The organism is Nostoc commune NIES-4072 (assembly GCF_003113895.1).
GTDB classification, from domain to species: domain Bacteria; phylum Cyanobacteriota; class Cyanobacteriia; order Cyanobacteriales; family Nostocaceae; genus Nostoc; species Nostoc commune.
Genome location: NZ_BDUD01000001.1, coordinates 3014756 through 3072426, shown reverse-complemented (window position 1 = coordinate 3072426; position 57671 = coordinate 3014756). Strand labels below are relative to the sequence as shown.

General features: G+C 41.5%; 49 protein-coding genes, 1 tRNA gene and 2 pseudogenes (1 of these 52 cut by a window edge). 28 read left to right on the top strand and 24 right to left on the bottom strand.

The window, feature by feature from the left end:
• On the top strand, positions 1 to 369 hold the 3' portion of the coding sequence (locus CDC33_RS13630) for an acyl-CoA thioesterase (RefSeq protein ID WP_109008912.1). 132 nt of this gene lie to the left of the window's left edge; the window shows 369 of its 501 coding nt (coding positions 133-501); the start codon falls outside the window, past its left edge; the stop codon is at positions 367 to 369.
• 276 nt (positions 370 to 645) lie between these two features.
• Here the strand turns inward: CDC33_RS13630 and CDC33_RS13625 are convergent, their stop codons facing one another.
• Together CDC33_RS13625 and dxr are read right to left on the bottom strand one after the other, a co-directional pair.
• Positions 646 to 843: a hypothetical protein gene (locus CDC33_RS13625; protein ID WP_109008911.1), complete on the bottom strand. Its 198-nt coding sequence runs from the start codon at positions 841 to 843 to the stop codon at positions 646 to 648.
• A 405-nt stretch (positions 844 to 1248) separates the two neighbouring features.
• The gene (gene dxr, locus CDC33_RS13620) at positions 1249 to 2445 is read right to left on the bottom strand and encodes a 1-deoxy-D-xylulose-5-phosphate reductoisomerase (RefSeq protein WP_109008910.1); all 1197 of its coding nucleotides are present in this window, start codon (positions 2443 to 2445) and stop codon (positions 1249 to 1251) included.
• A 223-nt stretch (positions 2446 to 2668) separates the two neighbouring features.
• On the opposite strand from dxr, the gene CDC33_RS13615 reads away from it, so the two are divergent.
• The 4 genes from CDC33_RS13615 to CDC33_RS13595 all read left to right on the top strand — a co-directional run bounded on the left by CDC33_RS13615 (position 2669) and on the right by CDC33_RS13595 (position 8516).
• Positions 2669 to 2923 carry a hypothetical protein gene (locus CDC33_RS13615; protein ID WP_109008909.1) on the top strand — a complete coding sequence of 85 codons (255 nt, stop codon included), beginning with the start codon at positions 2669 to 2671 and terminating at the stop codon, positions 2921 to 2923.
• A 270-nt stretch (positions 2924 to 3193) separates the two neighbouring features.
• Complete coding sequence (gene leuC, locus CDC33_RS13610; RefSeq protein ID WP_109008908.1) at positions 3194 to 4597, top strand: 3-isopropylmalate dehydratase large subunit; 1404 nt, start codon at positions 3194 to 3196, stop codon at positions 4595 to 4597.
• 80 nt (positions 4598 to 4677) lie between these two features.
• Entirely contained in the window at positions 4678 to 5286 is a 609-nt protein-coding gene (gene leuD / locus CDC33_RS13605; protein WP_109008907.1) for a 3-isopropylmalate dehydratase small subunit, read from the top strand.
• A 1139-nt stretch (positions 5287 to 6425) separates the two neighbouring features.
• Positions 6426 to 8516, top strand: a complete 2091-nt coding sequence (locus CDC33_RS13595) for a beta strand repeat-containing protein (protein ID WP_109008905.1) — start codon at positions 6426 to 6428, stop codon at positions 8514 to 8516.
• 364 nt (positions 8517 to 8880) lie between these two features.
• On the opposite strand, the gene CDC33_RS13590 is transcribed toward CDC33_RS13595, so the two are convergent.
• The 5 genes from CDC33_RS13590 to CDC33_RS13565 form a co-directional block, all read right to left on the bottom strand.
• Positions 8881 to 11850 carry a CHAT domain-containing protein gene (locus tag CDC33_RS13590; protein ID WP_109008904.1) on the bottom strand — a complete coding sequence of 990 codons (2970 nt, stop codon included), beginning with the start codon at positions 11848 to 11850 and terminating at the stop codon, positions 8881 to 8883.
• A gap of 352 nt (positions 11851 to 12202) precedes the next feature.
• Positions 12203 to 12475, bottom strand: coding sequence for a hypothetical protein (locus CDC33_RS13580; protein WP_181373999.1), 273 nt, complete (start codon positions 12473 to 12475; stop codon positions 12203 to 12205).
• Positions 12476 to 12593: 118 nt separating this feature from the next.
• A complete protein-coding gene (locus CDC33_RS13575) occupies positions 12594 to 13772 on the bottom strand; it encodes an RNA-guided endonuclease InsQ/TnpB family protein (protein WP_181373844.1) in 1179 nt (392 codons plus the stop codon).
• Positions 13773 to 13813: 41 nt separating this feature from the next.
• Complete coding sequence (locus CDC33_RS13570; protein ID WP_109007710.1) at positions 13814 to 14425, bottom strand: IS607 family transposase; 612 nt, start codon at positions 14423 to 14425, stop codon at positions 13814 to 13816.
• Positions 14426 to 14478: 53 nt separating this feature from the next.
• Positions 14479 to 14778, bottom strand: a complete 300-nt coding sequence (locus CDC33_RS13565; RefSeq protein WP_219930030.1) for a hypothetical protein — start codon at positions 14776 to 14778, stop codon at positions 14479 to 14481.
• A 286-nt stretch (positions 14779 to 15064) separates the two neighbouring features.
• On the opposite strand from CDC33_RS13565, the gene CDC33_RS13560 reads away from it, so the two are divergent.
• Positions 15065 to 15928: a hypothetical protein gene (locus CDC33_RS13560; protein WP_109008903.1), complete on the top strand. Its 864-nt coding sequence runs from the start codon at positions 15065 to 15067 to the stop codon at positions 15926 to 15928.
• Between the two features lie 3 nt (positions 15929 to 15931).
• Here the strand turns inward: CDC33_RS13560 and CDC33_RS13555 are convergent, their stop codons facing one another.
• From CDC33_RS13555 to CDC33_RS13540, 3 genes and pseudogenes are all read right to left on the bottom strand, one after another.
• Positions 15932 to 17341, bottom strand: a complete 1410-nt coding sequence (locus tag CDC33_RS13555) for a lysophospholipid acyltransferase family protein (RefSeq protein ID WP_109008902.1) — start codon at positions 17339 to 17341, stop codon at positions 15932 to 15934.
• 105 nt (positions 17342 to 17446) lie between these two features.
• A complete protein-coding gene (locus tag CDC33_RS13550; RefSeq protein ID WP_109012566.1) occupies positions 17447 to 17893 on the bottom strand; it encodes a DUF2127 domain-containing protein in 447 nt (148 codons plus the stop codon).
• 599 nt (positions 17894 to 18492) lie between these two features.
• A pseudogene (locus CDC33_RS13540) lies at positions 18493 to 18919 on the bottom strand (ISAs1 family transposase); the annotation flags it as partial.
• Between the two features lie 553 nt (positions 18920 to 19472).
• Here CDC33_RS13540 and CDC33_RS13535 point away from each other — a divergent pair.
• Positions 19473 to 21746 (top strand): pyridoxal phosphate-dependent decarboxylase family protein, encoded by a 2274-nt coding sequence (locus CDC33_RS13535; protein WP_109008900.1) that lies wholly within the window; start codon positions 19473 to 19475, stop codon positions 21744 to 21746.
• Between the two features lie 158 nt (positions 21747 to 21904).
• Here CDC33_RS13535 and CDC33_RS13530 read toward each other — a convergent pair.
• Positions 21905 to 22429 (bottom strand): annotated as a pseudogene (locus CDC33_RS13530) (ISAs1 family transposase); the annotation flags it as partial.
• 31 nt (positions 22430 to 22460) lie between these two features.
• Between CDC33_RS13530 and CDC33_RS13525 the strand changes: the two are divergent.
• Complete coding sequence (locus CDC33_RS13525) at positions 22461 to 23015, top strand: carbohydrate binding domain-containing protein (protein WP_109008899.1); 555 nt, start codon at positions 22461 to 22463, stop codon at positions 23013 to 23015.
• Between the two features lie 240 nt (positions 23016 to 23255).
• On the opposite strand, the gene CDC33_RS13520 is transcribed toward CDC33_RS13525, so the two are convergent.
• Positions 23256 to 23328, bottom strand: a tRNA-Ala gene (locus tag CDC33_RS13520).
• A 71-nt stretch (positions 23329 to 23399) separates the two neighbouring features.
• Between CDC33_RS13520 and trhO the strand changes: the two genes are divergently transcribed.
• Positions 23400 to 24317, top strand: coding sequence for an oxygen-dependent tRNA uridine(34) hydroxylase TrhO (gene trhO / locus CDC33_RS13515; RefSeq protein WP_109008898.1), 918 nt, complete (start codon positions 23400 to 23402; stop codon positions 24315 to 24317).
• 572 nt (positions 24318 to 24889) lie between these two features.
• Here the strand turns inward: trhO and CDC33_RS13510 are convergent.
• Positions 24890 to 26422 (bottom strand): SagB/ThcOx family dehydrogenase, encoded by a 1533-nt coding sequence (locus tag CDC33_RS13510; RefSeq protein WP_109008897.1) that lies wholly within the window; start codon positions 26420 to 26422, stop codon positions 24890 to 24892.
• Between the two features lie 309 nt (positions 26423 to 26731).
• On the opposite strand from CDC33_RS13510, the gene CDC33_RS13505 reads away from it, so the two are divergent.
• Positions 26732 to 26962: an addiction module protein gene (locus CDC33_RS13505; protein WP_109008896.1), complete on the top strand. Its 231-nt coding sequence runs from the start codon at positions 26732 to 26734 to the stop codon at positions 26960 to 26962.
• Positions 26963 to 27306: 344 nt separating this feature from the next.
• Here CDC33_RS13505 and CDC33_RS13495 read toward each other — a convergent pair whose 3' ends face one another.
• Entirely contained in the window at positions 27307 to 28155 is an 849-nt protein-coding gene (locus CDC33_RS13495) for a M28 family peptidase (protein WP_109008895.1), read from the bottom strand.
• 698 nt (positions 28156 to 28853) lie between these two features.
• Between CDC33_RS13495 and dnaK the strand changes: the two genes are divergently transcribed.
• Together dnaK and CDC33_RS13485 are read left to right on the top strand one after the other, a co-directional pair.
• Positions 28854 to 30935 (top strand): molecular chaperone DnaK, encoded by a 2082-nt coding sequence (gene dnaK, locus CDC33_RS13490; protein WP_109008894.1) that lies wholly within the window; start codon positions 28854 to 28856, stop codon positions 30933 to 30935.
• A 295-nt stretch (positions 30936 to 31230) separates the two neighbouring features.
• A complete protein-coding gene (locus CDC33_RS13485; RefSeq protein WP_109008893.1) occupies positions 31231 to 32226 on the top strand; it encodes a DnaJ C-terminal domain-containing protein in 996 nt (331 codons plus the stop codon).
• Between the two features lie 135 nt (positions 32227 to 32361).
• On the opposite strand, the gene CDC33_RS13480 is transcribed toward CDC33_RS13485, so the two are convergent.
• Together CDC33_RS13480 and CDC33_RS13475 are read right to left on the bottom strand one after the other, a co-directional pair.
• Positions 32362 to 32661, bottom strand: a complete 300-nt coding sequence (locus CDC33_RS13480) for a type II toxin-antitoxin system RelE/ParE family toxin (RefSeq protein WP_109008892.1) — start codon at positions 32659 to 32661, stop codon at positions 32362 to 32364.
• Positions 32658 to 33017 (bottom strand): type II toxin-antitoxin system prevent-host-death family antitoxin, encoded by a 360-nt coding sequence (locus CDC33_RS13475; protein ID WP_109008891.1) that lies wholly within the window; start codon positions 33015 to 33017, stop codon positions 32658 to 32660. Before CDC33_RS13475 ends, CDC33_RS13480 begins: the two co-directional genes overlap by 4 nt.
• Positions 33018 to 33164: 147 nt before the next feature.
• Between CDC33_RS13475 and CDC33_RS13470 the strand changes: the two genes are divergently transcribed.
• From CDC33_RS13470 to CDC33_RS13455, 4 genes are read left to right on the top strand one after another with little or no spacing between them, the layout of a single operon-like run.
• Complete coding sequence (locus CDC33_RS13470) at positions 33165 to 33686, top strand: J domain-containing protein (RefSeq protein ID WP_109012565.1); 522 nt, start codon at positions 33165 to 33167, stop codon at positions 33684 to 33686.
• Positions 33687 to 33717: 31 nt separating this feature from the next.
• Positions 33718 to 33990: a DUF3143 domain-containing protein gene (locus CDC33_RS13465; protein ID WP_069071493.1), complete on the top strand. Its 273-nt coding sequence runs from the start codon at positions 33718 to 33720 to the stop codon at positions 33988 to 33990.
• 48 nt (positions 33991 to 34038) lie between these two features.
• A complete protein-coding gene (locus CDC33_RS13460; protein ID WP_244919230.1) occupies positions 34039 to 34341 on the top strand; it encodes a hypothetical protein in 303 nt (100 codons plus the stop codon).
• Positions 34334 to 34579, top strand: coding sequence for a DUF2283 domain-containing protein (locus CDC33_RS13455; RefSeq protein WP_109008889.1), 246 nt, complete (start codon positions 34334 to 34336; stop codon positions 34577 to 34579). Before CDC33_RS13460 ends, CDC33_RS13455 begins: the two co-directional genes overlap by 8 nt.
• A gap of 82 nt (positions 34580 to 34661) precedes the next feature.
• On the opposite strand, the gene uppS is transcribed toward CDC33_RS13455, so the two are convergent.
• From uppS to lysA, 3 genes are all read right to left on the bottom strand, one after another.
• On the bottom strand, positions 34662 to 35411 hold the full coding sequence (gene uppS / locus CDC33_RS13450) for an undecaprenyl pyrophosphate synthase (RefSeq protein ID WP_109008888.1): 750 nt from the start codon (positions 35409 to 35411) through the stop codon (positions 34662 to 34664).
• On the bottom strand, positions 35408 to 36331 hold the full coding sequence (gene cdaA, locus CDC33_RS13445; RefSeq protein WP_109008887.1) for a diadenylate cyclase CdaA: 924 nt from the start codon (positions 36329 to 36331) through the stop codon (positions 35408 to 35410). The genes uppS and cdaA overlap by 4 nt, the downstream gene beginning before the upstream one ends.
• Before the next feature lie 132 nt (positions 36332 to 36463).
• Positions 36464 to 37894 carry a diaminopimelate decarboxylase gene (gene lysA / locus CDC33_RS13440; RefSeq protein ID WP_109008886.1) on the bottom strand — a complete coding sequence of 477 codons (1431 nt, stop codon included), beginning with the start codon at positions 37892 to 37894 and terminating at the stop codon, positions 36464 to 36466.
• Between the two features lie 92 nt (positions 37895 to 37986).
• On the opposite strand from lysA, the gene rimI reads away from it, so the two are divergent.
• The 9 genes from rimI (at position 37987) to CDC33_RS13395 (ending at position 44500) form a co-directional block, all read left to right on the top strand.
• Positions 37987 to 38538, top strand: a complete 552-nt coding sequence (gene rimI, locus CDC33_RS13435; RefSeq protein WP_109008885.1) for a ribosomal protein S18-alanine N-acetyltransferase — start codon at positions 37987 to 37989, stop codon at positions 38536 to 38538.
• A gap of 711 nt (positions 38539 to 39249) precedes the next feature.
• Positions 39250 to 41718 carry an ATP-dependent Clp protease ATP-binding subunit gene (locus CDC33_RS13430; protein ID WP_109008884.1) on the top strand — a complete coding sequence of 823 codons (2469 nt, stop codon included), beginning with the start codon at positions 39250 to 39252 and terminating at the stop codon, positions 41716 to 41718.
• A gap of 156 nt (positions 41719 to 41874) precedes the next feature.
• Positions 41875 to 42531, top strand: coding sequence for a DUF4230 domain-containing protein (locus CDC33_RS13425; protein WP_109008883.1), 657 nt, complete (start codon positions 41875 to 41877; stop codon positions 42529 to 42531).
• Positions 42532 to 42689: 158 nt separating this feature from the next.
• Positions 42690 to 43067: a type II toxin-antitoxin system ParD family antitoxin gene (locus tag CDC33_RS40410; protein WP_244919229.1), complete on the top strand. Its 378-nt coding sequence runs from the start codon at positions 42690 to 42692 to the stop codon at positions 43065 to 43067.
• A 3-nt stretch (positions 43068 to 43070) separates the two neighbouring features.
• Positions 43071 to 43241: a type II toxin-antitoxin system RelE/ParE family toxin gene (locus CDC33_RS13415; RefSeq protein ID WP_109008881.1), complete on the top strand. Its 171-nt coding sequence runs from the start codon at positions 43071 to 43073 to the stop codon at positions 43239 to 43241.
• A gap of 50 nt (positions 43242 to 43291) precedes the next feature.
• Positions 43292 to 43498: a hypothetical protein gene (locus CDC33_RS13410; RefSeq protein ID WP_109008880.1), complete on the top strand. Its 207-nt coding sequence runs from the start codon at positions 43292 to 43294 to the stop codon at positions 43496 to 43498.
• Entirely contained in the window at positions 43498 to 43767 is a 270-nt protein-coding gene (locus CDC33_RS13405; protein ID WP_109008879.1) for a type II toxin-antitoxin system RelE/ParE family toxin, read from the top strand. The genes CDC33_RS13410 and CDC33_RS13405 overlap by 1 nt, the downstream gene beginning before the upstream one ends.
• A gap of 223 nt (positions 43768 to 43990) precedes the next feature.
• Positions 43991 to 44083, top strand: coding sequence for a type II toxin-antitoxin system HicA family toxin (locus tag CDC33_RS40405; protein WP_244919408.1), 93 nt, complete (start codon positions 43991 to 43993; stop codon positions 44081 to 44083).
• 159 nt (positions 44084 to 44242) lie between these two features.
• Positions 44243 to 44500: a hypothetical protein gene (locus CDC33_RS13395; protein ID WP_109008878.1), complete on the top strand. Its 258-nt coding sequence runs from the start codon at positions 44243 to 44245 to the stop codon at positions 44498 to 44500.
• A 108-nt stretch (positions 44501 to 44608) separates the two neighbouring features.
• Here CDC33_RS13395 and CDC33_RS13390 read toward each other — a convergent pair whose 3' ends face one another.
• The 3 genes from CDC33_RS13390 to CDC33_RS13380 form a co-directional block, all read right to left on the bottom strand.
• Entirely contained in the window at positions 44609 to 44977 is a 369-nt protein-coding gene (locus CDC33_RS13390) for a Bpu10I family restriction endonuclease (RefSeq protein WP_439956638.1), read from the bottom strand.
• Between the two features lie 326 nt (positions 44978 to 45303).
• Positions 45304 to 45864, bottom strand: coding sequence for a Bpu10I family restriction endonuclease (locus CDC33_RS13385; RefSeq protein ID WP_244919228.1), 561 nt, complete (start codon positions 45862 to 45864; stop codon positions 45304 to 45306).
• Complete coding sequence (locus CDC33_RS13380) at positions 45837 to 47078, bottom strand: DNA cytosine methyltransferase (RefSeq protein ID WP_109008877.1); 1242 nt, start codon at positions 47076 to 47078, stop codon at positions 45837 to 45839. The genes CDC33_RS13385 and CDC33_RS13380 overlap by 28 nt, the downstream gene beginning before the upstream one ends.
• A gap of 253 nt (positions 47079 to 47331) precedes the next feature.
• Here CDC33_RS13380 and CDC33_RS13375 point away from each other — a divergent pair, with 253 nt between their 5' ends.
• The gene (locus CDC33_RS13375; protein ID WP_109008876.1) at positions 47332 to 48867 is read left to right on the top strand and encodes an ArnT family glycosyltransferase; all 1536 of its coding nucleotides are present in this window, start codon (positions 47332 to 47334) and stop codon (positions 48865 to 48867) included.
• Positions 48868 to 48923: 56 nt separating this feature from the next.
• Here CDC33_RS13375 and CDC33_RS13370 read toward each other — a convergent pair whose 3' ends face one another.
• Positions 48924 to 50378 carry a DMT family transporter gene (locus CDC33_RS13370; RefSeq protein WP_219930028.1) on the bottom strand — a complete coding sequence of 485 codons (1455 nt, stop codon included), beginning with the start codon at positions 50376 to 50378 and terminating at the stop codon, positions 48924 to 48926.
• Between the two features lie 30 nt (positions 50379 to 50408).
• Complete coding sequence (locus tag CDC33_RS13360) at positions 50409 to 51713, bottom strand: mannosyltransferase family protein (RefSeq protein ID WP_109008875.1); 1305 nt, start codon at positions 51711 to 51713, stop codon at positions 50409 to 50411.
• Between the two features lie 934 nt (positions 51714 to 52647).
• On the opposite strand from CDC33_RS13360, the gene CDC33_RS13355 reads away from it, so the two are divergent.
• Both CDC33_RS13355 and CDC33_RS13345 read left to right on the top strand, forming a co-directional pair.
• Entirely contained in the window at positions 52648 to 53997 is a 1350-nt protein-coding gene (locus CDC33_RS13355; RefSeq protein WP_109008874.1) for a P-loop NTPase fold protein, read from the top strand.
• 143 nt (positions 53998 to 54140) lie between these two features.
• On the top strand, positions 54141 to 57671 hold a 3531-nt coding region (locus CDC33_RS13345), incomplete at its 3' end, for an nSTAND1 domain-containing NTPase (RefSeq protein ID WP_439956601.1).

Here is a 57671-nt window from a genome sequence, read left to right as displayed (position 1 = left end):
CTTGTCTGGCACGGTTCCTATATAGCTTGGATGGAAGAAGCACGGATTGAATGCTTGCGATCTATAGGGATTGAATTTGCTGATTTAGTCGCTATAGGTTGCGATTTACCAGTAGTAGAACTGTCGGTGCGCTATCACCGTTCAATTAAATTGGGTATGGCAGTGTTGGTAAAAACGCGCATGGCTGAGGTGACTGGTGTACGAATCAATTGGGATTATGCCATTGTCTCAACTGATGGGCAACAATTGTACGCCACTGCCAAGGTAACTTTAGTAGCTTTAGATAGCGAAAGAGGTAAAATTATGCGTCAGTTGCCGGCGAGTGTTAAGGATGCACTGGCTAAAATTTCAGCATTAAATAAAAATTGACCAATAAAAGTTGCAGACACCATTTGCTTCAATGTTGAAAATTTTATCCAGGCTATTTCGTTCTAGACATAAACCGCCCGGAACTTTAGTTCTGGGCTAATAGCCCAAGTCCTCTAAAGACGACTAAAAGCCTTTATTAGTCGTCGTTAGACGACTTTGACTATTAGCCTCAGAATAAATTCTGAGGCGGGCTACGATGAGAATGAAATAGCCCTAAATTTTATCTATTCCTTTTTTGTAATTCACCTTTGTTAACAAAGGTGAATTATTAATTTTTTACTTGCCGTTTTGAAACTGTGATAAAGTTTGCGTAAACTGCATTATGTGATGCCAAATATCTTGTGGGGTAATGCCAAAACTAATGTTTAATAAAATCAGGATTGCGGCAATAGTTAATGCACTACTCAAGGTTGCTTTCAACAACTTCCACAATATTATGAAGATAATCCAAGCTACAATTAACGTAGCAATCATAATGTAGAAATTCCTTAAGAATAGCCCTTATCTGAGAAGGTATTTATTCAGAAAGGGGAAGTTTTTATCGGAAGTAAAAATTATTAGTACTACAGCTATTAGACCTAATTTTGAATAGATACTAAAGCTAATATTTTTTAACTGTACTAATGATATATTAACTGAAAATAAGACAATGATTCAGATAAGATGTAATTTATTTGGCAATTTGGCAGAATTCTTGAAAAAATTTTCTATGGAGATTTTGGTATCAATAATTACAATGTGCAGAGGTTATATTTTTTGAAGGATATGAGAATAGACAAAAATGAATTTAGTTGTTAGCCTTCAGCCTGATGCTAAAGGCTAAACGAGAATTGGTCAAGAGCCAGAAAATCTGCCTTTTGGGTATCTGGGTAAAGGTGTTTATCGCAAAGAAATTATCCGCGAGTGAGTTTCTAACTTTTCAGTCGCTGTTAAAACTTCTTGTCTTGCCCATTTATCTGCTGTCAAAATGTCATCTAAAGAGGGATTAGAACGGTTATCATTTTGATGGCGATCGCACACCCATTCGATACACCGGGGAATATCTAAAAACCGAATTTCTTCTGATAAAAATAAAGCTACAGCTTGCTCATTTGCGGCATTTAACACAGCTGGCATCGAACCACCAGCTTTACCCACAGCATAAGCTAACTGCATACAAGGATACTTTTGGTGATCTGGTTCACGGAAGGTTAAGTTTCCAGCTTTGACTAAATCTAGTCGTTCCCAGTCAGTGTAAATGCGATCGGGCCAAGATAGCGCATACAGCAAAGGTAAGCGCATATCCGGCCAACCGAGTTGGGCTAAAACTGAAGTATCTTGCAGTTCAATCAGTGAGTGAATAATGCTCTGGGGATGAATGACAATTTCGATATCGTCATAATCCAACCCAAACAGGAAGTGAGCCTCAATTACTTCCAATCCTTTATTCATCAAAGTAGCAGAGTCTACTGTGATTTTACGCCCCATCGACCAATTAGGATGCTTGAGGGCGTCAGCAACGGTTACATCTGCTAACTTTTCTACATCCCAGTCTCGGAAAGGCCCACCAGATGCAGTCAGCAAAATTTTCCGCAAGCCTCCCTTTGGTACACCTTGGAGGCATTGAAATATTGCGGAATGTTCGGAATCGGCAGGGAGTAATTTTACACCATGTTTTTCGACTAGGGGTAGAACCACAGGGGCCCCAGCAATCAAGGTTTCTTTGTTCGCTAAGGCAATATCTTTACCAGCTTCAATAGCTGCGATCGTGGGTAGCAAACCAGCACAACCAACGATCCCAGTGACAACGGTTTGAGCATCGCCGTAGCGAGCGACTTCTATCACTCCCGCCTCACCAGCCAGTAAAATAGGTTGGGGATCGAGGTCAATGATAGCTTCTTTGAGCGCTGGTAATTTATCTTCTGAGCAAATGGCTGCTATTTCCGGTCGAAACTGCCGAATTTGAGCAGCCAACATCTCTACATTGTTCCCAGCTGCCAATCCCACAATCCGAAACTGATCTGGGTACTGAGTGACAATATCTAAAGTCTGAGTACCAATAGAACCAGTGGAACCAACAAGAGTAATCGCTTTCACAATTGCTTAAGGATTTACAGACAACTCCCACTATAAATTGCCGGGGACTCTTTAATAACAGGAATCCTTATAATCGATACATTCACGAGGAGGAGGTGAGGGGCAGAAGGAAGGTGCCGGCGTGTCTCTATCTCCTCTTGTCCTCGTCCCTGCGCCAGCCTCAATCCGTTAATTTAAAGGTTTTATAACAGATAAATCTAAAAAAATGGATTAATTATTTGCCATGACAAATAAACAACAAGATATGATAAATCTCCTGAATGAAATGTACTGTAATATAAATTATTCTAGTCCAATAGATTACTTTTTAGATATTGAATTTCTAGATGGTGAAGATTGGGTACATCTGGAGCAAATAGAAGTTGCAAGATTAAATCTTATTCTTAATGGGAGAATTAATGAACTTAAATATACTGAAGATGAGCTTAGGGAATACATACAAAAAGAGCTAAAAGCCCTTTCTATACTTATAGAGTGATAAGTGTAGAAAGCATAAAGATGTCAAATGAGTTCTATATGAGAAAATTTCGCTCTCTGCGATCTATGCGTCTCTGCAATTGGTTAAGAAAGAATAAAACCACAGAGGCGCAAAGAAGCTAGTGCGTTGGGGCGTTCCCCCCGTTGTAGCAACTGGGGCGGCACAGAGAAATAAGAGTGCAAAGGTGTAAGTAATATTTAAGTGAGCTGCAAAAACCTAGACTTTTTTTGATACTATTTAAGACCAGACTCTTGAAATATTTATTGACGTATGAGCAAAGGTACCCTGTTTGATAAAGTTTGGGACTTACACACCGTTGGTACACTTCCCTCAGGACTGACGCAACTATTTATCGGGCTTCACCTAATTCATGAAGTCACCAGTCCCCAAGCCTTTGCTATGTTACGCGAGAGGGGTCTAAAAGTACTGTTTCCAGAACGGACTGTGGCCACAGTCGATCATATTGTGCCTACAGAAAACCAGGCGCGTCCCTTTGCCGATAACTTGGCAGAGGAAATGATCCAGGCGCTTGAAAAGAACTGTCAAGAAAATAACATAACTTTTTACAATATCGGTTCTGGTAGCCAGGGTATAGTTCACGTAATCGCTCCAGAACTTGGGCTGACTCAGCCAGGAATGACGATCGCTTGTGGAGATAGTCATACTTCCAGTCATGGAGCATTTGGTGCGATCGCATTTGGTATTGGTACTAGTCAAGTCCGGGATGTTCTCGCTTCCCAAACCCTGGCCCTCTCCAAACTGAAAGTCCGCAAAATCGCAGTTCACGGTACTCTCAACCCTGGAGTTTACGCCAAAGATGTAATTTTACATATCATCCGCTCACTTGGTGTTAAAGGTGGCGTAGGCTATGCTTACGAATTTGCCGGTACGACATTTGAGCAAATGAATATGGAAGAGAGGATGACTGTCTGCAATATGGCGATCGAAGGCGGTGCTAGATGCGGCTACGTTAATCCCGATCAAGTCACCTACGATTACCTCAAAGGCAGAGATTTTGCACCCATTGATGCAGATTGGGATCAAGCAGTGGCTTGGTGGGAATCCATCAAAAGTGATGCTGATGCCCAGTACGATGATATAGTGCTATTCAACGCTACAGAAATTTCTCCTACCGTTACCTGGGGGATTACTCCCGGTCAAGGTATTGGTGTCAACCAGTCAGTGCCTCAACCGGAAGAACTGCTAGAAGAAGACCGATTTATTGCTGAAGAAGCTTACCGTTATATGGATTTATATCCAGGTCAACCGATCAAGGGTACTAAAATAGATGTCTGCTTTATTGGTAGTTGCACCAACGGCAGAATTACTGATTTGCGAGAAGCGGCAAAAATCGCCAAAGGTCGCCACGTTGCAGAAGGAATCAAAGCCTTTGTTGTCCCAGGTTCTGAAAGGGTGAAAGAAGAAGCGGAAGCTGAAGGACTGGATAAAATCTTTCAGGAAGCCGGATTTGAGTGGCGAGAACCGGGATGTTCTATGTGTCTGGCGATGAACCCCGATAAACTACAAGGAAGACAAATCAGTGCTTCTTCCTCCAACCGCAACTTTAAAGGAAGACAGGGTTCCTCTTCCGGTCGGACATTGTTAATGAGTCCGGCGATGGTCGCCACAGCTGCGATTAAAGGCGAAGTCTCTGATGTGCGCGAGTTGCTGTAATTTTTTGTCATTTGTCATTTGTCATTGGTCATTTGTAGAAATTAACAGGCTGTCATTGAAATGATAGGTAAATAAAGTTTATGGTGAGCGAAGTTAAAACAGTTTCAGGGCGCGGTATACCTTTAGTGGGTAATGATATAGATACTGATCGCATCATTCCCGCGCGATATTTGAAAGCCGTTACCTTTGATGGGTTAGGTGAAGGCGCGTTTATTGATGACCGGACAGCACTTAAAGGTGAACATCCCTTTGACCAACCCCAGTACCAAGGGGCAAATATTTTAATAGTCAATAGAAATTTTGGCTGTGGTTCATCACGGGAACATGCACCCCAAGCGATCGCAAAATGGGGAATCCAAGCTTTAATCGGTGAAAGCTTTGCCGAAATCTTTTTTGGTAACTGTGTGGCAATGGGTATACCTTGTGTGACAGCCGATGCTGTTACTATTAAACAATTACAAGATTTAGTCGCTGCTAATCCCCAAGCCGCCGTAACAGTGAATCTGGAAACCTTGCAAGTACAAATTGGTGATTACACTGCCCCAGTTGCGATCGGTGAAGGGACAAGAAGCACATTTATTTCTGGAACTTGGGACGCTTGCGGTCAGTTGGTAGCCAATGCTGACCAAGTTCGGGTAACAGCAGCAAAATTACCATACGTAGGTTGGGGCAATTTTGCTGCAAGTTAAGATTTCCTCATTCTCTGGTTATCAGCCAAGGAATAAGGAAATTGTGTTGATTGCATCAAGAGTTTCTTTAGCTTCGGAGAGGGTTTCCCCCATGAGCAACTGGCGCACGAATTCCATTCGCTAGGGCAAACGTGTTTTTACACTCATTGAAATGCTCCCCAGCGTGATTGCGTCGTTGATATCAGGTTCAGTTAAACACTTATAATACCTGTAGGTTGGGTTGAGGAACGAAACCCAACATTTGATCCTTGTTCATGTTGGGTTTCACTGCCGTTCAACCCAACCTACATTGATAGATTTTATTATAAGTAATCACCCGAACTTGATATGATAAGCTTGCTCAAGGTTTTCAACCTTCATTATTTGAGTAAACCGCTCATCTGACTCCATCAAATAGTGCTGTTCTTCAACCCAACCTTTCTGGGATTTGTTGCTTAACCCAACTTGCAGTTTTTCTTAACTAAACTATATTATTTTATTAACTTATAGGTGCTGTGCAACGATAAAATCGTGCGTTCATTAGCCCTACGCTTCACCTCCACTGAAATTAACTCTAGAACGGAAATATTCAATCAGATTAAAGTATTATATTTTACTCGTTAGATAAATACTTATATTTAAGACTAAATGCAAAAATCCATGCTTTAGCCTTCAGTAAAAACCCTTGGTTATTAATAGCATGGTTCGATTAGCCATAGCTACTTTTAAGTCGTAAAATTTTAAATATTTAGATAAAACCTCACTATATTTGACAGGTAAATACTCGCTTATTAATACTGACAAAAAAAATAAATTTGTCATTAAAGCCACAACATAAGCACGGGTTTGCATTTAGTTATCATTTGTTGTTTTAACTTTATTTAAAGTTATATAATCGGCTGAAAGCTTCTTTGTAAAGGTATTTACGAGCGATATACTATCTTACTTATAAAAAATTGCAAATTTCATAGTGAAGAGGTTCTCTAAAAATAAATATTTTGCATAATAAAATAAGAACGGATCTTTGATTAATACTTAGCGGCTAAAAACTATAAGTTTTGTAGCTCGTAGACAAAAACTAGTACTTTCATACTTTTCTTAGAAATGAAGTACTAGTAACTCATTGTTTGCTTAAAAACTAAGAATCAAGAGGATTAATCATGGCAGTAACTTGGAGTCCATTCTCACGGCCAACTAATGGAGCAGATACAGGTACTAGTGATACTGCTTCTGATAACTTCAGTGGTTTTGGTGGAAATGACACCCTAATTGGTGGCGCTGGAGATGACACCCTTAATGGTGGCGCTGGTAGTGACTTGCTACTAGGTGGCGATGGGATTGACTTGCTAGCCGGTGAGGGCGGAAGCGATACCATAATAGGCGATCGCGGCAATGATATCTTCATTGGTGGAGCCGGCGATGACCGACTCATTTGGAACAACGGTGACGGTAGCGATAGAATTAGCGGTAACGCTGGCGATGATGTGGTTGAGGTCAACGGCGCAGGAGGTGCGGGAGACACCTTCCGTCTAGAACAAGATGCTCAAGGCAGAGCAATCTTTGATCGGCTTAACCTAGTTCCTTTCACCTTGACTGTAGACACCGCAGAAAGCTTTGAAGTCAATGGTGCCGGAGGCGATGACATCTTTGATGTTAACGACTTGACACAAACTAGTATAAGTGCAGTCAGCTTTACAGGCGGTGGTGGCAATGACTCCCTTGATGGTAGCGGCACATCTACACCTTTAACTGGCTCTGGTAATGTTGGAAATGACACCCTAATTGGTGGCGCTGGAGATGACACCCTTAATGGTGGCGCTGATAGTGACTTGCTACGAGGTGGCGATGGGATCGACTTGCTAGCCGGTGGGGGCGGAAGCGATACCATAATAGGCGATCGCGGCAATGATATCTTCATTGGTGGAGCCGGCGATGACCGACTCATTTGGAACAACGGTGACGGTAGCGATAGAATTAGCGGTAACGCTGGCGATGATGTGGTTGAGGTCAACGGCGCAGGAGGTGCGGGAGACACCTTCCGTCTAGAACAAGATGCTCAAGGCAGAGCAATCTTTGATCGGCTTAACCTAGTTCCTTTCACCTTGACTGTAGACACCGCAGAAAGCTTTGAAGTCAATGGTGCCGGAGGCGATGACATCTTTGATGTTAACGACTTGACACAAACTAGTATAAGTGCAGTCAGCTTTACAGGCGGTGGTGGCAATGACTCCCTTGATGGTAGCGGCACATCTACACCTTTAACTGGCTCTGGTAATGTTGGAAATGACACCCTAATTGGTGGCGCTGGAGATGACACCCTTAATGGTGGCGCTGATAGTGACTTGCTACGAGGTGGCGATGGGATCGACTTGCTAGCCGGTGGGGGCGGAAGCGATACCATAATAGGCGATCGCGGCAATGATATCTTCATTGGTGGATCTGGCAACGACCGACTGATCTGGAACAACGGTGACGGTAGCGATAGAATTAGCGGTAACGCTGATGATGATGTGGTTGAGGTCAACGGCGCAGCAGGTGCGGGAGACACCTTCCGTCTAGAACAAGATGCTCAAGGCAGAGCAATCTTTGATCGGCTTAACCTAGTTCCTTTCACTCTGACTGTAGACACCGCAGAGAGCTTTGAAGTCAATGGTGGCGGAGGCGATGACATCTTTGATGTTAACGACTTGACAGAAACTAGTATAAGTGCGGTCAGTTTTACAGGCGGTGCTGGCAATGACTTCCTTGATGGTAGTGACACATCTACACCGTTAAGCGGCTTTGGTGGTAACGGTAGTGACACCCTTTATGGTGGCGCTGGCGATGACAGCCTCTATGGTGATGCTGGTAATGACTTCTTAAGAGGTGGCAATGGTAATGATCTCCTGACAGGGGGTGGTGGTAGCGATCGCTTCGTGTTCAACTCAGGCGCTCAGTACAATAATGCTGCTCTAGGTGTAGATAAAATTGCTGATTTCAACCGTGCTTCTGATAGAATTGTCCTGGATCAGACAACTTTCCTTGGACTCAACAATCTATCTGATATTCAGATAGTTGCTAATGATGCAGCAGCTGCAACTAGCTTTAGACTCATTACTTACAGTCTTGGAACTGGCAATTTGTTCTTCAACCCAAACTTGAGATCACCAGGCTTTGGGACAGGTGGACTGTTTGCCAACATTGATAACGATAACAATCCATTCACAGCAGCGCCAGTATTGGCAGCTACGAACTTTGAGATTGTTGGGTAATCATACAGAATCTAAACATGTCTGCAAGCTTGGAGCTAGATCCCAATAACCGCAATCATCAGCATTGCTAATTAGGGATAATGAATCCTCCTTGTACTTCAAGTACTGGGAGGATTCTAATTTATCTTTTGGATTTTGAGGATTTTAAACCTAGCTACTACAGAATCATAGAAATTTCTTATCTAATAAAAATTAACATTTTGATTAAGTTGTGTTGATTTTACGCGAATAATTCTCAACTATTTTACCAATTTCTTCTGTTTGAGGGGTTGACTAAAAACAGTCACTTTTGATATCCTCAAATTACTCGATAAGATTAGCACCAAGTTTAACTTTTTTCACTTTTTAATAATTACGAATTACTTTAACGTGCATCGCCAATCAAGACAAATGGCGACCAATAAAAAGGATGACGATGGTCTGCAATTAGCTTTAACTTAGCTTGTTGCAAAGCTTCCCCTTTAGTCATACCCTGCTTGAGATTCTGATAAAAATCAATCATCAATAGCTGAGTTGCTTGATCATCAACCGCCCACAAACTTGCCATCACTGCTTTAGCACCAGCCCGCTCAAATATATAAGCAACACCTGCAATTCCTGCGTCATTCAAATTAGGATCTACAGCAGTTTGACAGGCACTGAGAGTAATTAATTGTGTGCCTTGTAAACCTAAAAGAGCAGCATTAGCAATATCTAAAGGTTTGTCAGCAAATAGTAACGTATTATTTTTTAACTTGACTTTTTTGCAATCTTCAGTTTGAAAGCAGCCGTGAGTTGCTAAGTGCAAAAAGGAAAAGCGCAATGCTTGGGATCTAAAGTTTTCCAAGGTAGCTTTTTTATTAATATAAACTTCACTATCTGGCAGTATTTCTTTAATCTTTCTGACTTCTGCTTCTGCACCTGGGAGATTTTGCGGCTCACTGGTTACTGGATTACCAAATGCTAAAACAGCTAGTTGTTTGCGAGGGATGGCATTTTGCATACCTAGAGACTGTAAGGAATTATTGGAAATGCGAGTCAGATAGTTTACAGGATATTTTTGGATCAGAAATTGCTTAGTTTTATTGTCGTAAAGAGTCTCAAAAGGTAAATGGCGCAGTTGACCAGTAGCAATAATACTCAGTTGTTTAGGTGATAAAGCTTTAATCTCGCCTTCTATAGGGCGAATGAGAATATCATAAAGTTCGCCGCCGGTTTGAAAGTAATCAGAATCACTATCGTCTTGTACCTGTTTTAAGTAATCGGTAATAAGTTTATTAAGCTTAGTGGGTTCAATAGATTTTTTAATAACACTAAAATGACCTTTGGTGAAGATAAAAAAGGCAACATTATTAGGCATATCTGCCACATTAGTTAGCAAAACAGGTTGAACTACAACTGTTCCTGCTGGGATAGAGGATGTAAGATTTTTAATATCTACGGGTGTAGTTTCCAATAGTTCTGCCACTTCAGGAAAACGGTAGGATATATTTTCGGCTTCTAAATAAACTTCTGCTTCTAATTGCCGAATCTTTTGGGGTAGGCTTTCGGAGCGATCGCTTTGCAGTTGTTGTCGCAGTGCTTCCAATTGCTGATTTTTTTTACTCCAGTCATCAAGGCTCTGCTGTGCTTCTGGGTTGGCAACTTTGGCATTAATCAGGCGAGTATAATCAGCAAGATCGGCTGTGGTGAATAGGTTAACCCATTCAAAAGCTTGAGCATATTTTTTTTGATTAATCAGGACATTGACTAAAGCAGCAGCATTTCCACCGTTTTGCTGTAAAAACTTTTGGCGATTTTCCCGTTGCAAACCCCGGCGCATTTCTAAGCTTATTTGAAGAGATTGCTGCAAATTAGTAATGGCTTCTGTTGGTCGATTTGTCTCTTGGAAGAGTACACCAATATTACCCAAGCTGACAGCAACACCTTTGCGATCGCCCACAGCACGTATAAGGGACAAAGCTTGGTTGTAGAATGAGAGTGCTTTTTGCTTTTCTCCTAATATGTCGTAGGCTGAACCGATGTTATTAAGGGTAGCAGCAACGCCTGCGCGATCGCCCACAGCACGCAAAAGGGGCAAAGCTTGGTTGTAAAAATCGAGTGCATTTTGCTTTTCTCCTAAATCGTCGTAGACTGCACCGATGTTATTGAGTGTGAAAGCTTCACCAAAGCGATCGCCCACAGCACGCGAAAGGGGCAAAGCTTGGTTGTAAAAATCGAGTGCATTTTGCTTTTCTCCTAAAGTGTCGTATACTGCACCAATGTTATTGAGTGTGCGAGCCTCACCAGAGTGATCGCCTACAGCACGCAAAAGGGGCAAAGCTTGGTTGTAGAATAAGAGTGCTTTTTGCTTTTGTCCTAAATCGTCGTAGACTCCACCAATGTTATTGAGTGTGACAGCAACGCGTCCGCCATCGCCCACAGCACGTATAAGGGACAGAGTTTGGTTGTAGAATGAGAGTGCATTTTGCTTTTCTCCTAAAGCGTTGTAGACTAGACCAATGTTATTGAGGGTAGCAGCTTCATTAGAGCGATCGCCCACAGCACGAGATAGGGGCAGAGCTTGGTTATAGAAATCGAGTGCTTTTTGCCTTTCTCCTAATTCATAGTACGCTAGACCGATATTATTGAGTATAGTGGCTTCACCTGCCTTGTCGCCTATAGCCCGTCTTAGGGGCAGAGCTTGGTTGTAAAATTCGAGTGCATTTTGCTTTTCTCCTAAAGCGGAGTAGACTGCACCGATGCTATTGAGTGTAGTGGCTTCACCTGCCTTGTCGCCCACAGCCCTCAATATGGGAAGAGCTTGGTTGTAAAATTTGAGTGCATTTTGCTTTTCTCCTAAAGCGGAGTAGACTATACCGATATTATTGAGTGTAGCGGCTTCACCTGCCTTGTCGCCCACAGCCCGCAATATGGGAAGAGCTTGGTTGTAAAATTCGAGTGCTTTTTGCTTTTCTCCTAAAGCGGAGTAGACTATACCGATATTATTGAGTGTAGTGGCTTCACCTGCCTTGTCGCCCACAGCACGCCAAATCGGCAGAGCTTGGTTATAGAAATCGAGTGCTTTTTGCTTTTCTCCTAAAGCGTTGTAGTTAAACCCAAGTCCAAGCAGTGCGGTTGCTTCATGTTTCTGGTCTTTGAGTTCTCGCGCAATGGTTAAAGCTTGCTGTAATATTTGTATTGCCTTTTGGTACTCCTGTTGCTGTGTCAGTTTTGCCCCTTGCTCTAGCAGTCTTTCTGCTTCTTGGGCTTGCGAGTTTTGAGTCTGTCCCCAGGTGGGTTGAGCCATCAGTATTACTGTTAAAGGCGTTAGACAAACACCCAAAGCCAAAAAACTGCTGATAAATTTTTTCATAAAATAACAGGTAGCTGTTTTTCATTGGGTTTTGTGATTATCAACATCGTGATGTTTGTCAGAAATGTCGCAATGTTTCGTATTAATATCGTGATGTTTGTCAGAAATGTCGCAATGTTTCGTATTAATATCGTGATGTTTGTCAGAAATGTCGCAATGTTTCGTATTAATATCATGATGTTTGTCAGGAATGTCGCAATGTTTCGTATTAATATCGTGATGTTTGTCAGAAATATCGCAATGTTTGTGAGGAACATCCCAATGTTTCTTGTTAATATTGTGTTTTTCGTTAGAAACGTCAAAAAGCTTAGGGGCATAGATATTACGTCCCTACAGATGAATTGATTCAGGCTCAATAAGGTGTTGCCAGAATAGTAATTGTTCTTTGTGGCGAATTGAACTGGATTTCATCTACTACATATTGCCGATTTTTCGCTACTGACTGAATACCCCGCAACTGTGCTGGGGAAACTACAGGTGGTTTGAGCTTCACCACCGCTTGACCCTGAGTAGAATTTTTTACGGTAAAATTATTTATAGGTATACCACTCCAAGTTACTAGTTTACCTGTAGGACGATCACGCTCACCCCGAATAATTGGACTTTTATTACTTCTGTAAGCCAATGCCTGCTTTAAAAAACTTACTCAAACCTACTTAACCTTAATTAAATAGACTTAATGTTTTCTTCCTGCTTCAACCAAGGTAGTCGGCTACTTCTTGTCCACAGGCGTTAAGTTTGGGTCAAGCCAACCCTACTTTGCTTAAAGGTGCATCCCTCAAATTAATTGAGGCGTTCTCATCACGATCTTGAATATTGCCGCATCCACCACATCTATAAACACGCTCACTCAGTCCCATCGGTTGAATGTGGTGGCACTTGGAACACATCTTCGAGGACGGATACCATCTATCAACCAACTCAACCCTAGTCGCGTAAAAAGGTTGCTTGTAAGTCAACTGTCTACGAATTTCGTAAAAACAGTTATTACTCACAGCGCTGGCTAGTTTATGGTTAGCAATCATGCCTGATACATTCAGATCCTCGATCCTAATGACAGCAGCTTTACGACTTATGTCAGTGGTCATTTTTTGAGTGGCATCTTGCCGAATGTTGGCAACATGAGCGTGTTGTGTTGCCAGTCGGACATAATATCGTTTCGCTTTATTTGATGCTTTGATTTTCAGCTTCTTATTGCCAAGGACTTTATTACGATTTCGCCACTGCAATTTCCCAAGCTTGATTTTCGCCTTTTTGGTAGTGACAGGCATATCGTAAAAAGTACCGTCAGAACAAGTTGCTAAGACTTTCACTCCTAAGTCAACACCAATCTTTTTAATTGGGTGAATTATTGGTGGAATCTTCTCGGCATCCAACACAAACGCAACGAACCATCTATCTGCGGTTCTAGAAACAGTAAATGTCTGGGAACTACAGATAAAATCAATTCGTTCTTTTAATCTAAGTTCCTTTAGTCCGGGTAACTTTATAATCTTTCCAGCATTTATTACAACTCGGTTAGTAAATGGCAGTGCTGGTTTACCTTTTTCGAGATATATGCCAGCAGTTTTGTAAACACTAAAGGAGTCACCTTTTTTCTTGGACTTCTTCTTTGGGAAATCTCCTAACCCTTTACGCCACTTCGAAAAAGCATCCTTCAAGTCAATAAATGCTGACTGATACACTGTGGACGGATACTCTCTCATCCACGCATATTCAGGCTTTTGCATTGTAACTTGAGTTAGAACTTTCTTGATAGCATCAATGCGTTTGGAGTCAGAAGCTTTTACGTCTTCAAAACTCCAAGATGCAGTTAGCAGTTCTAATCCATAGTTGTAAACAAACCGCTTAAAGCCAGCATTGCCACGCATCAAGGAGGTTTCAACCTTATTTAGTTTTAATTCTCGCTTGATAGCAAACATAGCTAAACTTTTGCAAACTTATTTACTTAAATAAGTATATCCTACTTTGAACAAGGATCGACACCTTGAGCAATTAACTTTACTTTTTGCTTATATTTGCGTAATCCGTATAAACGACTGGAAAAGCAATGCACGATTGACAACAAATCTTGAACCAGTTCTTCATGGGGCGATAATGCTTCACTGTTAGCTACTACAACAGTTCCGCCTCCCCAGACAATAATTTGTTCTACCAAGTCAAAACCGAAGCGGCATAGCCTATCTTTGTGGGCTACATAGACCGATTTAACTTCTCCTTGAATTGCCCACTGAATAATTTGGAGAAACTTTTTGCGCTTAAAGTTAAGTCCACCGCCTATTTCTTCGATTCTGTCAGTGACTACTACGCCATTAGCAACACAAAACCCATCCATAGATTCAACTTGACTAAGCAGATCATCTTTTTGCCCATGTGATGAAACACGGCAATAGATAATTATTCTTGTTGGAAATTTGCCGGACTTCAGGTTTCGAGCTAGTGCTAAGTGTGATTCTGTGTAAATTCTTTGATTGCCTAGCGTCCTTTCCGGGGTTAGTTTCCCTTCTGTCTCCCACCGCCTTAACGTCGATGAAGAGACACCAATTAATCCGCCAAACTCTGCAACCTTCCACATAAACTTGTCTAAAATACCTAAATATAGATAAGTTTAGCAAAGTTTTCTGCTATTTAGTTTAACTCTTCCTTGAAAACTACTCTTGCAATTTGGCTCAGGGGAATTGTGGCAGTTTTACCACTACGCTGAATTGATAGTGCTTCTCCTTGTGCATCAATCCCTGTTATCTGGCCACTATTTGACTCACCCCGTTTAAGGATGACCTCTGCTAACTCTGGTAACGCTACTGCAAGTTCTAATTCATCTGCGTTAACTGGTGTCTGTGCCAACAATAAATTTCTCGTCTTGACATCCTGGCTAATTACAGCTTGAATGTTTCCTGCGATCGCTGCTGCCATTACTAGGATTGCCACAACCCATCCCTGGAAAAAAGCTTTCATGGCTTTAACAGTATATTTGACTATGTTTAAGTTTCTCATTAAACTTCAAAGGCGTATACCAAATTTCCATACAATCAATCACTAAAATCAACTGATTATTTACTTATAACAGTTTGCAGTTGAGTGGAATACAGACCTAACCCCCAACCCCTTCCCTACAAGGGAAGGGGAGTAGATTCAAAGCCTCTCTCCTCTTAGGAGAGAGGAATGGAAGTGAGGTCAAAATATATTTGTTTCCCTTATATCGCTCATCTCCCCTATGACCCAAACCCCCAACCAAGAAAGCAATATTTTAGGTAAATTCACAAGTGTACTTGGCTTGCTGGGTGCGGCGCTTTTCTTTGCAGGTTGGATTTACCGTTGGTCATATTTCTACTTTTTTCAGCTAGAAGTCAATACTCTCGATTTACCTGCACAGTCTTTTCTCATAGTTCCCCTACAAATATTTTTCGGAGATGGTTGGACAATATGCAAAAGTGCGATCGCTTTTTTTCTAGCTGCGATCGCAATTCAAGCTACATTATGGTTAATTAAAATCATCAGCGATACGGTAGTCTCTGCAAACCAATTGTTACTGAGTCGCATCAACTCTGCAACTCAACGCAAAAGCTCATGGACAGCTAAACGGCTTAAATCTCTAGCTGAATTTAGTTCTGGGCAACTGCGCTCAGTTGATTTTCTGCGATCGCTAGTCAATGAAATAGTCATAGTATCCTGGGTATTAATTGTGATATTTTGGTTAGCTCGTTGGCAAGGCATTGCAGATGCACGACGAGACGCTGGTCAAAACTCCACTTTACCTGTTGTAGCTTTAATTACACCGGAAGAAAAGTTTGCTGTGGGACGCAAACTTGATGATATATTTGCCGACCCTTCATTAAAAGGTTATCGCATTATTGGCGATCGAGGTCTATTCGATGACTTGCGAGGCAGAGAAGATAATGATCTCAGCAATCCAAAGCAGCCGAGAGTCTGGCGCTTACTCTTAGAACGTGGCGGCTGGATTTATTTGTTTCGAGCATTGCCCCCAAATGCAAAATCTAATGAGCTACCGTCAGTTTTGGCGATTCAAGAAAGTGATAAGGGACATATCATAATTCGCAGTCCAGAAATTTCTAAATAGCTTTCAATATTTAATCAACTTCTCTAAAGCGATTTGCAAATCTTTTGTCAAATCGCTCACACCTTGTCTAGCCGCCAAGCGATCGCCCTGACAATTTTTCCAGCGTTCGGTTACTGAAATTGGCTCCCCTACAGTGATTTGTGCCTCTCGCAAACCTAACCGAGGTCGCCCCGGAAGTGTTGTATCCTGAATTCTAGAAAGCATATCGTATACAAGCAAAGCTGTTTCTGCAAACCGTTCTGCCGTCGGTTGTTCCTGAATATAAGTAGCTGTGACTGCAACAAAACTTTCCACTATCCGCATGTGGCGCATTCGCAAGTCAGCTTCTTGAGCAATCCAGTCTGCCAAACCGCGTTTAAAGGGTGGTAAAGCATTAATATCTGGCAAATCTTCCCGATAAATGTAATTCCAGCCAGCCTCTTCTAAGCGGCGACAGCGATCAATGGGATTCCCCTGTGCTTGAACTCCAAAATATTGCTCGGCAACTTGTAAAGCCTTATCCAGTAACCGATGAAGCCGAGCAACCAATACCTGATTATGACTAGCAGATTCATCAATTGAGATGGTTTTTGGGATGTCTTGATGATAGAAGCGACGATAAAATTCTTCCATCTCGGTAATCAGATATTCAGCCAACCTACAGAGGCGTTGATAGTAAATATCTTCGCTCTCCCCCTGCTGAATTTCCATTGGCGATAAACCACTATCAGCTTCTAACTTACTTAAGAGCCAATCCAGTTTAGACCAAGGTGGCTCAACGTAGCGATATTGGATAGCGATCGGCACAATAATTACAGTCTCAGTCCGATTAGCTTTTTGCAAGTCTTCTACACACCAGAACCCCATTTGAGCAACACCAGGTTCTAAGGGGCTAACAATACCACTATGACCATTAGTACCGCCTTCTGGAGCCACTGCGATCGGTATTTTGCCATTAGTAAATAACTCCCGTGCTGTTTGAATAGCTTGGCGATCTAGTCGCCTTCCGCGATGAACCGGCACACCTCCTAACCGGGAAAACAACCAACCCAGCCACTTTCCAGCCCAAACCGTCATACCGCGATCGTAGAGAAAATAGCTGTGAACAAGCGATCGCAGTGTAATACCTTTCTGACGAGCAACCTGTGGCACAATGCGGGAAAGCAAATACAGCATACACAGGGGATCTTCCACCTCTGGGTGGCGAAATGCCAGCAAAAAGCGAATTTTTCCAGCCTGGAATTGTTGATAAAGTTCAGCTAATACCTCAACATTCTTGGCTTCAACACGGACAATACCAGCCGTTAGCCAAGGACGAGTGCGAAACCGTAGTGCGATCGGCAGTAACCACCGAACAATCTGGAGTACCAACGGGTTCAACCGTTGAGGAATAAATTTTAGTGGTGGTTGAGTAGACTGAATCGATCTAGGCAAGTCGCTCTCCAGATTGTATTTCTAGCGATTGTACAACGTGGGATATTGGTTTTGCGTCAACCCAAAGATTAAGTCTATGCGCCAGAAGCCACTTGTTGATAAAAATTAGTTTTGATGTTTAGGAAAATTTCGGAATAAATAGACCAATACTGCTAAATTCAATACAAGAATCAATACTTTTATAAGAGAAATCCCCTGAATTAATTCATAAATCTCTGGTGGAATACTGATACCGACAAGTCCCAACACCAAGACATGTGCCCAACGCTTTTCGTACCATAAACCAACGGCTTCAATACTAGTAACAATAGCATAGACTCCTGTTCCAATACCGCTAAATGCCAAAGTTCGGGGATTTAAATTGAGAACTTTCTTTAAAAGCCAATCAATAATTATCGATTTACCTTCTAAAACATAGTTTTCTGAAAATACCTCTAGAGCTTGATAATTTTTTAATGTCAATAATAAAGCGATCGAAGTAACCATAAGCAGCAATGCGGCAAATGATTTGTAGAGAACAATTGCCACTAATCCCAATGGACGCTTTTGCAAACAACCTCCTAAGTAGATAAATTCCAAATTTTAATTAACTGGCTCTGAATGATCCAAACTTAAACGCGAGCATCCTAATTTTGCAAGAACATGAATGCATACTAAAAAACTCGATTCTAGGTAAAATTGTACTACTTTGCCCCTAGTGTCAGCTATGCTATACTTACTGCTGATTGTAGAGATACTGATAAACGACAAAGAGATAAATCTTATGAAGATAGTTTCGTCATTTTTTCTTACTACTACAATTACGGTTATTGGTGTGTCCACTTCTGTGGCACAAGCAGCCATTATCCAGAATGGGGGATTTGAAACAGGAGACTTTACAGGATGGACTACTTCTGGTAGGGAAAACGCATCTTATTTACTAATAAAAACTAAGAGAGATTTCAAAATGACATAGATAATTGTAAAAATTCATTAAATGATAAATAAAATAAATGAAGTATTCTCAAAAAGCATAAATTACCTTATCTGAAGCTGAATGATTATTTATTTATACTAAAATAGCTCAAGATTCGAGTTTATAAAGCTATGTTTCTTTAGAGGAAAAATGAAATTCTTCCTAAATATTCAAATTTAATTTCTGATATATTAGTTTATGCTAATGCTAAAACTCTTGCTAAATAATTGTTATCCAGCCCAGCGAGAAACTGTTTATTTTTTATTCCACGTTTGACGCGCTTCTCTTGACCTAAAAGGTTGACTGCAATATGTCTGAGAATTGCAAAATTCTGTGGAGCATTATCTTTTCTAATGCGACAGTCATCTTCCTTCAAGGCGACATCTAATATCCAATGTAATGAATTCTCAATTCCCCAATGACTGCGAATAGAATTACCAAACTGTTTAGCATTTGATTCAAGGCTACTGATAAAATAATGGGTTTCAACCGTTGTTTCACCATTTAATGAACGGACGGATTCTACCATTCCAACACTATTAAATTTTGACCAAACTGAATCTTACGTAATTGCGGATTTCATGGCGACCATGCCCTGTTTCTTCTGTTTTATATGTGCTATGTGCAATCCAGGGCAAACGCATCTAAAGTACTCTTCACTCTGACCAAGATTAAGACCCAACGAGAAATCAGTATTTTTGGCTTGATTTATTTTCCAAGGCTCAAAGCGATATCTACGACGGGCTGCGCCTACGCTAAAATCTTTGTCAATAAATAGGGATTAATGAGATTAATTTTGAGTTTATTGAGAATATACTAGCCTTATTGACATGATGCGGCCGCCCTGACTTTCAATTTGAATTGCTATACAAACTTTTACTCTCTGTGAAAATATGTAATTATACTTGCACTGTCAAGCAAATACATATATCCTATAAACCAGCTACCAAAAAAACCTGCTTAATTAGTTTTTCAGATATGAAATTCTCGTAGCTACTCGTCAATAGAGCTTTAACTGTGTTTTTTGAAGGTCAATAATCTTTTTACTTCTCTATTTCACCAATACAAATCGCAGACCGATCTGAATTAGGTAACAGTTATCAGTTAATAGCTATTAACTGATAAATAGCTGTTGAATTTTTGCTAAATCTATCCTATGTAAACAAGGAGAAAATTATGGTAACAACTCCCAGAGAGACTGCTAGCAGAGCTTTTGAAAAAGCAACACGTCGTGTCCAAAAGTACGTTAACAAAGCCAACTCATTAAATTTACAAACAACTGGTTCAAGATCAGTAGAAGCTTGGTTTTTAGGCCCCAGAGCAGAAAATGCCGACCTGCTCAAAGAGTTGATATTACAGGCGATTGACTCTCAGGCTGCATGGAGAAATAGTTACTTCCCTGAAGATCCAGCCCATATTACTGATGAAATTAAGAACTCACCAGATTACCAACAAGCAGTGGCACTTCTCAAAGAAAGTTATGATGACTTATTGGAGCGAATGAAGAAATCTGTTCCTTTCTTCAGCCTGCGTTATCAGGGACATATGGGTTGGGATACAACTATTCCTTCAGTAATTGGCTACTTCGCGGGAATGTTGTACAACTCTAATAACGTAGCTTTTGAAGGCTCTACAGTCACAACAAAATTAGAAATTGAGGTAGGCGATGATCTTTGTCGAATGTTAGGATATCATGTCCCATTCAATGAAGATGAAACTAATGAACTACGAGCTTGGGGGCATATCACTTGTGGGGGAACCGTTGCTAACATAGAAGCTATTTGGTCAGCCAGAAATCTGAAATTTTATCCGATCTCACTCAAACAAGCCTTATTAAATGATGAGACTTTGCGTACTGTAGCAGACCAAATAAAGATTAATGCTTACTCAGAAAGTTCTCTTACATGGACTGAGGAACAACTCATCAACCTCGACACTTGGCAACTGTTAAACCTCAAGGTTGATGATATCTTAGGCTTATCTACTCAAATCACGGAAAAATTAGTTAGCCAAGGCGTTGAGGAGAGCAAAGCATCTAGCATCTTATCTAGTGCCTTATCCAATTATTCTGTACAAGATTTAGGCATACAAGAATTTTCTCGGCGTTATCTACAAGATATTAAACCTCCTGTATTTTTCGTCCCAGGAACTAAACATTACTCATTCCCAAAAGCAGCAGCAGTTTTAGGAATAGGTGCTGCTCACATGATTGATGTGGAAGTTGACGAACACGCGAGAATGAGGCTTGAGCCTATAGAATCTCGGTCTGATCAAGATGGATTAAAAGGCTATAGCTTGAGAGAAGACTTAGAATATTGTCTAAAAAATCGCATTCCTGTCTATACGGTTGTTGCCGTTATTGGTACTACCGAAGAAAGTGCAGTTGACCCTCTCAAGCAAATCTTGGAGCTAAGAGAAGAATTTAGCCAAAAAGGATTACAATTTACAGTTCATGCAGATGCGGCTTGGGGTGGATATTTTGTTTCCCTCCTACGAACCGATGCAGACTTTGGTCTACCCTCTCCTAAAGATACAGCACCACCGATTTCTACTTTGAGTCCTTATGTTGAAGAGCAATTTGCCGCTCTTCCCCAGGCTGACTCGATTACTGTAGATCCTCATAAATCGGGTTACATCCCTTATCCAGCAGGAGCGTTGTGCTATCGCAACTCGGCAATGCGGAATTTAGTTACCTTCGTTGCTCCTTATATTTTTCATGGAGAAGCAGAACCAACTATTGGCATTTACGGGATTGAAGGTTCTAAACCAGGAGCGGCTCCAGCAGCAGTATATTTGAGCCATCGGATCATTCGACCCACCAAAGATGGTTATGGTCGGTTTTTAGGTCAAGCTCTTTACAGTGGCGATAAGCTCTATGCTCGACTGTTGTGTATGCCTAAAGAGGAAGATCCGTTTACTATTGTGCCTTTGACTCTAATTCCTAATTCGATTCCCGGAAATACAGAAGCAGAACAAATTGAATTTATTCGTCAAAGAATTGATGGTAGAACGAATGAAGAGATTGAGCAAGATGAAGAAGCAATGGTTGCACTTAAAGAGATTGGGACTGATTTAAATATCATAATCTACGCTTTCAATTTCAAAATCAATGGTCAACTCAATACCAGCTTAAAGAATGCTAACCTGCTGAATAAACGGTATTACGAAAATCTCAGTATTGATGAAGACGATGATCTTAACAATTATCCGATGATTGTCAGTACTACTGATTTTACCTCAGAAGCTTATGGTTCTTATTTTATTGAACATTACAAGCAGCGTTTAGGGGTAACTGGAGAAGCAAATGAACCTATTACTGTTATCCGTACTGTAGTTCAAGACCCGTGGAAGACTGAAACGGCAGAAGGTTCATTTATCGATGAGATTGAAGGAATAATTCGTGAATCGATTTTGAAAGTAATTGAGGATATTCAGGACGAAATAGAATAACGTTTTTTTCCAAAATAAGAGATGATTGCAGGAGCGATCGCTTTTAGTGATTTCATCTTTTACAAGCGGTCTCTTCACCAATTGCTGCATCATCTCTTACAAGTCCCAGGGGAAACGCACCTTATTTCCTAACAAAAACTAATAAGGATTTCAAAGTCATCTATACAAGTGCAAAACTTGACAAAATTATAAACAAATATTAATTCGGGAATTGCTGTAATTTCATTTGATTTCTCATCCACCTTTACCTGCCCTAACACTAACTTATTTGTAGTTGCCCACGCACTTACCATTTGTATTGCATTTTGCTCTCTGCTTTTATCATGAGAGCCACATAAAATTTTACCGTCAATTGCTACTACTTCACCATCCGTTATGATCTGAATTGACTTTATCCAATTTAAGAAACATTCCTGAAATCTCTGTGAATTCAATTGTGCAAATACTCGTGCAAATGTATCATGCGATGGAATGCCATTTGATAGCCCTAAAAACGTTTTCAACCACTCATATTTCGTGCAGCCATACAATTCAATTGCCACCCAACTATCTGCTCCACATATCACTGCACACAAGGCAATTGTGAGAATTTCAATTAAATTGTGTCGCTTCGTGCGGTCTATTCTTGGGTCTTCCATTAGGGCAAAGTGGTCAGCAATCGTAATTTTGGGCTTGAGCTTCACGCTTTTTTAGGGGCTTTCCTCTACTTCTAGAATGACTTTATCATCAAAGCCTCATTGCTCAACTTTCATCCCATCAGCGATCGCTACCTTTCTTAGACTCTTTAGTATATGTGTACTATATTTAGATGCGTTTGCCCTGACTACTTCTGGTTTGAGTTACAGTGGAGTTGTCCTTTCTAATATTAATCTTCCTTCCCACAGTGGAAATTACTTTGCCTCATTAGGCCCTACTGGAAGTATCGGGTTTCTATCACAGAATATCCCTACAAAAATTGGTCAGACTTACGAACTCAGTTTGTTTCTAAAGAATCAGAGCCAGGGTGCATTCCCAAATCAGTTTCAGATATTTCTTAATGGAGATAACATTTTCAATCAAGTTAACATTGACCCTCCTGATTACACCAAATACTCTTTTAACTTTATAGGAACAGCAGCGTCTACAGAATTGAAATTTGGTGTTCAAAACGATCCTGCACATTTATTTTTAGACGATGTGAATGTTATTGCCATTCCAGTTCCTGAACCCCTTTCACTTGGTGGTATAGTAGTTGCTGGTGTTATCGGGTTGTGGATGAAGCGTAAGTAAAATTCATTTGCAGTCACTTTTGTGATGATTTATGGCACGAGTGCGGGAATTGCGATGGATGCAAAATTGTAAGGAATAGATAGTTTTCTAATGGACTGTTGCGATCGCACTCCTAAACCCATGACCAGATTCAACCTTAAAAGTCGGGGAACTCTTTTAAGGGCTGGTAATCAATATCGATTCAGCCTGTTAGCTCCTCTGCCTCGATAACTTGATATGAAACTGTAAAAGCATAATCAATGGAGATTAGCGGACTCGAACCGCTGACATCCTGCTTGCAAAGCAGGCGCTCTACCAACTGAGCTAAACCCCCATAAAGTTAAAATAGTAGGTAAGTTTGGTTGTCGAGCTTATTGTAACTTATATTGTTCCATTATCAAAGGGATGAAGCCAGAAAATATCCAAGTTGTTGCAGCACTGTATAAATTTGTTAGGCTGCCAGATTTTGCCGATAAACGAGAGCCTCTGCTGTCTTACTGCCAAACGCAAGGTGTGAAGGGGACAATTTTGCTGGCACAAGAAGGCATTAATGGTACAATTGTCGGTTCGCGTCAGGCGATTGATTCTGTTCTCTGCTTTTTGCGTACTGACCCTCGTCTAGCAGACCTAGAATACAAAGAGTCTTATACCAAAACCCCCCCTTTTGAGCGAATGAAGGTGCGGTTGAAGCAAGAAATTGTGACTTTGGGATTGCCTGAAATTGACCCCAATGAACAAGTTGGTACTTATGTTAGTCCCCAAGAATGGAATGATTTAATTTGCGATCCAGAAGTAACCGTGATTGACACCCGCAATGATTATGAGGTGAATATCGGTACTTTTCAAAGAGCAGAAAATCCTCAAACTAGCTCATTCCGGGAATTCCCCGATTATGTGCTACGCCACCTCGACCCAACTAAACACAAAAAAGTTGCTCTGTTTTGTACAGGTGGCATTCGCTGTGAAAAAGCCTCATCCTTCATGCTTGCCCAAGGGTTTGCAGAAGTCTATCATCTCAAGGGCGGCATTCTCAAGTATTTAGAGGAAGTTCCAGCACAGGAAAGTTTATGGGAAGGGGAATGTTTTGTCTTTGACGATCGCGTAGCTGTCAGTCATGGCTTAGAAGAAGGAAGTTGTGAGCGATGCTTCTGTTGTGGATATCCGATTTCTGAGTCAGATAAGGTATCTCCAAAGTATGAACAAGGTATCTCCTGTCCCTATTGTTTTGATAGCCTCACCGATGAAAAAAGAGCGCGTCAGCAGGAAAAATGGCGGCACTATCAAACCCAAGTTCTTAATTCTAAAAATCGGGATGAGGGTTAAAACAATTCGCAATTCGCAATTCGCAATTCGCAATTCGCAATTACGTTTTGTAACGGGGATTTAGACCCCGCCACAAAACTTGCGGCTTGTTAGAAGCCGGGGACTTCAACCCGCCGAAGTTTGTTAAAGAAGAATTCAGAATCCAGAATTCAGAATTCAGGATTTAAGGGCAATATTACTGTAAATGTAGTACCGACTCCAATTTGACTTGTGACGCTAATTAGACCTCTATGAGCATCAACGCACTTTTTAAATCTGAAAATATAATCAATTTTTTGCAATATGCGAATTTTGCGATGTATTAAATTTGCTTGCAATCTCAACGTGGAACAGCTGATAATTTCTAGATAAAAAACCTTAAGAGCAATATCTATGCTCTTTGATACTTAGGAATAAAAAACAAGGATCTGTATTTAAAGAGACTTACCAAAAAAGTATATGTTGATTCAATCTTCATAGGAATCTGGCAGTGTAAAATATGTTTGATAGTTTACACTAAGCAAATATCACTTGCATACAGACGCAAAGAACACAGAAAAACTCTCTGCATTCTTTGCGCCTCCAGATTATTTTTATCTTGGGCGTCCCAAAGTAGTGATATATAGAACAGCTTCATCAGCAGGGATACCCAAAACTTCATTTACTTGGTCATCAAAGAAACCACCAATACCACTAACGCCTACATTCAGATGTATGGCTGCTAAATTCAAGCGTTGTCCTAAATGGCCTGCATCCAGATGTAAGTAACGGTAAACGCGATCGCCATATTGTGCGATCGCAGCTTTTAAATCGGCTGTATGGAAAAGCACTGCGGCTGCATCCCGCCCTAATTCTTGCCCCAAACAGAGAAAATGTAACTCTCTCCGAAAGTTTTTAAAACGAATTTGGCGTAATTCTTGGGCTTTGGGTGCGTAATAATAACAACCTGCCTCCAATCCTTTAACTCCGCAAACAGCGATAAATGTTTCTATTAAATTCAAATCAAAGTAGTCTGGAGAAATATCTAAACTTTGGTCGATGTAATTTTGTGGTTGGTAAGTGAAATCGAGTAAAGCTTTTAATTCATCGAAAGTTAAATCATCACCATTATAAGCGCGGGTAGAGCGTCGCTTATACATAGTAGTTTCTAGCTCTGACAGCTTTTGTCCCCAGTCTATAGGCGCAGTGTTGGTGGGAATTTTCAAACAGAAAGGAAAGTTATATTTATCCTCCAAAGATTTTTCTTGTTTGATAGCTGGTAGATTAAGATTGCCAGTTACACCTGATTGGATCTGGGTGTGTCGATGGAAATATGTCAGCAATTCACCATCGGGAATTTCGGGATAACTGGTTTCGGTGGTGGAAGGTAAAGCAGTGCATCCCAATGGCAAATTTTGATTGATATCTAACAAGTCTGCCAGAGGTAAGACAGCGATCGCACCTTCTTGTTGCGGATCAATATAAAGCAGATCGTTTACCGATTCATCCACAAAACCGCCGATTAAATGAGGGCGAAAGTCAGTAATCGCACCAGCTAACTCGATATTACCCAACAGGTGTCCCGTATCTAGAAAAATCCGCCGATAAGCCCGATCTTCATAGCGCCACGCAGAACGATAGAAAACCGCAGTCACAATAATTGCTAGTTGAGTATTTTCTAGAGAAGGATGCCAGAAACAAGCTGCTTGCAGATTTTGCCAAACATCACTTTCCCAATAATGCATGAGAGAATGAGTTCGACACTGGTAATTATATAGACCGGGCGGCAGTAACGCCGTACCACGGGAAACCACATACACCTCAGCCGGGTACAACCCGCCTGCGCTAGGAGCAGCACGTAAATATACCGCACTACCCATAGAAGGCATTCTTGCTGTCAATCCATAGCTGCGAAACAGCAACCGTGAAAGTCTTTGCCACCACTGAGCATCTGGGTTATTAGCAAATCCCTCTGTTTTTTCTTGGATATAGGGTTTGAGATCAAAAGTAGAGCCAATTTTGTACTCTTTGAAAGGTACTGGCTGTTTCGCCCAGTCTAACTGCTGACTTTTAGAGGCGAGAGTCTCAGGGTTGTATTTAGTCCGTTCGTGGTAATGCTGGGCAATTGATTGGTGTAATTCTGGCATAGTACTTTTAATATCCTTAAGGCATCCTTTTTTTGATCTTGGCATTCTTCAGCCTCATTATTTCGTGTCAATTCGTACAATCCTCAGACTCACAAAGTGGTAAATGGTAACAACTGCATTGGGGAATGGGCTTACCGTGAACGTAGCCGAACGGGAATGGGGGAGGTAGGCGCTAACACCAAGCGTATTAAACTATAAACCTTTATATTGAAGATTATGTGGCGCTTCGATTCATGGCAAACCAATGTACTTAATCTGTCAAATTCAATACTAAATCTATGCTGATTAATCGCAAGAGGATCGCAGACTATGACCGAGACAGTACAGAAACTTAGGCTTGAACTATCTCAGCTATCTATGCAAGAGCGTGCAGAGCTTGCTTACTTTTTGATCCACTCTTTAGATCAAGATGTTGACGATAACGCAGAATTTGCTTGGGATGTTGAGTTAACGAGAAGGATGGAAGAGATTAGTAGTGGAACAGCTTATGGTGAAATGTCAGACAAGGTATTTACTGAACTGCGAGAAAAGTACTCGTGAAGCAGATTATTTTTCACAGTGAAGCTAGAGCAGAGCTAGATAATTCAGTCGCATACTACGAGAAGCAGAAGGCTGGCTTGGGGCTAGATTTCTTATCTTAAGTGGAGCAGGCTATCGGCAAAATTCAGCAAAATCCAAGCATAGGAGCGCCGTACAAAATTGCCGAGTTGCGTCGCTACGTCCTTCAGTGTTTTCCCCATCTCATCTTCTACACGTAATTCAAGGAGTTTATTTGGGTGGCTGCAATAGCTCATGGAAAGCGTAAACCAGATTATTGGAAGAAACGACAGGTTGAATGATGCTTTAGAGGGCAAAAAATAAACTTATTAATTTATCTTAACTTTTCACAACCCTCGAATTGCAATTTCCAACCCTTCACATACACCGCTTAGAAAATCTAAGTTCAAAGTAGCGATCGCATCACTAGCTTTGTGATAATGGGGATTTCGTAAGAATGCCGTATCTGTCACCATCATTGCCGGATAACCCAAATCCCAAAAAGGTGCATGATCGCTAAGTCTGGTTTGAGGAACTATTAAACCTCCATTTGGCACGGGTAGCCATTGACTAGGTACGCCAGCTTTGCGAATATTACGGCTCATGCCAATTAAGTCAGGCAATGTTCGCAAATTGCCAATTAAAGCAATAAAATCGCCTCTGTCTGGGTAAAAGCGTTCCAGAGGAGGGGGGTAACTTTGGGAACCAGGCGTAGAATCGGTATAGCCCAGCATTTCTAGGGAAATCATTAAGCGTAGCTGTTGCTTTTGTTCGTGCAACAGGGCTGCATAATCAGCACTACCCAGTAAGCCGTATTCTTCCATGTCGAAAGCAACTAGCCTTAAGGGATATTTTACGGCTTGGGCAGCAAACTTTCTCGCTAATTCCAGCAACACCGCCACACCCGTGGCATTATCATCAGCCGCTACTGTTCCCGGAACCCCATCATAATGAGCGCCAATTAAAATCGGTGGCAAATCCTTTTTTTGTCGTCTCCCTTGGGAAGGTAAATTTAATATCAAGTTATTACAAGCTTTACCCCTGACATCAAAGGTGTGGATTTCCACACTCCCCCATTGGGAAAATTGCTGGCGGATGTATTCTTGGACAAAAAAATGTCCAGCCGTTGCCATGTAAGGATCGCGTTCTCGCGCGATCGCAGTTAGAGAAGTTTGTAATCGCTCTGTTAAATTCAAATGGTTAAAATAGTGGCAATATTAAGGTTTTCAGGCACTCAAACAAGCAAAGCAAGTATTAGTGAACTACTCAGACTTGCCTACGGCTGAAGTCTAAGCTTCCCAATTCATCGGGAATAGCCTCAAAAACTCTGTAGTTTTTTTGGTCTTACATTCCCTCCAAGGGCAGGAGTCCTGGTTCCCAAGACCCAAATCTTCTCTTGCGACACTTACCTATACAACTTGGTTTTCGCTTACGGCATTGGTGGTCAAGACAGCCAGTATAATACCTAAAAATTGGGGATTTGTCATCCCCCGCTCATAATCCTCATCTTTGGAGTACCTTGAAAATGGGGACTTTTGCGAAGTGTTAAGGTGCATTTAGAAACTTGCATAGGACTTACGCACACTCTACGAATTCTCGGCGCTCTTGGCGTCTTGGCGGTTCGAGAAATTAAGCTTTTTAGCAATTTTTGCGTAAGTCCTATTGCAGATACACTACATAGAAAGGATAACAAGAATTGAGGCTGCTTGGACATACCAATCATCGTCAATGCTATCCTAGTCTTGCAACTATCTGCTCTAGCTGAACTTCTTAGCTTATTGCCTTAATGATGACTATTATACCATTGAGGTGTTTTCATCCAATAGCATAAAGCTAGAGGTAGTTCCGCCCAATCATAATAAATATATAAGACACTTTAGGAGAAGAGTAACGCATGGGCAAGGTAGTCGGCATCGACTTGGGTACAACCAACTCAGTAGTCGCCGTTATGGAGGGTGGCAAGCCGGTGGTGATTGCCAATGCAGAAGGAATGCGAACAACCCCCTCCGTAGTTGGCTTCAGCAAAGAAGGCGAAAGGGTGGTTGGGCAAATGGCACGGCGACAAACCGTCCTCAATCCACAAAATACTTTTTTCGCAGTGAAACGCTTCATTGGGCGTAAGTATGGCGAACTTAGTCCAGATTCCAAGCGTGTACCCTACACCATCCGCAAGGACGAAGTAGGTAATATTAAAATTGCCTGTCCCCGGCTCAATAAGGATTTCGCCCCAGAAGAAATTTCGGCAATGGTGCTGAAAAAATTGGCAGACGATGCTAGTCGCTATTTGGGTGAACCGGTAACAGGGGCAGTAATTACAGTACCCGCTTATTTTAACGATTCTCAACGGCAAGCAACCCGCGATGCTGGCAGAATTGCCGGTTTGGAGGTGCTGCGGATTCTCAATGAACCAACTGCTGCATCTTTGGCTTATGGATTAGATCGGGGTGACACGGAAACTATTTTAGTCTTTGACTTGGGTGGCGGTACTTTTGACGTATCGATTTTAGAAGTAGGCGATGGCATATTTGAAGTTAAAGCTACCAGTGGAGATACGCAACTTGGTGGTAACGACTTTGACAAAGTAATAGTAGATTGGCTAGCAGAGCAATTTCTGGAAGCCGAAGGGGTAGATTTAAGACGCGAGAGACAATCTTTACAACGTCTGATGGAAGCGGCGGAAAAAGCCAAAATTGAGCTTTCTGCTGTCAGCGTCACCGAAATTAACTTACCTTTTATTGCTGCCGATCAGGAAGGCCCCAAACATCTGGAAACTCGTCTAACGCGTTCTCAATTTGAAGGCTTGTGTGGTGATTTGGTGGGGCGATTGCGGACACCAGTGAAACGCGCCCTCAAAGATGCCGGACTCTCATCGAGAGACATTGAAGAAGTGGTGTTAGTTGGCGGTTCTACACGGATGCCAATGGTGAAGCAGCTAGTGCGGGACTTAATTGGCATAGAACCTAACGAAAACGTCAACCCTGATGAAGTAGTGGGAGTGGGTGCAGCAATTCAAGCAGGAATTCTCGCAGGCGAACTCAAAGATGTGCTGCTTTTGGATGTCACACCCCTTTCTATGGGATTGGAAACCATTGGCGGCGTGATGAAAAAACTCATTCCCCGCAATACCACCATCCCAGTCCGTCGTTCTGATATTTTTTCCACGTCCGAAAATAACCAGAATACTGTGGAAATCCACGTAGTCCAGGGCGAACGGGAAATGGCAGCAAACAACAAGTCTTTAGGACGTTTCAAGCTGTATGGGATTCCACCAGCACCACGGGGAATTCCCCAGGTTCAGGTGTCATTTGATATTGATGCTAACGGGATTTTACAGGTAACAGCCCTAGATAGAACCACTGGGCGAGAGCAGAGTATCACCATTCAAGGCGCTTCCACGTTGAATGAGTCAGAAGTGAATCGGATGATTCAGGATGCTCAGAAATACGCCGATGTCGATCGCGAACGTAAAGAAAGAGTAGAAAAGCGGACTCGTTCAGAGGCGTTGATTTTCCAAGCAGAACGACAGCTTAGAGAAGTAGCACTGGAATTTGGTATGCAGTTTGCCCGAAACCGCCGCCAAAGAATTGATAATATTTGCCGAGACTTAAAAGAGAGTCTTAAGGAAAATAGCGATCGCGGTATTGATCAAGCATACGCCGATTTGCAAGATGCTCTCTATGAGCTAAATCGGGAAGTCAGGGAAACTTATGCTGAAGATGAGGATGACGACTTGTTTGGTACAATCCGTGACATCTTTACTGGTGATAAAGATAAAGAACGCGACTTCCCCAGAGATACATATCGGGAACGCGACTCATACAGTAAGGACTATGGCAGAGATTACGGTAAAGATTATGGCAGAGACTATAGTCGAGACAGTCGTTCCTCTTATGAAAGCCAAAGCCGTCCGCCACGCAAATCCCGTCCCAGCTACCAGGATAACTGGGATGATGAAGAAGACAATGATTGGTTGTAAGAAAAGTTAGGAGTTAGAAGTTAGGAGTGAGGAGTTAAAACAATTCGCAATTCGCAATTCGCAATTCGCAATTACGTTTTGTAACGGGGATTTAGACCCCGCCACAAAACTTGCGGCTTGTTAGAAGCCGGGGACTTCAACCCGCCGAAGTTTGTTAAAAGTGAGGAGTTAGGAGTGAGAAGTGAGGAGTTAAAAATTAAATCTTTCAACTCCTAACTCGTGTACAGATGCGATTAATCGCGTCTCTACTCATAATTAATCCAAAATCTAAAATCTAAAATTTAAACAACTGACTATGCAAAATTTGCCTAATTTCCGCGATTATTACGAGATTTTGGGAGTATCTAAAGACGCTTCTGGTGAGGAAATTAAAAAGGTTTATCGGCGTTTAGCAAGACAATATCACCCTGATCTGAATCCGGGTAACAAAGAATCTGAGGAAAAATTCAAGGATATTGGCGAGGCTTATGAAGTCCTTTCAGACTCAGCCAAGCGATCGCAGTACGACCAGTTTAGCCGCTACTGGAAGCAAAAAGGCTTTGCAGGCAACAAACAGACGCCAAAGGCTAAAACCTGGCAGACTGGTGCTAGCGATCGCAACGGCAATCAAGACGTAGATCCAAGCCAATTCTCTGATTTTGAAAGCTTTATTAATCAAGTTATCGGCGTCAAAAATAAAAATACAGCAAGTAAGTCCAATAATGGCAATAATACCGATCCGTTTCGTTCCCCCAGAACAAAAGTTGCCTACACAGTTAGCCCCCCACCTCGAACTACCCGTCGAGATATAGAAGCCAGATTAACGCTCCCACTAGAAAAAGCTTATCAAGGTGGTAATGAACGCATTCGCTTAGAAGATGGGCGATCGCTAGAGGTTAGTATGCCTCCAGGTATGGTAACAGGTCAAACCATCCGTCTGCGGAACCAAGGTGTTGGTGGTGGCGATTTATACTTAAAAATTACTGTTACTCCTCATCCATTATTTAAGTTAGATGGTTTAAATATCCTCTGCCAAGTACCAGTTACTCCCACAGAGGCAGTTTTAGGAGGACAGGTAGAAGCACCAACTTTGGATGGGCCTGTAAAAATGACCATTCCTGAAGGAGTTAGGTCTGGTCAAAAATTCCGGCTAGGAAATAAAGGCTACCCCAGCGATGATGGCAAACGTGGCGATCAATTAGTAGAAATTCAAATAGTTACCCCAAAAAATATTAGTCAAGAAGAACGAGAACTCTACGAAAAGTTACGGCAAATTGAAACTTTTAAACCCCGTGCTGATTTACTGAGTTAGGGAAGCTATCGCATATCCAGCTATCTACCAAAATAATTTGTAAGTAATGCTATAAATCCCTTAATTTATCAATGGAGAAAAAATGTAATCAATATTTTAAGCTTTCTTATTTATTCGTAGGGACTTAACTATGAATTACGAATTATCTTGAAAAATAGTTTCTATATCTTGTGAGCCGTGCAATATACGTGCAATTTCTATGCCTTTGTCTATTGGGCTATAAAAAATTAAATAATTTTTTACCGGAAAACTTCGCAAAAAAGGTGCTAATTCAGACCGTTCTCTGCCCATTTGGGGAAATTTAGCCAGTTTTGGAAAGCTTTCTCGCAGAGTATCAAAAAGTTGATTAGCAGCTTTTAAATTATTTGGCGCTATATATTTCCAGATATTTTCAATATCTTGCGCTGCTTGGGTAGAAATCCGAAATCGACTCATACAGAATCGCTGTCAGCCAATTTTTCGTGGCCTTGTGCTTTAATATTTGCAAAAAAAGCCGAAAGTGACTCGTCATTATATTCAGTATACTGACCGCTCTCAAGTTGCTTAATCCCAATGTCAATCTGACTGCGTAACGCTTCTAACTTAAATTTTTCGAGTTCTTCCTCAAGACGAGCGAGTTTATCTATCATTTGCTGAAACGCTTGCGCTTCATGTACCACAACCTCCGCTTTCCCGTTTACAGTTAGTACAAGTGGCGACTTTGTGGACTTGATCCGCTCTAGATAATCCTTGGCATTGCGTTTGAAATCGGTGAGAGTTTGAATATTTTCGAGATTAATTTTGATATCCATCGCATCTAATTCAATGCTTTATAAAATATTTTATCAAATACTTGACCTGCTCTGTCTTCTTCCGGCTTCGCCAATCACAAAAGATTTAGAATATAAAAAATATCTTTGAGCAAGGTGACTCAAACAGCCGTGAATGACAACGGGGCAATGCCACAAAGCAGTAAACCAACTTATTACTCCCTGCTAGGACTGCATCCCTCGGCATCGGTAATCGACATTCGTCGTGCTTATAGGCAACTGAGCAAACGGTATCATCCTGATACTACAGATTTGCCTACTGCGATCGCCACTCTCAAATTTCAGCAAATCAACGAAGCCTACGCGACCCTTAGCCATCCAGAACGGCGCTTAAGCTACGATTTCAAAATTGGCTATTCTCGCTTTGCGGTGATTCAACCACCTCCTGACTTAAACCGTCCCGTCTCGCGTCATGACTGGTCAAAATCAGCTTACCTCGATCCTAGCGATCGCCCCCTCTCATCTGGCGAAATTTTTGCTTTATTTATGCTGGTGTTAACATTTGTAGGTTGTCTGATACTAGCAATTGCCATTGGCTTAACCCGTGGTGAGGCTGCGATCCATTCGCCTTTGCTACAGCCAACTCCATCTGTACAACATCAAATTAACCATGTATTGCAACTAATTACCCCTATAGTAATTAAAAACTAAAAAACTTCCTAATCAAAAATCCAAAATTCCTATGCCTCTTCTTCCCTCTGATACCCCCTTATATAATCATCCCCTGCCACAAATTGAACAGTGGCTAAAAGACCAAGGCTGTCAACAAGACGACACACAGAGGCATTGCTGGCATGTACAGCGCCCTAGTTGGAAAGCTGAACTGTGGCTCGATGTTGAGCAAATCGTAGTGCGATATGTCCAATCTGGGGAAAATGGGCAAGATATTCAACGTTCATTCAAGTATTCTCTGAGTCGGGATGATGTAGAACAAGCGGTGTTTTCTGGGCCATAGATATCGCTTTTAAAGAAAAATATAGGGCGATCATAGAAACAATAGTGAGTGACAAGAACCGCTAATTATGAATCAATGCCTGAGATTATCTGGACATCCTATCTTCGTTACCGTGCAACCGGAAGAGGCTTTGATCTTGATCTGATTGAAAATATCCTACGCTTCTCCAGCGAACGATATTATGATGTAGAAACCGATCGGGCGATCGCAGTTGGAAAGCATGGTGAACAGCTAGTTTTAATTCCCTATGAACAAAGTGAAAATACAATTACACCGATTACAATTCACGCCACAACTCGACAACAAATTCGATTTCGTCTAAAAACCGGACGGTTAATCACAAATGTCTAACATTAAGCAACAATTGCCACAAATAAACTATTTCAAAGAAGAGGATATTCTTCATCTGCTCATCTCCGAAGAGCCAGAATCAGCAAGTATTGAAATTAGTCCAAATGTGACTGCTGAACTGAATGCAGCCGGAGAGTTGATAGGCGTGGAAATTCTCAATGCCAGTAATTACATCCGAGATTGTATTTTGGAATCTGTTCAAGGTAAGCTGTTGAACTTGGTTCGCAGCAAAGTATAACCAGGGTTCGCCGATCGTGTAGTGCGATCGCCAATCTTGTAGCTTCGCTAACGTATCCTATAGACTTAATAAATGTACTATTTTATACTTTCCCGAATCGCCGTTCGCGTTGCTGGTAGGCACATAAGGCGCGGTGAAACTCAGTCCGGTCAAAATCGGGCCAAAGAGCATCTGTGATGTAAATTTCTCCATAAGCCATTTGCCAGAGAAGGAAATTTGAAAGACGCATTTCTCCACTGGTGCGAATTAACAAATCTGGGTCAGTAATTCCGGCTGTGTACAGGTGGCTTTCAAATACCTGTTCATTAATTTCATCGGGTTGTAGCAGACCTTGCTGGACTTGTTTTGCGATCGCCTGACAAGCTTGTAATATCTCTTGTCGTCCGCCATAATTAGTTGCTACTGAAAACCGAATACCACCATTATCTTTTGTTGCTTCCATTGAACGGGATATTTCTTGTTGGAGCGATCGGGGCAGAGCCTGCAAATTTCCCACAAACTTAATTTGCACATTCTCTTCGACCATTTCTCGCAATTCTTGGCGCAAAACTCTTTGAAACAGAGTCATTAAAAAATCCACCTCTTCCTGCGGCCTTTTCCAGTTCTCCGTTGAGAAAGCATAAGCCGTCAGCGCCTGAATTCCCCAATCCTGACAACAGCGAAGTAAGTCCTTAAGAGCATCTACTCCTCGCTTATGGCCCATAATCCGAGGTAAACCCTGACGTTTAGCCCATCGACCATTGCCATCCATAATTACCGCAACGTGCTGCGGCAATAGTTCTCGTTTTAAGTCAGTAGGCAAATCTTGCAGTTTAGTTTGTTGTGCTGTCATTTTTTATCTCGAGAAGCGGTCGATGGTAATCTGAGTAAACGTGAAACCAGTGCTCGTGTCTTGCCACCTATCTGACGAATAAAACTCAACAGACCGGGAGCTACAGCTTCCCTATCCACGATTGGGGACAAAAGAGCTTCTAATGATTCTTTCAGTTTCCTAATCGTTAGGGGTCTATTTAGGGTTCCCCGTTCCGCTAAGGAAATGGAACCCGTCTCTTCAGACACAACGACACAAATGCAATTTTCGACCCGCTCAGTAATTCCCATTGCCGCCCGGTGGCGTGTTCCCAACTGGCGCGAGGCTGTGCGTCCCGAAAGTGGTAAAATTATACCCGATGAGATGATCCGTGAACCACGAATTAATGTTGCCCCATCGTGTAACAAAGTCTTCGGCTGAAAAATTGTCTGGATTAGTTCTTTAGAAACCTCCGCATTTAGCTTTACTCCTGGCACAGAAAAATCTCGCTCATCAATTGGCCCTGTGGTTTCCACAATTAGTAAAGCTCCAATACGGTTTTTTGACAATTCTTTAACAGCCTCAACAATTTCATCAATTACACTATCAGATTTGGGGATTGCCAGCCGATCAGGTTGAAACAGCTGGCGGAACTCGCCACGCCCCAATTGTTCCAAAAAACGCCGAAACTCGGACTGTAAAGCAACTGCCATCGCTACAGCACAACCTATTACCAACTTTTCCAATACAAAACTTAGCAGAGGTAGTCCTAATCGGCCACTTAGTGCGGAGGCTAGCATTAAGATAATGAATCCCCTCACCATCCACAGTGTTCGGCGCTCACTAATAATAACTAGTATCATGTAGGTCAGCGCCAGCACTAACACAATATCCAGAGTCCCAAGTAGCAAGGACTGTGACCATCCCAGGTTTATCAGCCATTGCTTCCACCAATCTCTCATGACATCTGGATTACACTTTTGCCTCTAATTACAATTGGGAGTTAGGAGTTAGGAGTTAGGAGTTATGAGTGATGAGTTATGAAAAAAACTTTAATTGACAACTCATAACTTAAAATTCACAACTCCTAACTTTTAACTATTAACTCCTAACTCTTGATTTTTTAGCCTTTCTGGTAGGCGATCTTGTCGAATTAAGTCTTGATAAGTTTCACGTTGCAAAATTAAATTTGCTTCGCCATTCGCCACCACAACTGCTGCCGATCGGGGCAAGCGGTTGTAGTTAGATGCCATACTGTAATTGTACGCACCAGTTCCCATAACTACGAGAATATCTCCTGGTTCAGTCTTTGGGAGGAGAGCATTTTTAATCAGAATATCTCCTGATTCACAATGTTTACCAGCAATTGTGACTGTTTGGGTTAAAGGTGAAGACATTTTATTGGCAACTACTGCCCGATAAACCGATTGGTAAGTAATCGGGCGGGGATTATCAGACATTCCCCCATCGATCGCTACATAGGTACGAATTTCTGGGATAACTTTGGATGAACCAATAGTATAGGCAGTGACGCAAGCTGTCGCAATTAGCGATCGCCCCGGTTCACACAATAATTTTGGCAAAGGCAGATTTTCGGCTACACAAGCTTCTTGAATTACTTCACAAATCGGTTTAACCCACTCTTCAATACTAGGGGGATCGTCTGATTCTATATACTTAACACCTAAACCGCCACCGACATTTAACTCTGTCAAATGTAAACCATACTTCGCCGCATCACGTAACCACTGTACCATCAGAGCCGCTAAATCTCGATGCGGTTGGCGCTCAAAAATTTGGGAACCGATATGAGCATGTAAACCTACGCAGTTAATGACAGATTGTTTACTGACAAAAGTAAATAATTCCTCTAACTCATTTGGATCAAAGCCAAATTTACTATCTAGTTGGCCCGTGCGGATATATTCATGTGTGTGACATTCAATACCCGGAGTCAAGCGCAACAAGAATCGAGGCTGTACCGAGGTGGAATTTGCCGTTTTGACAATTTCTACCAAAGTGCGTAACTCGTGCCAGTTATCTACGACAATGGTGCAACCGACTTCTGTGGCAAAAATCAGTTCTTCACGAGATTTATTGTTGCTATGAAGATAGATTTTCTCAGGATTGACGCCTGCTTGCAGCGCAGTGTAGAGTTCCCCCCCAGATGCTACATCAATTCCTAAATCTTCAGACGCGGCGATCGCACAAACTGCTAAACAATTCCAAGCTTTTGAGGCGTACAATACTTGAGATTCGCCCTTGTAGTACTGCTTGAAAGCATCTCGGTATTGCTGACAAGCCGAACGCAGGGTTTCTTCATCTAAAATATATAAAGGTGAACCAAACTGCTCAACTAGGGTTGTAACATCACACCCACCAATTTCCAGGGAGTCATGATTATGGACTCTGGCAGTTAAGGGTAAAAGTTCCTGATTAGGCGATGGATTTGCCTTGGTGTCGTACCTTTGAGGTAAATATTGACTTCCAGAATGTTGAACCCCAGTGGGGTGAGTCGATACCATAACTATAAAAGTTTTCCTTGTTTAAATTACGGGCTTTGAGTTTGTCTCCCGATTCCCAGTGTACAAAGGGTTTGTAACGTTATTCAATAAATGTGATCTCATTAGACTTAGAAATTAAATTACTGACATTAGAAAATCTCAGTGCTATTCTGGAACTCGATCAAGCCTGTTTTGGCGGACTTTGGACTCTAGACGGCTACAAACGAGAATTGGATAGTCCCAACAGCGATATACTCGGTTTATTTTCTCCTTCCTCTAGCACAAGTTTGCTAGGAATGGGTTGCTTTTGGTCAATTTTAGATGAAGCCCACATTACAATTTTGGCGGTTCATCCTCAATATCACCGTCAAGGTTTGGGTGCGGCTTTATTATATTCACTCATTAAGACAGCTTGCGATCGCAAAATGGAGCGAGCTACCCTCGAAGTCCGAACTTCCAACTTGGCGGCAATATCTTTATATCAAAAATTTGGCTTCAAAACAGCTGGGCGGCGGCGGCGCTACTACCAAGATAACGATGAGGATGCTTTAATCCTTTGGCTGCCAGATTTACAACACCGCAAATTTAAAGCAACTTTAGACCAATGGTATTCCATTGTCAGCGATCGCCTCGAAAAATCCTCTTGGCACTTACTTTTTAAGTAAGTAGGCGAGAAAATTCATAACTATATCATTGCAAACGGAGCGAATTAAACTAAGAGGATGTTTTAAAACGGTATTTTCCTCTAAGGATAAAGCACGGCGAAGCATCTCAGTATATGGCTGAAATCGCATTTTTTTCGTCGCACTTGACCTGAGCCAGAATGGTAAAAATATACCTTCTGGGACTTTTAAAACATCCTCTAAAGTAATCTAGGACTTACGCACACTCTACGAATTCTCGGCGCTCTTGGCGTCTTGGCGGTTCGAGAAATTAAGCTTTTTAGCAATTTTTGCGTAAGTCCTAATTTAATTTTGAATTATTAGGGCTTGCGATCGGCTTCAGCAAAAAAATGTAACTTTGCCGCACTTATTTTTATTCAAATATTTTATCTAAAAAATAGATTTCATAAGTAAATCATATATTAATCTTTTTTACTTGATATTAAAAAATATATATGTTAAATATAAATGTTTGGGATTAAGTCAAGAAACCCTTAATCTAAGCAGTGAACTGTTTGTAATAAATCCCAAAAAGGCTGGTGAACTAAAGCTCCTCAGTACACTAGCCAGATAAGAGTAGTCAATAGTTAACAATTAGCCCATCAACTCAAGTCATAGCTTCAGGATGTCTATAATCTGTTATACAGGCATCCAAAAGCTTTGCCTGTGCTAAAATCAGCATACCGGCACGACCGCAGATGATGGGATAAAGCCATGTTTGAGCGCTTCACAGAAAAAGCCATTAAGGTAATCATGCTGGCCCAAGAAGAGGCCCGCCGTTTAGGTCACAACTTTGTCGGAACCGAGCAGATCCTCCTGGGTCTGATTGGCGAAGGCACTGGAGTGGCTGCCAAGGTGCTGAAATCAATGGGCGTCAATCTCAAAGATGCCCGAATTGAAGTTGAAAAAATTATAGGACGGGGATCAGGCTTTGTTGCCGTGGAAATTCCGTTTACGCCACGGGCAAAGCGAGTTTTAGAACTCTCCCTAGAAGAAGCACGCCAACTGGGGCATAACTACATTGGCACCGAGCATCTGCTGTTGGGCCTAATCCGCGAAGGGGAAGGCGTCGCAGCCAGGGTGCTAGAAAACCTCGGTGTGGATCTATCTAAGGTAAGAACCCAAGTCATCCGCATGTTGGGAGAAACTGCCGAAGTTTCACCAGGCGGTTCATCCGGGCGCACAAAAACCCCGACTCTGGATGAATTTGGCTCAAACCTGACTCAGATGGCAATAGATAATAAGCTCGATCCAGTGGTGGGACGCGCTAAAGAAATTGAGCGGGTGATCCAGATATTGGGTCGCCGAACTAAAAATAACCCAGTGCTAATTGGGGAACCAGGGGTTGGTAAAACAGCGATCGCTGAAGGTTTAGCTTCACGCATTGCCACCAAAGATGTCCCCGACATCCTCGAAGATAAACGCGTCGTCACCTTGGATATTGGTTTGCTCGTAGCAGGAACCAAGTACCGGGGTGAATTTGAAGAACGCTTGAAAAAAATCATGGATGAAATCCGCTCGGCGGGTAATGTCATTCTCGTGATTGATGAGGTACACACCTTAATTGGTGCGGGTGCAGCAGAAGGTGCGATTGACGCAGCGAATATCCTCAAGCCAGCTTTGGCTAGAGGTGAGTTGCAGTGCATCGGTGCTACAACCCTAGATGAATACCGGAAGCACATCGAGCGAGATGCAGCGCTAGAGCGACGTTTCCAGCCAGTAATGGTTGGTGAACCTACAGTTGATGAAACAATTGAAATTTTATATGGTTTGCGCGAACGCTACGAGCAACACCACAAACTGAAAATCTCCGACGAAGCATTAGTGGCGGCGGCGAAGTTATCAGATCGTTACATTAGCGATCGCTACCTCCCAGATAAAGCCATCGACTTAGTTGATGAAGCTGGTTCTAGAGTGCGCTTGATTAACTCCCAACTGCCACCCGCAGCCAAAGAGTTAGACAAAGAACTGCGTCAGATATTAAAAGAAAAAGATGACGCGGTGCGCTCTCAAGACTTTGACAAAGCTGGGGAATTGCGCGATCGCGAAATGGAAATCAAAGCCGAAATCCGAGCGATCGCTCAAAGCAAGACCAATGCAACAGGCACAGAACATGAAGAACCTGTAGTTACAGAAGAAGACATTGCCCACATTGTCGCTTCTTGGACAGGTGTACCGGTGAACAAACTCACCGAATCTGAATCTGAAAAGCTGCTGCACATGGAAGACACCTTGCATCAGCGTTTAATTGGTCAAGACGAAGCTGTGAAGGCAGTTTCACGGGCAATTCGCCGCGCTCGTGTCGGTTTGAAGAATCCCAATCGACCCATAGCTAGCTTTGTCTTCTCTGGGCCTACTGGCGTAGGTAAAACCGAGTTAGCGAAGTCCTTAGCTGCTTACTTCTTCGGTTCTGAAGAAGCAATGATCCGATTAGATATGTCCGAATACATGGAGCGTCACACCGTCAGCAAGCTGATTGGTTCCCCTCCAGGTTATGTTGGCTATAACGAAGGTGGTCAGCTGACCGAAGCCGTGCGGCGGCGTCCTTACACCGTGGTGTTGTTCGACGAAATCGAAAAAGCCCACCCCGATGTATTCAACATGCTGCTGCAAATTTTGGAAGACGGACGGTTAACTGATGCCAAAGGTCGCACGGTGGACTTCAAGAACACCTTGCTGATTTTAACTTCCAATATTGGTTCTAAGGTAATTGAAAAAGGCGGTAGCGGTATCGGCTTTGAATTCTCCGAAGATGCCAGCGAGTCAACTTACAACCGAATTCGCTCTTTGGTGAACGAAGAACTCAAACAGTACTTCCGTCCAGAGTTCCTCAACCGACTCGATGAAATTATCGTCTTCCGTCAGTTGAGCAAGCCAGAAGTGACTCAAATCGCCGAAATTATGCTCAAGGAAGTATTTGGTCGTCTAACCGAAAAGGGTATCACCTTAGAAGTCACAGACCGCTTCAAGGATCGTTTGATTCAAGAAGGTTACAGTCCCAGCTACGGCGCAAGGCCATTACGTCGGGCAATTATGCGCTTGTTAGAAGATAGCCTAGCAGAAGAAATTCTGTCTGGTCGGATCAAGGATGGCGATACAGCCTTAGTTGATGTGGATGAAAATGGCGTTGTGCAAGTTAGTTCTCAACAGCGCCGGGAATTGTTACCCCAAGGTGTTGAGTAAAATTTAGGGTTTGGGATTTAAATCTCAAATAGAAAATTATAAACCGGTAGAGGGATTCAAACCTTTATCGGTTTTTTATTGTTAATAAAACTTATTAAGCGGGAATACTATTAAAAGTATGACCGAGAAATCATCTACATTTCAAAAGGAAAAAATATGACAGTTGGCTTAATAAAAGATTCCAGTACACTAACTAAAGTATTCGCTGGAGTTATTGCAACCTTAGTAGTTATGTTGTTGTGGCTAAGTTACCAGTATATTCACATTGTGGCTGGTAATTCAGTAGATGTTGGTGAGCCAAGTTCAATAGTAGTACGTCAAATTAGAGATGTGAGTGAGTTAACTACAGCAACATTTGAAATGGATGCCGTAGTACCTGTAACAGAAAAGGGTTTTTTGATTCTAGAGAGCAAGTTGCTTTATGTTGCTCATGGTAGTGTAAGAGTTGGAGTTAATCTCAATGAGTTTCAGACTGATAATGTCAACCTTGAAGGAGATCAAATAACAGTAACTTTGCCTCCACTCAAAATTCTTGATAGTAAACTTGATTTAGAACATTCTAGCGTCTACTCTTATGATCGTGGTTTTTTAGGTTGGGGGCCTGATGTTGTAAATTTACAAGCGCAAGCCCAGCGAGAAGCCATCAGCAAAGTTGAGAAAGCTGCTTGTCAAGATTGGTTGATCAAAGAAGCTAGCGATCGGGTAGAAAAAACTGTTGATCATTTACTAAGTCAAGTGTTGAAAGATAAAGGATACAAAATAACTGTAAATACTCAATTACCTGCTGAAGGCTCATGTGGAATAGCCAAGTAGACTTGCCCTATCCCCCGGACAAAATCTAGTGAAGAATAACTGGGAATATTAAGCGTAGGCATCGCCAGGCAAAGATTGTGTTTTCAACCAGGATTTTTTGCATGATTTTAAGCACTATTACTTATTGACAAATGGTTTATGACCTTAACCTATGAGTGATGGAAAACGGTAAAGTATTTATTGCTCTACCGTTTTTATTTAAGAGGTTTTTGGACATCCATCATCAATTACAATTTTCATCTGGAGTAATACCAAAAAATATTATATATTCGTATTATACAGGAGAAAATTGTATGCAAAAAAATACAAAAAATACAAGTGTTACCTTGGGTGAGCATTTTGAAGCGTTTATCGCCAATCAAGTTGACAGAGGTCGTTTTGCAAGCGCCAGTGAAGCGATTCGAGCGGGACTGCGCCTTTTAGAAGAGCGAGAAATAAAACTTGCCGCTTTGCAACGAGCATTGACAGAGGGGGAGAACAGCGGATTTGCTGACTATTCTCTCTCAGGATTGCTTGCAGAACTTGATCGTGAATAGCGCATGTCAGCATTTCGCCTTACTGAATTAGCCACTCAAGACTTGCTATCAATCGGTCGCTACACCCAAAAAACATGGGGAACTGAGCAGAGAAACCGTTATCTTGCTATCTTGGACGATTGCTTTCATCTCTTGGCACGAGAGCCACACATAGGATTTAAAATTTTAGCTTGATCGTTAGCATATTAGATTGATCGAATAAGCACTAAAAGGTATTCCAAGTTATGACCTTCAGTGATGTAGTTGAAGCAATTAAAAGTCTTTCCAATGAGGAAAAGTTAGAAATTCAACTGTTATTGCAGCAATATCTACGGGAAGAAAGGCGTGAAGAGATTTATCAAAATTTTCAGGCGGCGCAAGTAGAACAGCAAAATAGTGAACTAAAGTTTTCCTCAAATATTGATGAATTGAAACAACTGATAGAAGAGTGATGTTAAAAGTAAGTTTCAATTCTTCATTTAAACGTGCTTTTAAAAAGCGAATTCAAAGGAATGTAGATTTAGAAGTACGGTTTTGGCAAAAGTTGGAGCAGTTTACAGCAGATCCATTTGATCAGGGTTTGAAAACTCATAAATTGTCAGGTAAGCTTAAAGACTTATGGAGCTTTAGTGTAGATTATGACGAAAGAGTAGTTTTTTACTTTACAGATGATGGGGATGCTGTGTTTGTAGATATTGGTAGTCACGATGATGTGTACTAAGTAAAATCTATTAATAAATTGAAATGCTTTTGGAGGATGAAAATTTAGCATTTGATACAGAGTTTGTTGGTACACAACAAATTGTAATCCAGTAGATTATGAGCAAGATCCCAATTTTGAAACCACAAGAGGTTATTCGGATACTAGAAAGCCTTGGGTTTGTAGAGGTGCGTCAAAAAGGTTCAATAAGCAGTTTCGCCACGAAGATAGTCGAGGAACAACCATACCTTTTCATAAGGGACGTGATATTTCACCTAAATTACTACGACAAATCGCAAGTGACATTGGTTTGACTGTTGAACAAATGTTGGGATAGCAGTCAAACTAATACTTACCTCTAGCAGATAGCCGAAACTTCTGGTGCTGAGTCTAGCGACATTATGAAAATGTTCTTTGTTATTATCTTTAGCTCAACTACATTGCAGTATAGCTTGGTAGTAGAATTAGTATACAACATGATCCAAGGAGCAAGAACATGCAAAGCATACTTTTAAGCCGCGAAGAAGTTGGACGACGTGCGAAAGAATTATATGAAAATAGCATTCGTCAACAAGTAGAACGAGAAGAAAACATCGGTAAAATGGTGATTATCGATATAGAAACAGGTGAATACGCAATTGATAAAACAGGCTTAGAATCGGCACGATATTTACGTAATAAAAACCCATTTGCTCGACTTTTTGGTATTCGCATTGGTTATAAAGTCGCTGTTTCCTTCAGTAAAAGCTTTTAGCCTCTAACATTTTTTGTCTAAGAGCAATCTGCTAATACAAGATTGTGAACTATAGGCATTGCTTATCTATGTTTTTAGGCAGTATTTTTTAGGTACTAAAGTCAATAGCTACTCGTCAATTAGCCACCCACGCTCTATACCGTGTTCAATTCCGCCAGTCCAATCCATTTTCAGATGCTTCCGCACTTTATGGAATAGATGTTGAACTACAACTGGATTAATTGAATTTTTAACATATTTTTCTTCATATCTAAATTCTCGGTCAGTGTTTTTCTGCTGACGTAGTACGTAAATCTGGTCAACCTTGTACTTCCGAAGATTGACATCACTGGTCAACTTGATCCACTCCATAAGTACAACATATAAACTATTTGGATTTCTTGCCTTTAAATCCTCTGCTGCTCGTGATGAACCTTCGAGCATAGTTTTATCGAGATATGTCTTACATTCAATTGCAACAACTGGAATATCGAAAATGTGCGTTTCGGTGTTTCCTGTAACTGTAACTTCAGAGTAGTTTTCCGGTTCCTCTTTAAGAAGTGGCAGTATTTCACCAGGATTTTCATCTTTCTCCGGTGGGATTGCTGCTTCAAATGATACTTGAATCGTGGCTCCAATTACAGGGTAAGCGCATCTAATTTTGTAGCTCTTGATACAGACAAAAAGCTTAAAACTCTATCTGAATATCAGTTTTTCATTCAAAATAGGACAAATTGTCGTAAATGATTGAAAAAACATGGGTCAAATAGCTTTTTATGTTTTTTGACCACATAAATACGAAAATGTCAATCCCACCCCTTGGCTCAGTGTAGTAATTTTGAACTTATTTGTGCTTTGGTTGAACCCCAAAACCACCGTGTCAATAGGGTTTGAGATGCGCTAACCCTGGCTCCAATTACAAAGTCATGATCTTTCTTTTCAATACGTGCATACGGCCGCTTCAGCATCTCAGAGTATTTTGGCGGCACAAAGAAAATATCTTTGAACGTATGTGATTTACCGATAAGAGCATTTTCTCCAAAGTCTCTGACTAAATCTTTAAACAGATAATATAAAAATTCCTCCAACACGCTAGAGTGAAGGTTCGATCGAGAATCAAACTTTTCAGCATAGTGCTGCTGGTCTAAAAAATCCTTATATTTTGATAGAAATTCTACCCTAGTAGCAATAATTGCGTCATCTTGATCAGTAGGTGTTGATGTCGGGCCAGCTAATTCGAGATTAGCAGAACGCCACTTATCATACTCATTTCTAATTTCACTGAGATATTTTTTACTCTCAACATCTCTATATTTTGTGCGGTGATTCTCCTTTTGTTCAAGATTAGAGCCGTGAACTAAAGGGTTCCTATCGCTTTTGGGCATAGCTCTAATTTCTCTTGAAGATGAAGTGCGATCGCTTTAGCAAGAATAGGTGGTACAGCATTACCTACCTGATTGTACTGGCAAAGAAACTTCTCGTCGAATCTCTCTTCTCGATGTAATAACTTGTGAGATACAACAGTCTTCTTCCCTAAAAAACGATAAGTGTCAGGAAAAGATTGAACACGTGCGCCTTCACGGGCTGTTAAATTGCGATGCTGGAAAGGATGAAGAAAATTGGCGTAAAACGAAGCGGCTATTGTATGTGATGGTTTATATGGATTTAAACGCCGGTTATTTTGGTCATAATTTATCTCAGATAACTCACCATTTCCACTACGCCGTCTAGCCCCATGCTCTTTTGGTGCGTCTGAACTTGATTCACCCCATTTAATATGTTTGAAACGTTCTACAAGTCTCTGGGAATGATCCATTGCAACATGATTATAAAGTATTTGACTGCCATTCCTAATCCAGATTTGATAGTTATTGAGAGGTTCTGAAATATAAGGTTGTTCCTCTTCACCCTCCCGTGCATTCAGTGGTGGTAAATCTGATATAGCATCCCACAAGCTTATGGCAGGAAGTAGGCCCATGCAGGCAAATATTGATAATTGAGAGCTATTTATATGCAATAAATCTAAGGAGTGTGTTTTTGGAGGAGTGCCTAATTCTTTTCCTGTTTTATTTCCAACAATAAAAATACGCTCCCTAATTTGTGGTACACCATATTCAGCAGCATTTAATGACCATATTTCTACTAAATATCCTAGATTTTCAAAAGTTTCTTTAATAATATCTGTTACCTTTCTACCTTCAATATTTTTGCGCGAAAGTAAACCTTTAACATTTTCCATTACAAAAGCTTTAGGTTCGAGAAAACATATCCACTCAGCAAAGTGAATGAATAAACTATTTCTAGGGTCTTTAGGATCTTTTTGTGCTGGCCCGGCAATACTAAAGCCTTGACATGGAGGGCCACCAATAACAACATCCGGTTTGAAGTGACAGATATCTTTAACGCTACTTGCAGTGTTTAAATTACGGATATCCTGTTGAATAACTGTCATCTTAGGGCGGTTATGGCGCAGTGTATCACAAGCCCAGGCATCAATCTCAACCGATAAAGGAACAGAATAACCTGCCATCTCAAAACCTAGACCAAAGCCGCCAGCCCCAGCAAACAAATCAATAGTGATAGGTTGTGCTGTTAGCATAGACTCTTAATGTGGTTACTCATCTGGTTTACCTTCTAAATACTCTAAAATCATACGCTTGTATCGCTTTGTCAACCTGCCACACAGTTATTTTAGTCAAAATATCTTGGCTATAAGTAGTTTTTAGTATTCTGGCATTTTGAGCGATCGCACCATATAAACGCCTTTTTAAAAAAGTAACCAAACTCCCATTGCATAATCTGGGGTAAAATACCGCCTTACAGTCTTTGAGATGATTATCCCGATTTGAGATATGCGTCTATTCCGAGAAAAAGAATGGTTATTTAGCCTACTAGTAATATCTCTAGTTCTATGGCTGATATTTTTAGGGAACTCCCCTTTACGAGACTGGGATGAAGGGACTGTGGCACAGGTAGCCCGTGAAATTTGGCGTACCCCATTTGGTTCAATGCGTTGGCTTTACCCCACCTTGGGAGGTGAACCTTATCATAATAAGCCACCCCTGATGCACTTACTAATTGCTTGGACTTACTCTATCGGAGGCGTGAATGAGTTGACAACACGTCTACCGGGTGCAGTGTTAACTGCCTTGGGTGTGCCTTTGCTTTACTTGGTGGGATGTTTGCTTTTTAACGAGAGTTTACCAGCTTTGTTTGCCGCTTTAGTTTATCTGACGATGTTGCCTGTAGTGCGTCACGGACGATTAGCAATGCTAGATGGCGCAACTATTACCTTTTTCTTGCTTTTGTTGTTTTGTTTGCTAAAAGCGCGTCAAAATCGTCGGTATGCTCTCGGTGTGGGATTTTGTCTAGGGTTAATAACTCTAACTAAAGGGATGATAGTTTTGCCGCTAGGAGCGATCGCTTGTTTATTCCTCATTGCAGATCGGCAGTTTGCTTTGTTAACCAGCCCCTATTTATTAGTGGGAATGTTGTTAGGAAATGCACCTGCCATCGCTTGGTTTGCTGCTCAATGGCAACATTATGGCGAAAATTTCTTCCAAGTGAATTTTCAAGCACAAACCTTTAATCGCCTTACACAATCTGTTGAAGGTCATAGTGGGCCTCTCTGGTACTATTTAATTGAGATAATTAAGTATAGTTTTCCTTGGCTATTATTTTTACCGGGAGGCTTTTATCTAGCTTGGAAAAAACGTCATACTTCCTGGAGTCGCCTAATTATTATTGGTACAGTTGTTTACTTAGGAACTATCTCTTTAATGAGAACTAAGCTCCCGTGGTATGTTATGCCTGTATATCCATTTTTAGCTTTGGCAACTGGTGCTAAACTTAGTGAAATTTGGCAGAATGACCATTTTAAGGGACGAATGACAATATTTCTGACTATTATTTCTATTGCTGGTTTAGGAGGTTGTGTTTACTTTTTTATTAAAAAAGAACCTATTTTAATAGTCATGAGCATTGTTTTGGCAATAAGTATGGGCATCGCAGCATGGCTAGTTAAACAGCGCGATCGCAACTTTATTCCAGTATTATTTTCTGGGATGTATTTAGTTTTAGCACTGTTGATGAGTTCGCAATCATGGATTTGGGAATTAAATGAAGCTTTCCCTGTTAAACCAGTCGCGGAATTAATTCGGGCAAATGTTTCACCAGGAACCCAAATTTATACTTCTTTTGCTTATGATCGTCCTAGCTTAAATTTTTATAGCGATTGTAAGGTAACTGCTACAACTATGCCAGTTTTACAACAAATGTTATCTAATAAATCTTATTTGCTGTTAGACGATGGAGCTTTACAACAAATAAATTTAACTGGGAGTAAAATCATAGGAACAGCTAAAGGATTTACACTGATTTCACCATAAGTTAAACATCTGGATATTTTAAAAAGTAAAAGGCAAAGAGAAATAAAATTTATTTACTACGAGCCTTCGTTTGTTATTTGAATAGTGGATTGACTAGATTGAGCTAGATAAATACCTACTAAAACTACAGCGAAAGTCGCCCAATCAAACAAACCTACCTGTTCTGAAAAAATGAACCAAGCAAAAATCGAAGACAAGGCTGGATTGAGGAGAAGGGTAACGGCAACGACACCTGACGATAGTCTACTGAGGCTATAAGTTATAAGTCCCTGACCCAACACTTGGCAAAAGAGAGCTTGAAAAATAATGAAAAACCAACCCATCCAAGAATAAGGAAACAATCTCTCTTCGATGAATGGAAGGATAGGTAACATAAACATTGTAGTCACGCCACAACGCCAGAGCATTATGGTTGCGGTAGTAAATCGGGTTTGCAGTTGTTCTATCAGCAGCAAATAAGTGGCAATAAAAATCGCGGTTAGAAATGCTAGTGCATCACCAAGTATTTGGTCAGTTGCAAATTGCATCTTATGAAGTTCAAAGGCGATCGCTCCCCCCAACGCTATCACCAAACCAATAACAAATCTGTTATCGAAGCGCCGACCTAATAACAGATACCCAGCCGCAGCAACAAATAAAGGATTCAAATTAGACAGTAAAGCCACGTTAGCAACGCTAGTTTGACTCAGCGACCAAGCCCACAACAACAGGGAGGTCGTTGCAGCAGTTCCCATTGCCAATAACAACCACACGTCCTGTTTTGTAAAAGGCTTCTGTTCTATAGGTTGACGATCGGATTGTTTGCGACGCAAAGCCTCAAGCCCATTCCACAGCCCAAAGACGACTGCGGCGATCCAACTGCGATGAAACCCTACAGCATTTGCACCAATTTCTTGTTCGCATAATTTTGCTAGAGATGGTGCCAAAGATATGGGAATTAGGGCAACAAATAATGAGACAGCTCCTAGTAAAGCTGGTGTTTCAAAAAATTGCTGCTTTAATAACAACAGTTTGGTCGTCATACTTTTAATGAAAGTGTTAACTATAGTTTTGACTGATTCCTGAAACGGCAAATTAACAACAGCTTGGCTAGATATGGCTAAGTATAAACCCATTAAAACTACAGCAAAACCTACCCAATTTGAGAAAGTTAATTTTTCCGAAAATATTATAAGAGCGAAAATGCCACTAAATACTGGCTCTAACAGATGCACCAAGGAGACAACCACAGAAGAAAACTTGGCAAGGCTATAGGTCAAAAGCCCATGACCTAAAACTTGGCAGACTACGGCTAGAGAAATCACCCAAAGCCACCCACTGACTGTAGAGGGAAAAACCTGATCTTGAGTGAACAAAAGTATAGGTAAGATGACTAAAGCCGCGATCGCACTGATCCACAACTGGATTGTGGCAGGAGAAAATTTGGTTCGTAATTTTTCTACGATTAGCAAATATCCACTTAAGAAAACCGCAGAAGCGATCGCTATCTTCGTTTGATTGGATACATTCATTCGGAAATTTAAATATATGGATCAAACCCTCTAACCAACCCAGCGCTCTTGGGCAAATCCTACAGCTATTTTGGCTAGTAATGTCACAAAAGCCCCCAATATTAAATATCCCTGACGAGGATGGCGAGATAGCAGCACACCAATAGCTATATTCAGAGGCACTATACCGTATGCAAGGCGGCTCAAAGAGATAGTACCTCCAGAAGCTAACAGCAAAGCAATACCGCAAAAGCCATAAATAACTGTAACTGCGCTCAATTGTGTGTGTAAACGCCATAATACATAGCCACCACCCAAGACCATGAACAAGTTGAGTAAGTTATTGATCCACTCTTCACTTGCCAGAATCAACAAAAATAAGACTAAAGCATAAAAGCCATAAAATAATGCAGAACTAAAACGTTGACGGAAACGCCATAAAATATAGCCACTGACAACAATTGCGCCAAATAACAATAGATACCAGGGGTCTGGAATGCCACCAGAGGGGTTTTGAACCCAACCATATTGCCAATTATTTGTGCCGACTACAATTTGCATGAGCATATTTAACCAACCCTGCCAATCAAACCCCAAAGTTGGCCGCCATCCGCGTTGTGCTTCGATAAAAGCTAAAGGATTGCCAAAATAAATCGCACAATACAAACTGAATAGAAGTATGCCAATAGCGGTACTAAAACCAGCTATATAGGCAATGAGTGGTCGGCGTTCTTTCCAGGCTGCGATCGCAAATGCTGGAATTAGTGCCATACCTGTAGGACGTGTTGCTGTCGCCATCGCGCCCCAAAGGGCAGTCCAGCCATACTGCTTTTGATCAAACGACCGCAAAGCCGATGTACTCAAAAACAAATACAGCCCCTCGGTGTAAATTACCCCCGTAAACATGGAAGATGGATACAAAGAAACTACAGCAGTCGTCCACTGCGCTGCATTGATGCCATGATTCTCTTTAATCCAAAAGTACAAACAGTAAAGGGCTGCGAAAAATGCCAAGTTGTTGACTAACGTACCTGCTAATTCAAACGGCAAGCCCAGTTTCATCAAAACCCAAATGCTTAAGGGAAACAGAGGAAAAAAAGCCAGATTGTGTTGCTTACCGTCATTTACAAATTCATATCCAGAAGTAGCGATCGCTCGGTAATGCATACTATCCCATGCATCAACAACCCCCCAGCCAAAATGGGGCAAAAATTCTTCTGCTGGTAACGGTAGTTTTGGCGCAACCACCAACATAGTAGTCCAAATGAAGATTCGGCTAGCAAGCCATAAGGCTGCCGGAAACAGGAAATCATTTTTCCATAAAACTTTTTTTCTAACTATCTGAACTTTAACCATAATCTTGAGTGCTTCAACAAACTCCTTTATCCATCCTTTTACATATAGCTGCAAGACAGCAATTTATGAGTAACATTTTGCATATTAAATCTTCCACCAACATCATTCACAAACTGGACAGATTACTAATCAATTGAAATTATTTCTTATTTGGTTACTTTTGACAATTGTCTCGGAATTTATCTTTAAAATATACTTGTCTATTTGTATGGAAATTGAGCAGCTTTAGGGTGTATTTTAGAGGATGTTTTAAAAGTAAGTGGATACTGTAATAAAGCTCACAGGGTCTATGCTGAAATTTGGAGAAACCAGCACCCTGTGGGCGAATGAGTAAAGCATACTGTAGCAATCTGACATGATTAGGACTTACGCACACTCTACGAATTCTCGGCGCTCTTGGCGTCTTGGCGGTTCGAGAAATTAAGCTTAGGACTTACGCACACTCTACGAATTCTCGGCGCTCTTGGCGTCTTGGCGGTTCGAGAAATTAAGCTTTTTAGCAATTTTTGCGTAAGTCCTAATGATAACAGTGGGAATTAATTACAGATTTTTTTCCCTTTGGGATTCGGGGAGACGCTGCACGTAGCTTGCTTCCCCGGAAGGGTACAACGCTCTTACACCCGCGCAAGGCACTGGCTCCTTTTTGATATCATGTCCGGCTGATTAGTTATAATTTCCGCATCTGTGCAAAAACCTGAAAAAGACATCTGGTGAAAATGATTGTAGAGACGTTGCATTGCAACCTCTCTACAAGGGTTTCAGGTAACGCATAATTAATTTCTGGAGATGTCTTTCCCCTTCCCCCTTCCCCTTTTCCCCAAAACCCGACAAGTATTGAAATGGGTTTTATAATCTAGATGCAAAGATGTAAAAAATTTTATCCTTTTCAACAAGGATATGTTAATACAATACCAGATAATTGCACTACCAGGTTATGCCCATAGATTTACGGGAATTTTATCAGGCTAGCGATCCCAGCAGAACTCTGTTTGTCAACCATAGCTCTGATAGCAAATATTACATAGATTTTTCCTCAGTCCGAGGTGGTGATATTCTTGGCAAGCTGAAGCAGAAAATTACTTTTTTTAAACCAAATGAACCCACTTGCACGTTATTTACTGGGCATATTGGTTGTGGAAAATCGACAGAACTATTACGGTTACAGGCAGAACTGGAAAAATTAGGCTTCCACGTAGTCTATTTTGAGTCCAGTGACGATTTGGAAATGACCGATGTCGATATAGCTGATGTGCTGCTAGCGATCGCTCGTCGTGTAAGTCAAAGTCTTGATAAAATTACCCTGGAGTCACCCAACAAGTTTAATGAGTTGCTGCAAGGTGCTTGGAAAGTCTTAAACTCCGAGGTGACCGGGGCAAAACTTAAGGTTCCGGTGCTTGGTGATGTCGGTTTATCCGCAGATAAAGAAAAGGTTTCTCTGTCTGTGGGGATTGGTGAAATCACTAGCAAGATGAAAAATGACCCAACCCTGCGAGAAAAACTCAATCAGTATTTAGCACCGCAAAAAACTAAACTGCTGGAAGCGATTAATCAAGAATTATTGGAACCTGCCGTGGCTAAACTCAAACAGCAGGGTAAAAATGGTCTAGTGGTAATTGTCGATAATCTTGACCGCATAGATAATCGTGCCAAACCTTGGGGTCGTCCGCAGCAGGAATACTTATTTGTTGACCAGGGTGAGTTTTTGACCAAGCTGAATTGTCATCTCATCTACACCATGCCTTTGTCATTGAAGTTTTCCAATGATTACGGAATGCTGACCCAGCGATTCCCAGAAGACCCCAAAGTGTTACCAATGGTACCTGTACAAAAGACTGATGGCAGTGTTCATACACAGGGAATGTCACTCATGCAGCAGATGGTACTAGCAAGAGCTTTTCCTGATATAACACCAGAGGAGCGTTTAAATAAAGTTACCGAGATTTTTGATAGTGCGGCTAGCCTAGAGCGGTTGTGTCAAATAAGCGGTGGTCATGTGCGGGACGTGCTGAGGCTGCTAAATACCTGGATTATGGAAGAGATGAGTCTTCCCCTAACCCGTGAAACCTTAGAGCAAGTTATTCGTTCTCGGCGGAATGAAATAATGTTGCCAATTTCTGATGATGAGTGGCAATTGTTACGTCATGTCAAAGAAAGGAAAAAGGTAAGTGATGACCACGGATATCAAAAACTGATTCGCAGTCGGTTTGTGTTTGAATATCGTGATGGTGGCCAGTCTTGGTTTGATGTTAATCCCGTATTGGTTGAGGCGAGGGAGTTGCAATGAGGAGGCAGGAGGCAGGGCGAATGGAATTCGCGGCTATACAAACAAAGTCCACCTCCGTGGACTAAGGAAAAATTGAGTGTTTGAAACCCACGGAGGTGGGTAAAGCCTCTTGTAGACGCGGTTTCTAACCGCCCTTTTAACTTATGACAGACTCGCAACCACCAAAAAATGATCATGTAAACAGCGATGTCTACGACGGGCTACGCCTACGCTCTCTGGCACAATTAGCTTGGGCGATCGAATCCTCTGTGGGACAGTTTAAGCTGATTTTGGCACGGTGTAATTATGCAAGAGAGCGCGATCGCTTAATCTCCAGATTGCGAGAAATTTGTCAAGTTGAAATTCGTGTCTTGGCAGTGCAGCAATCTAACAGAACTCTTTATACTGCGATTCAGGAAGAATTTGGCGAAGAAATGCCAGCCTGTGTGATGGTTGTGGGTTTGGAATCAGTGCAGAATTTATCTGTGATGTTAACTTCTGCGAATCAGGTGCGAGAAGAGTTTCGCAAGAATTTTGCTTTTCCCTTAGTGTTGTGGATTGACGATGAAATCTACAAGCAACTAATCCAGCTTGCGCCAGATTTGGAAAGTTGGGCAACTACGAGAGATTTTGCCATATCAACACAGGAATTAGTAGATTTTATCATCGAAACGGCTAATCAATGGTTTAGTAATAACTTAAAATTTAGCGTAGATGTATATATCAAATTAGAGAATGAGTTAGAAGCGGCGCAAAGAGAATTACTCAAAAACCCAGATGTTTATAATTTAGAAATTCAAGCTAATTTAGAATCTTTGTTAGGTTTTATCAAACAGATAAATAATCAAAAAGATTCGGCGTTAGAGCATTATCACAAAGCTTTAGAACTTTGGGAGCAAAATCATAATTTAGAACGACAGGCAACAATACCTGACTTTTTACCTCATCCTCGACGAAACCTAACCCCCCAGCCCCCTTCCCTACAAGGGAAGGGGGAGAATTCAAAGCCTCTCTCCTTGCAGGAGAGAGGTTTGGAGAGAGGTTTTTCAGATCCCATAAAACGACAGGCAAAAATCCTCAGTGAGATTGGCTTTTGTTATTATTTAAAAGCTTTTAAACATCAAGATATCAATCATCCAGATTGGCAAGCAACTTGGCATTATGTCCAAGAGTATATAAACTTTATTAGCCAGTTGAGAAGTCCAGATTTAATTGCTAATGCAGTAGTTAAATTCGGTGATATCTTACGAGACTTGCAAAAGTGGGAAACGTTGCAGAGTCTTTCAGAACAAGCTTTAGTAGTACATCAAAATAACAACCAGCTAAGAGAATTAGCCAAAGATTACGGTTTTTTAGCTGAGGTAGCTTTAGCTCAAAAAAACTGGGTCAAAGCAAATCAGCTTGTTCAGCAAGCCTTAAAGGTTTTTTCTACTATTCCCAATTTGGAATCAGCAAATACATCAGGAATTTTAGCTGATATTCTCGAAAGAGATTCAAAATCAAAAGATTTGAGTTTATATCAGTTTATTTTAGGCCGTTCTCACTACCATTTGGGTCAAACTCAACAGGCAACTCTTAGCTTAGAAACGGCTAGGGATGTGGGTAATCCCCTAGAAGATATCAGGCTTTACTTGGATATTCTCAGATTTTTGCAGCAGCTTTACTTTGAGCAGAAAGAATATCTCAAAGCATACAAAATCAAACAGCAACGGCGTTCCATTGAACAGCAATTTGGCTTGCGGGCTTTTATTGGTGCGGGTAGGTTAGAAGCAACAAAACAGGCATTTGTAGAAACATTACGCTCAAACTCTCCCCAAGGAAATATTGCCCCAGAAATTGCTGCATCTGGTCGCCTCTTGGATGTAGAACGTTTAATTGAACGCATGGGCCGCCCTGATTATAAGCTGATAGTAATTCATGGGCAATCGGGTGTCGGCAAAAGTTCCCTGGTGAATGCGGGACTAGTGCCAGCTTTAAAGAATAAAGCGATCGGTGTTCAAGATTATATGCCGGTAGTAATGCGTGTTTATACCAACTGGGTGGAAGAGTTGGGGAATCTTTTGGGAAGAGATGAGGGGGATGTAGCTTTAGCTTCCCGCAGGGTGGAGGATGAGGAAGATGAGGAAGGATTAGAAGGTCAACGTCGAGCCTCAGAAGGTCAAAGTCGAGCCTCAGAAGGTCAAAGTCGAGCCTCAGAAGGTCAAAGTCGAGCCTCAGAAGGTCAACGTCGAGCCTCAGAAGGTCAACGTCGAGCCTCAGAAGGTCAACGTCGAGCCTCGGAAGGTCAACGTCGAGCCTCAGAAGGTCAACGTCGAGCCTCGGAAGGTCAACGTCGAGCCTCAGAAGGTCAACATCGAGCCTCAGAACTCGGAACTCCGCAATATTTAATATCCAAACTTAAAGAAAACGAACAGCGCAACCTCCGCACGGTGTTAATTTTTGATCAATTTGAGGAATTTTTCTTTGTTTACACCGAACCTGCACAAAGGAAGCAATTCTTTGAGTTTCTGGGAGAGTGTCTGAATGTTCTATCGGTGAAAGTTATCTTATCGCTGCGGGTAGATTACATTCATTACTTGCTAGAGTGCAATGATTTGTCCAGCCTCAAGATTATTGGCAATGACATTCTCAGTAATAACGTGCTTTACAAGTTGGGAAACTTTTCACCTACTGATACGAAGTCAATTATTCAGCGTTTAACTGAAAATACTAGTTTTCGCTTAGAACCTGCTTTAGTTGAACAACTCGTGCAAGATTTAGCCGGAGAATTGGGCGAAGTTCGTCCCATTGAGTTGCAGGTTGTGGGGGCGCAACTGCAAACGGAGAATATTACAACTCTGGCAGAATATCGGCAGCGTGGTACTAAGGGCGAATTGGTTAAGCGTTATTTAAATGAAGTTGTTAATGATTGCGGTGAAGAAAATCAGCAAGCAGCAGACATATTACTGTATTTGCTCACGGATGAAAAAGGAACTCGCCCCCTAAAGACTCGCGCTGAATTGGAACGCGATTTGATGCCGTATTTATCGGAGATCCCCCCAACCCCCCTTAAGAAGGGGGGCTTTATTCTTTCTACCCCCTTCTTAAGGGGGTCAACCCAGGCGGGGAGATCAGAAGCTAGGGCGGAACAAGCTTCTGAAATCAGTAAATTAGATTTAATATTAGAGATTTTTGTCCAATCTGGCTTAGTGGTTTTATTACCAGAAAACCCCGCCGACCGTTATCAACTGGTACATGACTACATCGCCGCCTTTATCCGCCAGCAACAGGAACCGAAGTTAAAGCAGGTGATGGCGGAACTGGAAAAAGAACGAGAACAAAGAAAACAAAGTGAAGTAAAACTTAATCGTGTTTTCAAACGCGCCCTTTTTGGTTCCATAACCGCAGGTTTAGGATTTGCTGTTTTAGCTGCGGCAACATTCCAGTGGGCAGTAGAGGCAAATGTTAGTCAAATTAACGCCATCAATAATTCTTCTGAAGCCTTTGCTGTCTCTGGACAATATCCAGATGCTTTAATAACAGCCTTACAGGCAGGTAGCAAACTCAAGCATACACTTTGGGCGCAGCACAGAAGCGATACCCTAATGCACACTGTATTAACTCTACAGCAAGCAGTTTACTTAAAGCCAAATGAGAAGAAAGAAAATCGTGCGATCGAGGTGAATAGTTTAGAAGGTCATAGCAGTACAGTCATT

Excerpts from the sequence above, each read along its gene's own strand:
- CDC33_RS13405 (WP_109008879.1), top strand. The coding sequence starts at position 43,498 with ATGTTAAAAGTAAGTTTCAATTCTTCATTTAAACGTGCTTTTAAAAAG.
- CDC33_RS13410 (WP_109008880.1), top strand. The coding sequence starts at position 43,292 with ATGACCTTCAGTGATGTAGTTGAAGCAATTAAAAGTCTTTCCAATGAG.
- leuC (WP_109008908.1), top strand. The coding sequence starts at position 3,194 with ATGAGCAAAGGTACCCTGTTTGATAAAGTTTGGGACTTACACACCGTT.
- CDC33_RS13470 (WP_109012565.1), top strand. The coding sequence starts at position 33,165 with ATGCCACAAAGCAGTAAACCAACTTATTACTCCCTGCTAGGACTGCAT.
- leuD (WP_109008907.1), top strand. The coding sequence starts at position 4,678 with ATGGTGAGCGAAGTTAAAACAGTTTCAGGGCGCGGTATACCTTTAGTG.
- CDC33_RS13355 (WP_109008874.1), top strand. The coding sequence starts at position 52,648 with ATGCCCATAGATTTACGGGAATTTTATCAGGCTAGCGATCCCAGCAGA.
- CDC33_RS13535 (WP_109008900.1), top strand. The coding sequence starts at position 19,473 with ATGGTAACAACTCCCAGAGAGACTGCTAGCAGAGCTTTTGAAAAAGCA.
- CDC33_RS13370 (WP_219930028.1), bottom strand. The coding sequence starts at position 50,378 with ATGAATGTATCCAATCAAACGAAGATAGCGATCGCTTCTGCGGTTTTC.
- CDC33_RS13510 (WP_109008897.1), bottom strand. The coding sequence starts at position 26,422 with ATGCCAGAATTACACCAATCAATTGCCCAGCATTACCACGAACGGACT.
- CDC33_RS13570 (WP_109007710.1), bottom strand. The coding sequence starts at position 14,425 with ATGTGGAAGGTTGCAGAGTTTGGCGGATTAATTGGTGTCTCTTCATCG.
- CDC33_RS40410 (WP_244919229.1), top strand. The coding sequence starts at position 42,690 with ATGGAAAACGGTAAAGTATTTATTGCTCTACCGTTTTTATTTAAGAGG.
- CDC33_RS13505 (WP_109008896.1), top strand. The coding sequence starts at position 26,732 with ATGACCGAGACAGTACAGAAACTTAGGCTTGAACTATCTCAGCTATCT.
- CDC33_RS13375 (WP_109008876.1), top strand. The coding sequence starts at position 47,332 with ATGCGTCTATTCCGAGAAAAAGAATGGTTATTTAGCCTACTAGTAATA.
- CDC33_RS13395 (WP_109008878.1), top strand. The coding sequence starts at position 44,243 with ATGCAAAGCATACTTTTAAGCCGCGAAGAAGTTGGACGACGTGCGAAA.
- CDC33_RS13360 (WP_109008875.1), bottom strand. The coding sequence starts at position 51,713 with ATGGTTAAAGTTCAGATAGTTAGAAAAAAAGTTTTATGGAAAAATGAT.
- CDC33_RS13380 (WP_109008877.1), bottom strand. The coding sequence starts at position 47,078 with ATGCTAACAGCACAACCTATCACTATTGATTTGTTTGCTGGGGCTGGC.
- CDC33_RS13430 (WP_109008884.1), top strand. The coding sequence starts at position 39,250 with ATGTTTGAGCGCTTCACAGAAAAAGCCATTAAGGTAATCATGCTGGCC.
- CDC33_RS13415 (WP_109008881.1), top strand. The coding sequence starts at position 43,071 with ATGTCAGCATTTCGCCTTACTGAATTAGCCACTCAAGACTTGCTATCA.
- CDC33_RS13465 (WP_069071493.1), top strand. The coding sequence starts at position 33,718 with ATGCCTCTTCTTCCCTCTGATACCCCCTTATATAATCATCCCCTGCCA.
- CDC33_RS13595 (WP_109008905.1), top strand. The coding sequence starts at position 6,426 with ATGGCAGTAACTTGGAGTCCATTCTCACGGCCAACTAATGGAGCAGAT.
- CDC33_RS13560 (WP_109008903.1), top strand. The coding sequence starts at position 15,065 with ATGACCCAAACCCCCAACCAAGAAAGCAATATTTTAGGTAAATTCACA.
- lysA (WP_109008886.1), bottom strand. The coding sequence starts at position 37,894 with ATGGTATCGACTCACCCCACTGGGGTTCAACATTCTGGAAGTCAATAT.
- CDC33_RS13590 (WP_109008904.1), bottom strand. The coding sequence starts at position 11,850 with ATGAAAAAATTTATCAGCAGTTTTTTGGCTTTGGGTGTTTGTCTAACG.
- CDC33_RS13625 (WP_109008911.1), bottom strand. The coding sequence starts at position 843 with ATGATTGCTACGTTAATTGTAGCTTGGATTATCTTCATAATATTGTGG.
- CDC33_RS13480 (WP_109008892.1), bottom strand. The coding sequence starts at position 32,661 with ATGAGTCGATTTCGGATTTCTACCCAAGCAGCGCAAGATATTGAAAAT.
- cdaA (WP_109008887.1), bottom strand. The coding sequence starts at position 36,331 with ATGAGAGATTGGTGGAAGCAATGGCTGATAAACCTGGGATGGTCACAG.
- CDC33_RS13485 (WP_109008893.1), top strand. The coding sequence starts at position 31,231 with ATGCAAAATTTGCCTAATTTCCGCGATTATTACGAGATTTTGGGAGTA.
- dnaK (WP_109008894.1), top strand. The coding sequence starts at position 28,854 with ATGGGCAAGGTAGTCGGCATCGACTTGGGTACAACCAACTCAGTAGTC.
- uppS (WP_109008888.1), bottom strand. The coding sequence starts at position 35,411 with ATGACAGCACAACAAACTAAACTGCAAGATTTGCCTACTGACTTAAAA.
- CDC33_RS13575 (WP_181373844.1), bottom strand. The coding sequence starts at position 13,772 with ATGTTTGCTATCAAGCGAGAATTAAAACTAAATAAGGTTGAAACCTCC.
- CDC33_RS13525 (WP_109008899.1), top strand. The coding sequence starts at position 22,461 with ATGACTTTATCATCAAAGCCTCATTGCTCAACTTTCATCCCATCAGCG.
- trhO (WP_109008898.1), top strand. The coding sequence starts at position 23,400 with ATGAAGCCAGAAAATATCCAAGTTGTTGCAGCACTGTATAAATTTGTT.
- CDC33_RS13385 (WP_244919228.1), bottom strand. The coding sequence starts at position 45,864 with ATGCCCAAAAGCGATAGGAACCCTTTAGTTCACGGCTCTAATCTTGAA.
- CDC33_RS13615 (WP_109008909.1), top strand. The coding sequence starts at position 2,669 with ATGACAAATAAACAACAAGATATGATAAATCTCCTGAATGAAATGTAC.
- CDC33_RS13455 (WP_109008889.1), top strand. The coding sequence starts at position 34,334 with ATGTCTAACATTAAGCAACAATTGCCACAAATAAACTATTTCAAAGAA.
- CDC33_RS13475 (WP_109008891.1), bottom strand. The coding sequence starts at position 33,017 with ATGGATATCAAAATTAATCTCGAAAATATTCAAACTCTCACCGATTTC.
- CDC33_RS13425 (WP_109008883.1), top strand. The coding sequence starts at position 41,875 with ATGACAGTTGGCTTAATAAAAGATTCCAGTACACTAACTAAAGTATTC.